The sequence below is a fragment of the Bacillus salacetis genome, assembly GCF_049177075.1.
GTDB classification, from domain to species: Bacteria; Bacillota; Bacilli; order Bacillales; family Bacillaceae_B; genus Rossellomorea; species Rossellomorea salacetis_A.
In genome coordinates this window covers 1,482,740-1,540,410 of sequence record NZ_CP185377.1, presented here as the reverse complement: position 1 = coordinate 1,540,410, position 57,671 = coordinate 1,482,740, and the positions used below count along the sequence as shown (strand labels likewise).

The window sequence follows — 57,671 nt, the reverse complement described above, 5'->3', positions numbered from 1 at the left end:
ATATAAAACTTCATAAATATAGCGATCCTTAAGAGATCGCTCCAAAAATGTGCCATTTCTCCATTAGGTAACCCGGCTGCCAATATACATATGGATATGCATGTAGGCCCGTGGCTTTGCGTCCTCCCTTTTCAGATGAGTTTGCCTTTTCTATGAAATTTTGTTGAAAATTGTCGGAAATAGTCTGTAATCTTATTTTACTATGTACGTCGCCAAATTCAACCCTTTCCCCCGTAATACTATTAGGACTTTATACCCTTTTTTAAAAGAATTCTATCAATAATCCTCAATTTTTCCTGAAGATAGAAAAAAACCGCTAATCCATTTGGATTAGCGGTTCGTATATTAGTTGGTCTTTAACTTATCCAGTTCAACCAGGAACTTATCATTCAGGACTTTAATATATGTTCCCTTCATTCCTAATGAACGAGATTCTATGACACCGGCACTTTCAAGTTTACGAAGAGCATTTACGATTACTGATCTTGTAATCCCAACTCTGTCAGCAATCTTAGAAGCAACAAGCAAACCTTCGTTTCCATCCAGTTCTTCAAAGATGTGTTCAATTGCCTCTAGTTCACTATAAGAAAGAGAGCTGATTGCCATTTGTACTACAGCTTTGCTTCGTGCTTCCACTTCAATCTCTTCTGATTTTTCACGAAGGATCTCCATTCCAACTACGGTAGCACCGTATTCACCAAGAATCAGGTCATCATCATCAAAGCTGTCTTCCAGGCGGGCGAGAATCAATGTACCAAGACGCTCCCCTCCACCGATAATCGGTACGATCGTTGTGAGGCCGTTCTTGAACAACTCTCTGTTTTCCACTGGGAATGCAGTATATTGACTGTCAATATCCAAATTTGATGATGTTTCTTGAATGTTGAACAGGCTGTTCGTATATTCTTCCGGGAATTGGCGGTCTTCAAGCATTTTCTTCATTCTTTCATTTTCAATCTTTTGATTGACTGCGAAACCTAACAGCTTTCCTCGGCGGCTCACAACAAATACATTTGCGATGATAACTGAGCTTAATGTTTCAGCCATTTCTTTAAAGTTAACTGGTTTTCCTGCTGCTTTTTGCAGCATTGCATTGATTGTTCTTGTTTTACTTAATAAATTCATTTCATTTCCTCCTAGTGCAACTGAATAGTTTCTATATTTATATAATTAGATCCGCGATTGACTGGTATAGTTCGTATAGCAATCAGGATAGTTTACGAATATTCCTGGATTTATCTGCAATAGATTTTTACCCTTCACGGGTAACCTGCAAACTTATAGAATAAACTGGCTTAGGTCTTTATCCTGAGAGATTGCTCCAAGCTTATCCTCTACATAGGAAGGTGTGATGGTTATCTTCTCCATGGTAATATCCGGAGCCTCAAATGATAGGTCTTCAAGCAGTTTTTCCATAATTGTATGAAGGCGGCGGGCACCAATATTGTCAGTATTCTGGTTTACTGAAAAGGCGATTTCAGCCATCCTACAAATAGCATCGTCAGAAAATTCAATTTGTATACCTTCAGTTTCCAAAAGTGCAATATATTGTTTCACAATTGCATTATCCGGTTCTACGAGAATTCTTACAAAGTCCTCGACCGACAGCTTCATTAGTTCCACCCTGATCGGGAATCGCCCCTGAAGCTCGGGAATCAAATCAGAAGGTTTAGCTGTATGGAATGCACCTGCAGCAATGAAAAGCATATAATCAGTCTTGACTGATCCATGTTTCGTTACCACAGTTGAGCCTTCCACAATCGGCAGGATGTCACGTTGAACACCTTCTCTTGATACTTCACCGGAAGATTGGCTGGAACTTTTGCTGGCAATTTTATCAATTTCATCAATGAAAATTATTCCACTTTGCTCAGCTCGAATAATTCCTTCTTGGGTTACCTCATCCATATCAATCAATTTCTGTGCTTCTTCATTGATCAATACTGGCCTTGCCTCTTTTACCTTCATTTTTCTCTTTTTCTTCTTTTTAGGCATCAGACCGCCGAGTGCATCCTGCATGTTCATGCCCATTTGCTCCATTCCAGAGCCTTGAAGCATATCAAACATCGATCCTTGCTGTTCTTCAATTTCCACTGTAATAAACTCTTCTTCGAGTTCACCTTTTTCAAGCTTGTCAGCAATCACTCTGCGCCTGTCGTGAATCGTTGTCTCTTCTTTTTGTTCTTCATCATCCTGCTGTTGATTTCCCTGGCTGCCCCCGAAAATCATTTCAAATGGATTTTTATAATTATTATTCTTCTTTTTGGACGGAACAAGAAGTTCCACCAGACGACGATTAGCGTTTTCTTCTGCTGCTTCCTTCACATCGGACATTTGTTCTTCTTTAACAAGCCGGACAGAGGTTTCAACAAGATCCCTCACCATGGACTCCACATCTCGGCCAACATAACCGACTTCTGTGAACTTAGTAGCTTCCACTTTTATAAACGGAGCTCCGACCAGCTTTGCCATTCGTCTTGCAATTTCAGTTTTTCCGACACCTGTGGGTCCCATCATAAGAATATTCTTAGGTACCACTTCTTCACGGAGGTTTTCAGCAAGGAGACTTCTTCTGTAGCGGTTCCTCAATGCGATTGCAACCGCACGCTTCGCATCATTCTGTCCCACAATATATTGATCAAGTCGATCGACAATTTGCCTTGGAGTTAACTGATTGGCTTGTTTTTTCAAAGAGATACACTCCTTTTCAATAGGTTGGAACTGCTTATAAGCTAAGTGTCAAAGTGTTTCAACAATAATGTTGTTATTGGTATAAACACAAATATCGGCTGCAATTTCCAGTGCAGCTTTTGCAATTTGTTCTGCACTCAAGTGCTCACCGCTGTGATGCTTTAAGGCCCGGCCCGCAGCCAGTGCATAATTTCCTCCTGAACCGATTGCAAGGATTCCATCATCCGGTTCAATTACCTCGCCTGTACCGGAAATAAGAAGTAAATCCTCATCATTCATGACGATCAGCATAGCTTCAAGTTTGCGAAGCACTTTATCACTTCTCCATTGTTTCGCCAATTCGACTGCAGCTCTCTGAAGATTACCGTTGAATTCCTGCAGCTTACCCTCGAACATCTCAAATAGAGTAAAAGCATCTGCCACTGACCCGGCAAAGCCTGCTACAACTTTTCCATTAAAAAGTTTTCTGACTTTCTTTGCAGTATGCTTCATCACGACAGCATTCCCAAATGTAACCTGGCCGTCGCCTGACATGGCACATTCACCTTTATGCCTGACAGCAAAAATCGTTGTTGCATGAAAATTTCCCATTTGTATTACCTCCTTTTCAATTATGCACGAGGATGGTGATTCAAGTATGTTTTTCTAAGGTGGTCTTTTGTCACATGCGTATAGATTTGAGTAGACGACAAATTCTCATGTCCAAGAAGTTCTTGAACAGTTCGAAGATCCGCCCCGTTGTTTAATAAATGAGTCGCAAACGTATGCCTGAGCATATGAGGATGAATTTTCGCATTCAAAGAGGCCTTTTTGATGATTTCACTCAACACATGCCGTATTCCTCTGGGAGTCAAAGGGCCTCCTCTATAGTTAACGAATACATATTCATGGTCCTCGTTCTTCAGCAGCTGTCCGCGTGATATATTTATGTACTTTTCCAGAGCTTCATGTGCATAAGTTCCAAAAGGGACATACCTTTCCTTACTGCCTTTCCCTTTTACCAAGATAGTCGATAACGAGAAATCCAGATCTTTCATCCGAAGTCCTGCACATTCACTTACCCTTATTCCAGTTGCATAAAACAATTCAAACATCGCTTTGTTCCTCATTGGGATAGGTTCATCGCCATCACATGCTTTTAAAAGGTTTTCCATTTCTTCTTCGTAGAAGAACTCTGGGAGTCTCTTTTCAGCTTTTGGGCTGCTAACCAAAGCAAAAGGATTCTCAGAAATCACCCTTTCCCGATTCAGAAACCTGAAAAAGCTCCTTAAACTTGAAACTTTCCTTGAGATGGATGCTCTAGCATATTTTTTTTCATGCAACCCGGTCAAGAATAAACGGGCATCGAAATATTCAATCTCAGGCAGCAAGCGCAAGTTCTGTTCATTCATAAATTGAAAAAATTCCCTGATATCATCCTTATAAAAAGTAACGGTATACTCTGAATAGTTTTTCTCAATCTGCAAATATGTAATAAAGTTATTCAGATAATGGTGTAAATTCTCCGACATTAGTTATCACCTCACAAAAGGCTACTAAATAGTATCACAATTTAGTAGCCCATGCAATGGAGTTTACAAATTTTTCACAAAGTTCTGAATTGTTTCTTATGCCTTTGTTTCAATTTGATACTTCCTTTTATTTTTACCAAATCACTGTAAGCTATATACAGTACAATTGAATGCTCATGGTAATTCCATACCTTGAATTCAAAGATACCATATAAATAGTATAAAAGGAAAAAGTGAGCTTCTTAAGCTCACTGTCCCCCTACTGCTGTGTTTCTTCTTTATAATCGCAACTTGAACACTGTACCTGGACGCCCTTTTTCAACTTCTTCTCTATTAAGAGATGTTCGCACTTAGGACACTTCCTGTCAATCGGTTTGTCCCAAGAAAGGAATTCACATTTCGGATATTGATCGCATCCGTAAAAAATACGCTTTTTCTTACTTTTTCTCTCGATGATATTTCCATCTTTGCATTCCGGGCACTTCACCCCGATTTCCTTGACAATCGGTTTTGTATTTCGGCAGTCCGGAAAATTGCTGCAAGCCATGAACTTTCCGTAACGGCCCATTTTGAATACCATTGGATGGCCGCAATTTTCACAATCTTCACCGGCAGGTTCATCTCTGATTTCCACTTTTTCCATCTCTTCTTCTGCTTTTTCCAGATGTTTTTCGAAACCTTTATAAAACTGGTCGATTATGTTCACCCATTTTTCTTTACCATCTTCAACATAATCCAGGTCCTGTTCCATCTTTGCGGTGAACTCTACATCAATGATATCAGGGAAAAATTCAGATACAAGTTCTGATACGATTTCACCCAGCTCAGTTGGGATAAAACGTTTATTATCCAGACTTACGTATCCCCTTCTTTGTATCGTGTCCAGTGTTGGTGCATAAGTTGATGGACGTCCGATCCCCAATTCTTCCAGTGTCTTTACCAATCTCGCTTCGGTATAGCGTGGAGGCGGCTGTGTGAAATGCTGCTTCGGATCGATGTCTGCATAGCTGACAACATCCCCTTCTTCGAGGGCAGGAAGCTGATTTTCCTTCTCTTCCTTCTGATCATCCGACCCTTCCACGTAAACTTTCATAAAGCCTGGAAACTTAACTTTCGAGCCGTTTGCACGAAAGAAAACATCTCCGTTTACAATATCCACACTCATGGTATCCATGACAGCAGAAGCCATTTGACTTGCCACAAAGCGTTCCCATATAAGCTTATAAAGCCTTAATTGATCTCTGGAAAGGTATTCCTTCATAGATGCCGGGTCTCTAAGAGTGGAAGTAGGGCGGACGGCCTCGTGGGCATCCTGGGCTTTTTGGCCTTTCTTCTCTTTTCTCTCCTGGCTTTTGGTATATTCACTGCCGTATTTATCAGTGATATATTCTGATGCTTCCTTTTGAGCAACTTCAGAAATTCTGGTGGAGTCTGTTCTCATATAGGTAATCAGACCGACAGTACCTTCTTTTCCGATTTCAATTCCTTCATATAATTGCTGTGCAAGCATCATCGTTTTCTTTGCCCTGAAATTCAGCTTTCTCGCAGCTTCCTGTTGGAGAGAGGAAGTAGTGAATGGAGAAGCAGGATTCCGTTTTCTTTCTTTTTTCGTCACTTTCTTGATTTCAAAGGAATCACCTTTAATCTTCTCAAGAATGTCATTTACTTCTTTTTCTGTTTTCAAATCGAGCTTATTGCCTTCCAGTCCATAGAAAGCACCCTGGAAGGTACTCTTGCCTTTTTTAAACTGAGCTTGAATAGTCCAGTATTCTTCAGGGGTGAATTCCTTGATTTCTTTTTCCCTGTCAATGATAAGGCTTACTGCTACTGATTGTACCCTTCCTGCACTAAGACCTTTTTTGACCTTCTTCCAGAGAAGAGGACTGATATTATAGCCAACAAGCCTGTCTAGAATTCTTCTCGCCTGCTGGGCATCTACAAGATCCATATTAATCGGGCGGGGATGTTTGAATGATTCCTTGATGGCATCCTTAGTAATTTCATTGAAGACGACCCTGCAATCTGAATGGACATCCATGTCCAGACTATGTGCCAGATGCCATGCAATTGCTTCTCCTTCTCTGTCGGGGTCGGCAGCCAGGTATATTCGTTTAGCCTTTTTAGCGGCTGTCTTCAATTCTTTCAGAACTGGTCCTTTTCCCCTGATGGTGATATATTTCGGATCGAAATTATGTTCTACATCGACCCCCATCTGGCTTTTGGGAAGGTCGCGGACATGTCCCATCGATGCCCGGACTTTATATTTCTTACCTAAATATCTTTCGATTGTTTTCGCCTTAGCTGGCGATTCCACAATCACTAAGTAATCTGACATTAAATAGCCTCCTTAAAGAGGGAAATCGTTTATTTTTGCGTTTCATTTTTTATAGGTTAATTATCTGTTTTAGGAAACGTTTCCAACTGCTGAAACATAAAGGAACTGTTTCTTTTCTTTATATTATCTGTTGCAAAATGTATAACAGATTGAGAAGAATTGCAACCTTTTTATATATTTTATACACATAATCACGTTTTTTTCAAAAATTCCGCTGCTTTTTCTCCATACAGCATGCTGTTTCCTGTCCGTCTATACTATGACAGGTCTGACAATAAGTAAAGCGCCAAGGAATCTTAACCTATAGTTTATTTACTATTGTATGTTTGGTATTCAGAGATAATATCATCTGAAGATGTGATCAATTTAGCTCCCTGCTGGATTAATAGGTTGCTCCCCTCGGAGAGAGGAGAATCAAGTCTGCCTGGAAGAGCAAATACATCTCTTCCTTCATTTAAACTGAACTCTGCAGTAATCAATGATCCGCTTTTCCTGTTTGCCTGTGTGACCAGCACTGCTTGAGTCATTCCGCTGATAATTCTGTTTCGAAGAGGAAAATGCCAGCGCTGAGGTCTTGTATCAGGCGGATATTCAGATACCAAAAGGTGCTTGCTGGCCATAAAATCAGCTAATTTATGGTTTGAAGCGGGATAGATATGGTAAAAACCACCGCCTATCACTCCGATTGTTTCGCCCTTGCATCCTATCGTCATCCGGTGGGCAAACTCATCGGCACCGGCTGCAAGCCCGCTGACAATCACGAAACCTTCTGTAACTAATTGTGGAAGAAGGTGTTTTAATGAAGCTTCTGTGTACTCATCCGCTTTTCTGGAGCCTACAATGGCGATTTTCCGTTCTCTGGCCAGCAGTTCTTTTCTTCCTGAATAGAACAAAACCCAGGGCGGATCATAGATATTTTTCAACAAAGGAGGATAATCTTTGTCCAGCATCGTGATAAAGCCTATTCTTTCTTCTTCATATTGCTTTGCCTTTTTTATCGGATCAAACGAATGGAATTGGCGGTAAAATGTGTTGATTTTACTATAAGGGATGGGCAGGATTCTGGATAATTCTTTTGGGGACAAAGTTGTGATTTCCCGGGGACCCGAGGTGTGGTTCATAAGCAGTGAGACCGACTTCCAGCCTATGCTGTCACAGTGCTGCAGGGCAAATAGAATATTTCTGTCTGAATTCATTATGACCTCCTGGATTTGGATATTTTCTGTGCTTTACACGGGAGTTTGTATTAGGGGGTGGAGAGGGATGGGGGGACCTTAAAATGTTGTATTGGAAAAAGGACTGAATATGAATGGCTTATCCATTATATTCAGTCCTTTTTCTACTATATTAATGAGTTTTACATTTATCGTAGATTCCTTGGTCTTTCAGAACCTTGATCAATGTTTCACCCATATCGGAAGGTGTCGGAGCTACTTCGATTCCGCACTCATTCATAACACGGATCTTTTCATCTGCAGTTCCTTTACCGCCAGAGATGATCGCACCAGCATGGCCCATGCGCTTACCTGGAGGTGCTGTACGTCCGCCGATGAATCCTACAACCGGCTTCGTCATGTTGGCTTTAACCCACTCTGCAGCTTCTTCTTCAGCCGTTCCGCCGATTTCACCAATCATGATAACAGCGTAAGTATCTTCATCTTCATTGAAGGCTTTCAATACATCGATAAAGTCTGTACCATTGACAGGGTCACCGCCGATACCAACTGCAGTGGATTGCCCGATGCCTTCCTGAGAAAGCTGGTGAACTGCCTCATATGTCAATGTACCAGAACGGGACACAACACCTACATGGCCTTTCGTATGGATGTATCCAGGCATGATACCGATTTTACACTCATCAGGAGTGATAACGCCAGGACAGTTAGGACCTACAAGACGAGTCTTTTTGCCTTCCATGTAGCGTTTCACTTTCACCATATCAAGAACCGGGATATGTTCTGTAATACAGATGGCCAGATCCAATTCAGCATCTACAGCTTCCAGGATCGCATCTGCAGCGAATGGAGCTGGAACATAGATGACTGAAGCATTTGCGCCAGTTTCTTTCTTCGCTTCTTCCACTGTATTGAATACAGGAACACCTTCTACTTCAGTTCCGCCTTTTCCTGGTGTAACACCAGCAACGATCTGCGTACCGTATTCAAGCATTTGCTTCGTATGGAAAAGAGCAGTCGAACCAGTAATACCCTGAACAATAACTTTTGTATCTTTATTAATAAATACGCTCATTAGTCCTCCGCCTTTCTTATCCTACTTGCTCAACAATTTTTTGTGCACCGTCCGCCATTGATTCAGCGGAAATGATATTCAAGCCTGATTCATTCAGGATTTTCTTTCCTAAGTCAACATTCGTTCCTTCAAGACGAACTACCAATGGAACTTTAAGCTCCACTTGCTTAGCAGCTTCTACGACACCTTCAGCGATGACGTCACATTTCATGATTCCGCCGAAGATATTTACGAAGATTCCTTTTACATTTTCATCTGAAAGGATGATTTTGAATGCTTCCGTTACTTTCTCAGCTGTAGCTCCGCCCCCAACATCAAGGAAATTGGCAGGGTCGCCGCCGTAATGCTTGACGATATCCATTGTAGCCATCGCCAAACCTGCACCGTTAACCATACAGCCAATGTTTCCATCAAGGGAAATGTAGCTCAAGTCATATTTGGAAGCTTCGATTTCTTTTGCATCTTCCTCTTCAAGGTCGCGCAGCTCCAAAACATCTTTCTGGCGGTATAAAGCGTTGGAATCAAAGTTGAACTTAGCATCCAATGCCATTACATTTCCATCGCCAGTAACTACCAACGGGTTGATTTCCACGATGGAAGCGTCCTTTTGAACATACACGTTATAAAGACCAAGCATGAACTTAGCCGCTTTATTAACTAGTTCTTTAGGGATATTGATGTTGAATGCAATGCGGCGTGCCTGGAAACCAGTCAATCCGACTACAGGATCAATATACTCTTTGAAGATCTTTTCCGGAGTTTCCGCAGCAACTTCCTCGATTTCAGTACCGCCTTCTTCAGATGCCATCAAAACAACTTGGGAAGTCGCACGGTCAAGAACAAGACCAACATAATATTCTTTCTTAATGTCACAGCCTTCTTCGATAAGTAAGCGCTTTACTTCTTTACCTTCCGGGCCTGTTTGGTGAGTTACTAATGTTTTTCCTAGCAGCTCTTCTGCATATGTACGAACTTCGTCAAGACTCTTTGCAATTTTAACTCCGCCTGCTTTACCGCGGCCGCCTGCATGAATTTGTGCTTTTACTACATAAACACTTGAATCCAATGTTTTTGCCGCTTCTACCGCTTCATCCGGAGTAAAAGCCACTTTACCGTTAGGTACAGCTACCCCATTATTTCTGAGGATTTCTTTACCTTGATATTCATGGATATTCATTTTCCATCCTCCTATCAAACTCTTTCAAAAATAGACTGCGCTTTCATTGTATAAAATGAAAGATTATATGTCTACCAGTTTGCAAAAAATATTATATTAATTTAAAAATTCAGAAATGCAACAGAGTCAAAAAACGTATATTTTTCAGGGTCTGCTCTTGAAAACGTTATCTTGGAAAAATAAAAAAAGGAAAGAAGATTCACAAACCTAATCTTTGGACAAGGACTCTTTCCATGCTAATATAATCAATTTCTTTTCGCTTCCTTATCCACTCTGTATAGAAAGGCAAATACTTCGGCTACGGCCTGATAAAGATCTTCAGGGATCGATTCATTAATATCCAGGTTTCCAAGCAGTTCAACCAGGTTCTTGTCTTCCTGGATCGGTACATTATGTTCCTTTGCTCTTTGCAGAATATTCTCTGCTATCAACCCTTTTCCTTTGGCAATGACTTTGGGTGCCTGCTGTTTCTCTTGTTCATAATGAAGAGCGATTGCTTGTTTTCTCATAAATTCATTCTCTTTTTTCATATTTTCAAGTCCACTCCCGAATAGGAAACTTCCCCCGTCATTTCCTGGTACATTCTTTCCGGCGCATACCCGCTTTCGGACTGCTTGAAATTAAGAGCGGATACTTTATACCCAATCATTTCAAGTCCTTGCTTCAAAACTAAAGAAAAAGGGGCTGCCATGTCTTTTAGAGCAGGAGTATCATTATATATATTTAAAGTGACGGCTCTGTTCTGTACCCCCATGTCGACGACTACTTCTTTAATATTCTCCAGCTCAAGATAGAATAATATCCTGCAATATGCTGGATCAAGCTGTCCGTTTTCCATTTTCCTGCCTGACCATTGCATGGTAACGTCTGTTGTTTGGTTAAGCCAGGATAGAGGAAATTGGTATTGAATAATCTGCAATGGGCCGTTCTCTCCAGATAAAACCGACTGTCCATTCAACTTATATAGCAGCCTCTCCCCATATTCTCTTATCTCTCCAGCAGGAATTTCTTGTAAGAGTGCAATCAGGCTCATCTTCAAGGATTCGTTCAAGGCAGGAGCCCCAGCTGCAAGCTTCGCCTCGTAATTTATCCCAAGCTTGGAGATCAGCTCTTTGATAATGGCAGGAAGGTTTTCTTTATGGATGCCGTCTTCAGCAGACAAAAGCTGTTGAAGCAGCCTGATGGCCGGCTGTTCAGGAGCGGCTTCATCATCCAGTTGCTGCACTAATCTTTTAAAACTTGAATGAACCCCTTCTTCTTTCCCTGAGTGCATGCCAAAAAGGAGTTTAAATCTTTCCAAATCATTCAACTCATGCACTGTCCCTTTTTGAAGAATCAGCTTGTCACCTTCTGAAAGCAATGCCAGGGCAGGCCTTATTAGTTCCTGTCTGGTCCCTTTTTCTGAATCGATATCTTTTACAACCGACTCAATTTCCCTTATAAAAGCCTGTACTTCCCTGTCAGGGGTTTTTATCGCCGACATGAATTCAAGCAAGGCTGTCAGCTTACCCCTTACTTGTGCTGCAGAAGGACTGCTGTTGATGAAGTGAGATGAAAGTTGGCTTGTTCTCCCTTCCTTGTCCGGTGATGTTTTAACACTTTGTAGAGTAGTTTCTTCAGGCAATAATCCAAGCGCTTGAAGAAGTTTTAATGCAGAGGTCCTTATTGAATTACTAATATCCAGGTCTTTGATCATATCTGAAGCACGGCCGGCCGCTTTCCGTAAGAGGTAAGGAGTTTCAATTTGTTTTATCCCGCTTAATATCCTGAGCACTTCATTCATCTCAGCAGATTTGGAGGAGCTTTTTTGAAGAGCCGTTTCCAGCCCCTCTATCATACTTGACATGGGTTCCATACTTTTCCCATGAAGATGAGAATAAAATAAAGGCTTAGAGACCGTTATATTGGCTCCCTTTATTTTTATAAGAGCCTCAATTCCCGCATTCTTGTCAGGAGTTTCCTTGAGCAAATCACTCATCAAGACCAGTTCTTTTTCCGTGAAGGGGAGGGAATTTTTCACAAGCATCGATATTAGCTGCTTAATGTTCCCTCGTTGTGGGAGACTTAACTCGTTTAACAACTTCTCAGGAAGGGCCGGGTTGGGATTTTTGCCATTTGCAGGAGATGCAGAAATTACCCTGAGTTTCAATATTCCTTCATCCCCAACTTCCACTTTGAATAGATAATGGTTTCCAGCAGTGAGAGGAGCTTCAAGCTTCGCAATCGTTTTCTGGCCATTATAATTTATAACTGCCATTCCTTCCGGGAGAAGTTTATCCATCTTCGCAAAAATCATTTGCCCGTCCATTAATTTCGATGGATATTGTAACTTTGATAAAGTTTGATAGGACCCTTGAATACTTCGTTCAAGCATGTATACACCACCTTCTCTACCTCTGCATAAGCTCCTTCACCGGTGCAAAGGATTTCCGATGGATGGGGGATGGACCCTGATTTTTCAATCCTTCCAGGTGCTCCTTTGTCCCGTAACCCATATTCTTTTCTAATCCATATCCGCTGTAAGTACGGGAATACTCCTCCATCATTCTATCTCTTGTCACTTTTGCCACAATGGATGCGGCAGCGATGGATATACTGCGGGCATCTCCTTTGATAAGAGACATTTCCGGGTAGGGTGAACCCAGTTCCATTGCATCAATGAGAAGATAGTCTGGATTCATCCCAAGACTCTTCAGCGCTGCTGTCATTGCTTTTTTGGATGCCTGATAGATATTCAGCTCGTCTATTTCTTGAGGAGAAATGATGCCTGTTCCCCATGCTATCGCTTCTTGAGTAATATAGTCATAGAAATCCTCACGCTGCTTCTCTGACAGCTTTTTTGAATCGTTGATGCCAAGTAAGTGAAAATCAGAAGGAAGCACCACAGCTGCTGCTACGACAGGTCCAGCAAGCGGCCCTCTTCCTACCTCATCAATACCGGCTATCAAGTCAAATCCTTGAAGCCTCAGATCTTTCTCAAAAGAACTCATATGCGCGAATTCTTCTTGCAAAACCCTTTGCTTCTCCCTATCACTGTACCATCTTGCTACAATTTTCTGGATTCCCTTTCTGTCATCTTGCAAGAAAGATTGGAATCGTCCATCATCCTCATTTGTAATTTCTTTAATGATTTCTTCTGCTTCTGCGATTGTATATGTATTTGGCATAACTTGCTCTCCTATTTTCTATAAAGATGGTCATTTTTTATATCGGCGAAGGACAGTGAAAATAAATAAGCTGATTCAATAAGGGTATATCCTCCTACGGAATCAGCTTTTTGTTCTATTCTTCCTCACTATATTCTCCGGGAATATCGAACGTTAACTTGCCAAGCCGTTCACTTCTTATATCACGGACAATCAAATCTGAGGTTTTATCGTAATCAACTCCGCCGCCTGAAATCAAGCAGCCTCTTTGGGTACCGATTTTATCAAATACTTCTACAATTTCTTCCGGGAAGAAGTCGATACCATAACGCTCTTCCAGGCGTTTTGGATAATGACTTTCTAAAAACCGCAAACCATATACAGCAATATCCTGCAGATTCAAGATGGTATCCTTGATTGCTCCGGTCAAGGCAAGTTTGTATCCGACTTCTTCGTCTTCAAACTTCGGCCATAAGATTCCAGGCGTATCAAGAAGCTCCATTTCCTTCCCAACCTTGATCCATTGCTGTGCTTTTGTCACACCAGGTGTATTACCTGTTTTAGCAATATTTTTCTTCGCAAGCCTGTTAATCAAAGTGGACTTTCCAACGTTCGGAATACCGACAATCATCGCCCTGATTGCTCTCGGTTTCATCCCCCTTGCTCTCATCCTGTCAAACTTCTCACTCAATATATCTTTTGATGCTTTAACTATATCCCCAAGGCCTGTCCCGCCTTGCGCATTGACTGCCAATGCCTTTATCCCTCTATCGGAAAAATAGTTAATCCACTGATCCGTCATCATTTTATCTGCCATGTCAGCTTTGTTTAAAAGGACGAGGCGGGGCTTTTGCTGAACGACTTCATCAATCATAGGGTTCCTTGATGAAATCGGTATGCGGGCATCTACAAGTTCGATAATGATATCTACAAGCTTAAGTTTCTCTGTAACCTGTCTTCTGGCTTTTGCCATATGTCCGGGAAACCACTGAATAGTCATATAATCACCTCCGATAAATATATTCGCTAAGAAAAGTCCACTTACTTAATAAGTTCTATATCCTGAATCGGCCAGTAGATGACATTTGTATTGCCGATGACCTCATCGATATCAACGACACCTATATGACGGCTGTCTTTACTGAAGCGCCGGTTATCCCCCATGACAAACAGGGTGCCCTCCGGAACGGTTTCCCGTCCGATTTTTTCTTCAAGAGTAAAATCTTCTGTTAACAGGCCCCCGTCAATCTGTTCCTTATATTCTTCCAAATAAGGCTCTTCATATGCCTTGCCGTTAACATAGAGTACATCGTTCTCGTATTCGACTGTATCCCCAGGAAGCCCTATTACACGCTTGATATAGTCCTTTTGTTCAGGTGCATGAAAGACAACTATATCGAATCTGTCAGGTTCCCCTACAGTATAACTTAATTTGTTTACAATCATCCTGTCACCATTATGTAAGGTCGGCATCATTGATAATCCATCCACGACGATCGGTGTAAATAAAAAATAGCGAATCAGTGCAGCAAGTCCAACTGCTATCAATAATGCTTTAGTCCATTCCCACAGTTCATTCTTCTGCTTGGCCACCAGGTTCCCCTCCTGCTTCTCGATTATTTCTTATATTTGATATTCTACAAAAAATAGCCGCTGCTTACATCTGATATACCCCAAAACAGGATATATGATGCAGTTAGAGTGATTTTAGAAGTATATGTATAATGCATTGTCTGCAAACTGAAAAAGGAGCTTGTCACCAAGCTCCTTTTCATCTTAAAATTATCGAATTTCTTTGATACGAGCAGCTTTACCGCGCAGGTTACGCAAGTAGTAAAGTTTCGCACGGCGTACTTTACCGCGGCGAATAACTTCAAGCTTCGCAATTTTTGGTGTGTGTACAGGGAATGTACGCTCAACACCAACACCATAAGAAATTTTACGAACTGTGAACGTTTCGCTGATTCCGCCACCGCGACGGCTGATAACTACACCTTCGAATACCTGGATACGCTCGCGAGTACCCTCAACGATGTTAACGTGTACGCGAACTGTATCACCAGGACGGAAAGATGGTAAATCAGAGCGAAGTTGTTCTTTTGTAATTTCTTCGATCAATTTGTGCATCTATTTCATCTCCTTCCACCAGATGCTCTTACAAAAACGATTTATTGCAGCGGAACACCCTAATCGATGACCCGGCAGAAAATATCTGATCAAGTCACAAAGGTAATAATACCATATCACCAATCATGAATCAACTAGTTTCTATCATTTTTCCATTCTTCAAGCCATTTTTTTTGCCGTTTGTTCAACTCTTTATTTTCCAGCAAGTCCGGTCTTCTCTCATAAGTTCTTTTAAGAGACTCCCTTTCCCTCCACTCTTCTATGAGCTTATGGTTACCTGATATCAGTTCCTCAGGCACTTTCATCCCCCTGAAATCAGATGGCCTTGTATAATGAGGATGCTCTAGAAACCCGGAAGAAAAGGAATCAAGGACAGGCGAGTCCTCATTCCCCAGCACCCCGGGAAGAAGCCGTACAACACTGTCTACAACCACCATTGCCCCCAGTTCTCCACCAGTAAGAACAAAATCACCTATAGAAATTTCGTCGGTCACAACATGCTCACGAATTCTTTCATCATACCCTTCGTAATGACCGCAGACAAAAATCAAATGATCTTCCTTAGCAAGCTCCTCAGCTTTTTCCTGATTAAATCGCTTTCCTTGCGGACATAGAAGGATAACACGGGGCTTCTTTGTATTTTCCTGCCCCCCGGAGAGTGAATCGACTGCATCAAAAATCGGCTGGGGCTTCAGGACCATGCCCGCTCCTCCACCGTATGGATAATCGTCCACCTGACCGTGTTTGTTATCAGCAAATTCACGGAAATTGACAACATTATATTGGACAGCACCTTTTTCTTGTGCTTTTTTTAAGATGGACTCACCAAAAACACCGCTGAACATGGAAGGAAACAAGGAAAGGACATCAATCTTCATCATGACAAAAGCCCTTCCATGGGTTCAATGATAATCAACTTATTCTCCACATCGATTTCCTTCACAATTTCATCGATGAATGGAATCAGGATTTCTTTTCCTTTTGTTCCTTTCACAACCCAGACATCATTTGCGCCGGGTGTCAGGATCTCTTTGATCGAACCTATTTCTTCACCATCATTGGTCTTCACTTCACATCCGATAATCTCATGGAAGTAATACTCTCCTTCTTCCAGGTCTCCCAACTGGGTTTCATTGACTTTGAGGATTCCGTTCTTGAATGATTCAACTTCACTGATGTCATGAAGCCCTTTAAATGTCAGCAGATCGAAGTTTTTATGTTTACGGTGGGATTCGACTGTCAATTCAACAGGATGTCCTTCTTTTTCCTGAAAAAGATAAAGAGTGCTTCCAGCCTTATACCTTTCTTCAGGAAAATCAGTCCTTGATATGACTCTGACTTCTCCTCTGACACCATGAGTGTTCACTATCTTGCCAACGTTATACCACTTCTCCATCTGTATCACCTCTAACGTATTTCACTTATATATCCGTCTTTTATGACAATTGTCCGTGAGGAATTCTTTTCTTCCCAATTATCCCCCACTTCCACTTCTACAATCCCCTGAATCTCTTTATCCTTCAACTCACTGCCCAGTGGAAGTATATTGAGCTGGTCAATTTGAAAGTCTGTAAGCTTGATTTTTTCAATTCTTGAATCTATTTCTTTTTCAAAATGAGCTTTAAGATTCTGAGAGGAGTACTTTTTGGTTTTTTCCATCTTCTTCAGTTCAAATCTCAGTTGTTCACATTCTTTTTGCAGTTGGAATTTCTTCCCCTCATACTTTTCAAGCAACGCTTTCTTGCTTGCTTCCGTTAAAACCTGGTTAACCGTGACATTCTGGAGAATCTTCATTTTTCCGCCTCCTGTGAATGTTGCTTTTGCATTAAAAGAGTCGTTGATTTCCGCTCCAGCTGCGCGACTCCGCGGGGCGGGCGGTGAGCCTCCTCGGCATCGCCTGCGGGGTCTCACCTGTCCCGCTAGTCCCGCAGGAGGTCGCACAGCTTCCGCTCCAATCAACGCAATGAACAAAACAATGACTTCTATTTAAATCATTCAAATGTTCTTCATAAACTCTCAAGGATTTCTTAGGACGAGGTTAAACCAAAAAGGTTTTCTGATTAAACCAGTCCTTAAAAATAAAATAGCATTTAAAATTGATCAGAACCCAGAGATGTATATTAAAAACCAGCATTCCGCCTGGCATTATAAAATGGTATGTAAAAAGGGAGGCTTATTGTCCTCCCTTTGCTAACTGTCTTATATGTCCGGGCTAAGCTCTCCTCTATCAAAAAGAATACCTTATGCCCGCTCTTGCTGTTTTATTCTGCGATTTCAAGAAAGACTCTCTTTTTTTCATGTGATCCTGCTGCTGCATAAACCACTGTTCGAATCGACTTTGCGACTCGTCCCTGTTTTCCGATCACTTTACCCATATCCTCCGGATGAAGCATAAGCTTATAAGTGATGGAATCATCCTTTTCCTCAACATGTACTTCTACATCTTCAGGCCGGTCCACAAGGGGAGCCACAATCGTTAAGATCAAATCTTTCATTTGTTCCACAATTATTTGCTGTTTTTAGCGTTGTGGAATTTTTCCATGATACCTTGTTTAGAGAAAAGGTTACGAACTGTGTCAGATGGTTTAGCACCATTTTGCAGCCATTTAAGAGCTAGCTCTTCATTGATATCAACTACAGCTGGTTGAGCAACCGGGTTGTAAGTTCCAACTGTTTCGATTTGACGTCCATCACGTGGTGAACGAGAATCTGCTACTACAATACGATAGAAAGGAGACTTTTTAGCTCCCATACGTTTTAAACGAATTTTTACTGCCATGTTTAAAGCACCTCCGAATAGTTTTACACAAGTAGATATATTATCAGTGTGTATTTTGTTTGTAAAGTGTTTTTTCTTAACAGTTGAATTTTCTTTTAATCTGTTAAGGTTTTCAGCTTACATAAACGGGAATTTAAAGCCTTTTTTCTTGCCTTTGGCCTGCATTCCGCTCATTTGCTTCATCATTTTTTTCATATCTTCGAATTGTTTAAGCAAGCGGTTGACTTCCTGGATATTCCTTCCGCTTCCTCTTGCAATTCGTTTTTTCCGGCTGGCATTGATGGTTTCCGGATGCTGCTTCTCTTCTTTGGTCATGGATTGAATGATCGCTTCTACATGACTAAGCTGCTTTTCATCCACTTGAAGCTTATCCAGGCCTTTCATCTTGTTTGCTCCCGGCATCATCTTGATCAACTCATCAAGAGGACCCATTTGCTTAACTTGTCCCAGCTGATCGAGGAAATCCTCAAATGTAAAGGACATCGTCCTCATTTTCTTTTCAAGTTCTTTTGCTTTATCTTCATCAACATTTGCCTGAGCTTTTTCAATCAGTGAGAGTACATCTCCCATGCCAAGGATACGGGAAGCCATCCGCTCCGGATGGAACGGTTCGAGTGCGTCCAACTTTTCACCCATCCCGACGAACTTAATCGGTTTCTCTGTAACAGATCGGATGGAAAGGGCTGCTCCGCCTCGCGTATCTCCATCGAGCTTCGTCAAGACAACCCCTGAGATACCCAATGATTCGTTAAAGCTCTGTGCAACATTGACTGCGTCCTGTCCGGTCATCGCATCGACGACAAGAAAAATCTCATCAGGATTTGCAAGTTCCTTGATATCTTCCAATTCACCCATCAGTTTTTCATCAATATGAAGACGTCCGGCTGTATCAATCAGAACATAGTCATGGTGCTCTTCCTTGGCTTTCTCAATTGCCTGCTTTGCAATTTCAACAGGACTGACTTGATCGCCCAATGAGAAAACAGGCATGCTCAGTTGTTTCCCGAGAGTTTCCAGCTGCTTGATTGCTGCCGGACGATAAATATCTGCCGCAACCAGCAATGGTTTACGGTTATATTTCTTTCTCAGAAGGTTAGCGAGCTTACCAGTGGTCGTTGTCTTACCTGCACCCTGGAGACCAACCATCATGATGACGGTAGGCGGACGCTTGGCGACAGCAATCTGGCTTTGCTCCCCACCCATTAATTCGGTAAGTTCCTCTTTAACGACTTTGATGACCTGCTGCCCCGGTGTCAAGCTCTGCATGACTTCCTGGCCAACAGCCCTTTCACTTACCTTCTTAACGAACGTTTTTACTACTTTGAAGTTTACGTCTGCTTCAAGCAATGCAAGACGGACTTCACGCATCATTTCTTTTACATCCGCTTCATTGACTTTCCCTTTTCCGCGGATCTTCTGAATTGTGCCTTGCAGTCGGTCGGCTAATCCTTCAAATGCCATAAGTGCCGCCTCCTAATCCAATTTCTCGAGCTTTCCGAACAGCTCTTCAAGTTCCGACGTTTTATTGTCATGTGTATTAAGCAACTGTTTGATTTCCCGCAAAAGCGTGTTTCGCTCTTGAAACTTCTGAAATAATAAAAGCTTTTCTTCATATTCTTCAAGCATCGCTTCTGTACGCTTGATATTGTCATAAACTGCTTGACGGCTGATCTCATATTCCTCGGCGATTTCGCCCAGAGAAAAGTCGTCCAAGTAGTAGAGGGACATATAGCTGCTCTGCTTAGGAGTTAAAAGCGACTGATAAAAATCATACAGATAGTTCATACGGGTCGTCTTCTCCAGCATTTCCTCTCCCCCTTGTGTTAAGTGAAAAACCTTTACATTAGAAGAATACAGGGGATTTTGGGGAATGTCAAGTATCAAAAGTGGAGGTACCCCGTTCAGCGGCGTACAGATTGGAGGGCCACTGCATGAGATAAAGGAATCACGAAGAGCGAAGCGATTCGATGATGACTTATCGTAAGGAAGGGGACCGAAATCTGCTAGCCGCTGGGGTACCGGAACTGGACGAATCAAAAGCGGAAGCGGCCGTTCAGCTCCGTACAGATTGGAGGGCTTCTGCATGAGATAAAGGAAACACAACGAACGAAGTGAGTTGATGTTGACTTATCGCAAGGAAGAAGACCGAAATCTGCTAGGAGCTGGCCGCTGGAGCTGGACGAATCAAAAGTGGAGGTACCCCGTTCAGCGGCGTACAGATTGGAGGGCCACTGCATGAGATAAAGGAATCACGAAGAGCGAAGCGATTCGATGATGACTTATCGCAAGGAAGAAGACCGAAATCTGCTAGGAGCTGGCCGCTGGAGCTGGACGAATCAAAAGTGGAGGTACCCCGTTCAGCGGCGTACAGATTGGAGGGCTGGGAAGAATGAAAAAACCGCGATAAGCAGAATCACTTATCGCGGCTGAAATAACTTACTCTTCTTCTTCAATCTCTTCTTCGTCCACTATATTGGAGAAAAGGCCGTATACATATTTTTCAGCGTCGAATGGCTGCAGGTCATCGACCTTTTCACCCAAGCCGACAAATTTCACCGGAATTTGAAGTTCATTTTTGATTCCGATTACGATTCCGCCTTTTGCCGTACCATCAAGCTTCGTCAGGACGATACCTGAAACAGCAGTTGATTCTTTGAAAGTCTTGGCTTGAAGCAGGGCATTTTGGCCTGTAGTCGCATCCAGTACCAGAAGCACTTCATGTGGTGCATTTGGAATTTCCCGCTCAATGACTCTTTTGACTTTTTGCAGCTCGTTCATGAGGTTTACTTTATTCTGCAAGCGTCCGGCTGTATCACAAAGAAGGATATCCGCTTTCTTCGCTTTGGCAGATTGGACAGCATCATAGATTACTGCTGCAGGATCAGACCCTTCGGAGTGCTTGATTACAGGGACTCCGGTTCTCTCTCCCCAGACTTCAAGCTGGTCGATTGCCCCGGCGCGGAAGGTATCGCCGGCAGCCAGCAGGACGTTCTTGCCCTGCTCCTTGAACATATGAGCCATCTTTCCGATTGTCGTCGTCTTCCCAACACCGTTGACCCCGACAAACAGGATAACTGTCAAAGTATCATCCTGAATATTCAACTCACTGGAAGCTCCATCATCGCCTTCGTAGATTTCTACCAGTTTTTCAGAAATAACACTTTGAAGTTCGCTTGTTTCCTGGATGTTTTGACGTTTTGCTTCGAATTTCAATTGATCCACCAATTCCATCACTGTATCAAAACCGACATCCGCACCGATCAGGATCTCTTCCAATTCTTCAAAGAAATCTTCGTCTACTTTTCGGTATTTTGCTACAAGGTCATTCACTTTCGAAGTGAAGTTATTCCTTGTTTTAGATAGGCCGTCTTTAAATTTATTCGTTACAGTATCTGAAGAGGTTGTAAATTTCTCTTTTAATTTCTTAAAAAAACTCACTCTAAGCACCTGCCTTATTTAACTTGAACAAACTCTTTAGTATCCTCCAGCCTTACTGAAACCAGCATAGAAACACCTGACTCCTGCATGGTTACACCATAGAGGACGTGTGCTTCCTCCATCGTCCCTTTTCGATGGGTGATGACGATGAATTGAGTTTCCTGGCTGAATTTCTTTAAATATTTACTGAATCTTTGGACATTGGCTTCATCCAGTGCGGCTTCGACCTCATCCAGTATGCAGAATGGAACCGGGCGGACTTTCAAGATTGAGAATAACAAGGCGATTGCCGTCAAAGCCCGCTCTCCTCCTGAAAGCAAGCCAAGGTTTTGAAGTTTCTTACCCGGCGGCTGGGCTACGATATCTACTCCGGTATTCAACAAATCATCTGGTTGAGTCAGCTTTAACTCCGCTCTTCCCCCTCCGAACAATGCTGAGAATACTCCCTCGAATTCAGCCTTGATGGCATGGAAAGTGTAGTCAAACCTCTTAACCATTTCGGTGTCCATTTCCTTGATGACTTCATGGAGGGTATCTTTCGCCTCCTGTAAATCTGCTTGCTGTTCAAGCAGGAATTGGTACCGCTCAGATACCCGTTCATACTCATCAATCGACCCAAGATTGACTGTTCCCAGTTCCTCCAGAGCCATTTTGATAAGTTTCACTTTCTTCCTTGCTTCACCAATTTCCAAAGTCAGTGGATAATCTTCTTTTGCGGCTTCAAAGGTTAACATATATTCTTCTCTTAGATGGGCAAGCCTGTTTTCAAGTTCAACATCAAGCCGGTTGATTTTCACTTCCTCATCTTTCAGAGCTCCCATTAGTCCCTTATGCTGCCTTTTCAACTCTTTGAGGTGAAGTTCTTCATCCTCCACTTGAATTTGAAGCTTCATTCTCTCTTCACGGCGGCTGCTGATCAGATTTGCCGTCTCCTGTTTTTCACGGGCCCTTGCATCAGCATCGCTCTGAAGCTGCTCTTCACCGGAAAAATCGTTTTCCATTTCGCCAGAAAGCCAGTTGAGGTCTTCCTCATAATCTGCCTGTTTCTTTTCTGACTGTTCTAATTCGTCATTCAAACGTGACAGTACACTATTGCTGGCATTCAGCTGCTCATAACGGGCAGCAAGGTTTGCCTTTAACTCACTGATAGCATCTGCAATTTCTTCTTTTGACGACCTGTCATTATTTTTCTGATCGGTTAACTCCTCAATTCGAGCTTCCATTGTCAAGAGTTCCTGAGAAATAGAACCTAGTTCCGCTTTGAGTTCTTGAATCCGTGTTTCATTCTTGTTTTTCTGATCTGAAAATTCCCCTTTTTCCATGTCATACATGGACAGTCTTTCATTCATATTCTTTTGGGAAAGTTCCAATTCTCTCTGCCTGGATTTCTGCTCCTGTTCTTTGTATCTGAGCTGTTCGCCTTGAAGCCTCATATCTTCAAGTTTTTTCTCACTACGTGCAATATCCGCTTTATACTTTTTGATCTGCTCTTCCAGTCCTGTTGTTTTTACTTCCATTTGCTTAAGCTTTTCTGTCAGTTCTTCCAGTTCGCTTTTCCTGCTGAGAAGAGAGGATTTCTTTTGTTTGGACGCACCGCCTGACATGGATCCGCCGGGATTGACGACATCTCCATCGAGCGTGACGAAACGATACCTGTAGCCTGCTGTTTTCGCCAGGGCATTTGCACCTTTAAGGTCCTTAGTTATGATGACATTTCCCAATAAGTTACTTATAATTGATTCGTATTTGCGATCATATTCCAGGAGTTCGGAAGCAACTCCCACAAAAGACTCCTGACCGCTCATTAAGGATAACTGTGATGAAGGAATCGTTTTTCCTTTTATCACGTTCATCGGCAGAAATGTCGCCCGTCCATATTGATTTTTTTTCAAAAACGAAATAGCATCACGGCCATGTGATTCGCTTTCTACGACGACATGCTGCATGGACGCGCCAAGCGCAGTCTCCATTGCTTTGTCATACTGTTTGGGAACCGAAACCAATTCCGCCACAGCGCCTTCTATCCCTTGCAGGACACTGCTTCTCGCTTTGAGGACTTCCTTTACGCCCTGAAAGAAGCCTGAATAGTCATCCTCCATTTCCTCCAGCATTTCTTTTCGTGACTTTGCCTGCTGCAGGAATTGATAAGCCTGATACAAAGTAGTTTCAAGTTTCTGATATCTGCTTTTCATTGATTCGAGGTCAGTTTTTTCATTTCTGAAGGCGACAACCTGTAAATCAATAGACTCTTTCAGTTCTTTTAATCTTATTTCTGTTTCTTTTTGCGCTTTTTGAATTTCCTCGCGTTGAGCAAGGAATTTTTCATTATCTTCATCCAGCCTCTTGCTGCGCCCGGTTTGCTGTTCGAGCTGATTTTGCAAATAGTGAATTTCATTTTTCGCAGCTGCCTGGCGATTCAATTTTTCAATATAGTCGCCTTTCAGGGTTTCTATCATTGTTTCAATGTCATCATTGAAATACTCATAACGTTTTTGTTTCTCGGACAGTAAACCCTTCAGCTTTTCTGTTTCCGTTTTGATGGCGTTGTACTCAGTTTCAGTCTCCCGCTTCTCTTTTAAAAGCTTTTCAATTCGGACCTTAGCTTCTTCAATGTTTTTTTCTAGTTGTTCACGATTGTTTGACGCGTTTTTCTTACGTTCTTGAAGAACTTGTTTTCTTCCTTGAAGTTTTTCCAGTTCTTCGCTTGTAGATAGAAGAACCTCCTGCAGCTGAGTAATGGATTCGTCGAGTGCTGCTGCGTTATCCCTTAGTTTTTCAAGATGAGCTTCTCTTTTTTGAATTTCTGAAGATAATTTAAGTTCATCTTTTCCATGCAGTTCAAATGCACGGCTCAAATCCTGCCATTGTTGATGAAGGTCTTCAATCTCATAAACGGTGACCCCGACTTCCACTTTTTCGAGCTCGTCTTTTTTCTCAAGGTAATCCCTGGCCATCGAGGCTTGAATTTTCAATGGTTCAACTTGTCCTTCAAGTTCTGAAATAATATCATTGACCCGGTTAAGGTTGTCCTGGGTTTCATGAAGTTTGGCTTCCGCCTTCTTTTTTCTGTTTTTATACTTTAGTACACCTGCTGCATCTTCAAAGATCGTCCGGCGTTCTTCTGGTTTGCTGTTCAGGATTTCTTCGACTTTCCCCTGGCTTATGATCGAGAAAGCTTCTTTGCCCAACCCTGAGTCCATAAACAGTTCAATGATATCTTTCAGTCTGCATGGCTGCTTATTCAAAAGATAATCACTGTCACCTGACCTGAATACTCTCCGTGTCACACTCACTTCACTGTACTCTATCGGGAGCGCTCCGTCACTATTATCTAAAGTCAGTGTGACCTCAGCGAAGTTCAATGGTTTTCTCGAGTCACTCCCGGCAAAAATGACATCTTCCATTTTTGCACCGCGAAGTGACTTGGCTGACTGTTCACCGAGCACCCATCGGATGGCATCAATGATATTGCTTTTCCCACTTCCGTTGGGACCGACCACTGCTGTTACACCGGGAACAAAATCAACAGAAATTCTTTCTGCAAACGATTTGAATCCTATGACATCTAGTTGTTTGAGGAACATAGTCTTCCCCCTTAATTTTCTTCAAGCTTCTGCTTCAATTTTTCCAACGCCATTTGGGCAGCGTGCTGTTCAGCTTCTTTTTTCGATCTTCCGTTCCCGACACCAAGTTCTTCTCCATTAAGGCAGACTCTTGATACAAATTCACGATTATGGGCAGGGCCTTTTTCCTGAAGGATTCCATACTCTATTAGACCTGCACTGTCTCTTTGGACAAGCTCCTGAAGTTGACTTTTAAAATCCATCACATGAGAAAAAGCACCGGAATTGATTTTAGGGTAGACATTTTTTTCTAATATTGTCAGTACTGTTTCAAGTCCCTGATCCAAGTAGAGTGCGCCTATGAAGGCTTCAAACACATCTGCCAGAAGAGCAGGACGTTCCCTTCCGCCTGTCAATTCTTCTCCTTTTCCAAGCAGGACAAGTCCACCGAATTTCAACTCATTCGCAAATGTCACCAATGAAGGCTCGCAGACGATGGCGGCTCGCAGTTTGGTCAATTCCCCTTCACTCATAGTTGGGTATTTTTTATATAGAAATTGTGAAACGGTCAGTTCCAGTACAGCATCGCCAAGAAATTCAAGACGTTCATTGTCTTCATAGGGCTTTTTCCGATGCTCATTCACATATGATGAATGGGTAAAGGCTTGTCTGAGCAGTTTCTCGTTATTAAATTTAATATCATGCTCCCTTTGGAACTCTTTAAATTTTTCATCAATGATCTGCATTGATTGTTTATCCCTGTTTCTTACTTGTTTCCGCATTGGGCCTCCACCTTGCTTTTTATGATTACGATATTTTTTAGTAATTAAGTTGATTTCCGCTGCAGCCGGACGACTCCGCGGGGCGGGCGGTGAGCCTCCTCGGCCGCCTGCGGGGTCTCACCTGTCCCGCTAGACCCGCAGGAGGTCGCCCAGCTTCCGCTTCAATCAACAATTTGTATAATGGCACATTACTTAGAAAAAGTCTTTGACTATGATAAATTTTTTCACACTACTCAAGTTTATGATAAAACTGGCGAAATCGCAAAATTTGTTTGTATTTGTCAGCAGTGTTACATAAGGTTGATTTTATAAAAATAAGAGGTTGTTCTTGAAGAGGCAGACACTTGAATAAAGAGGCTGCTGACAGCGAATGCTGTGCCCTCCTATCCAGAACATACCGTGCCGTAACTCTTCAAAAACAGCCTCTTAAAAGGAACAAGCGCTCCGCAATATCGCGGAGCACCATAAAAGAACATCGATTAGCCTTTGTTATTTATGTAGTTCACAGCGTCACCGACTGTTGCGATTTTTTCTGCATCATCATCAGAAATTTCCATATCGAACTCATCTTCAAGTTCCATAACCAATTCTACTACGTCTAGTGAATCAGCACCTAAATCTTCTTTGAAAGAAGCTTCAAGAGTTACTTGAGATTCGTCAACTCCAAGGCGGTCAACGATAATTTTTGTTACGCGATCTAGTACTTCTGCCATTCTTGTCACCTCCCCTCAAGTAATTATAGTAGATTTCATTGAATAATCAAGAACCGTTTGTTAATTTCCCCTGTCAGGGTACCAAACAATTCAAAACTATTCGGTTACATAACCATTCCACCGTCAACGTGAAGTGTCTGCCCAGTCATGTAAGATGAATCTTCAGATGCCAGGAAGCTTACCACTTTGGCAATATCCTTTGCTTCCCCGAATCTGCTTAACGGAATGCCCTTCAGCATTTCGGATTTCACTTCTTCACTTAATTCATCCGTCATATCTGTGGATATAAATCCTGGAGCAACAGCATTGACCGTGATGCCTCTTGCTGCAAGCTCTCTTGCAGATGTCTTTGTCAAACCGATGACGCCGGATTTAGCTGCCACGTAGTTTGCCTGGCCCGGGTTCCCGCTCACTCCGACAATGGAGGAAATATTGATGATCCTTCCGCTCCGCTGTTTCATCATTTGGCGGCTGACAGCTTTGGTGCAGAGGAATACACCTTTTAAGTTAGTATTGATAACATCATCCCACTCATTTTCTTTCATTCTCATCAACAGGTTGTCTCTGGTGATTCCAGCATTATTGACAAGGATATCAAGAGAACCGAAACGGGATATCGTTTCTTTTACCATAGCTTGGACAGAATCGCCGTCAGCAACGTTACACTGAATGGAAAAAGCATCTCTGCCCATGGCTTTAATCTCATCTGTCACTTCATTCGCCTTTGCTTCACTTCCTGCATAATTCACAGCAACATTGGCACCTTGGCGTGCAAGCTCAAGTGCGATTTCTCTTCCGATCCCTCTTGAAGCACCGGTAACTAGAGCAGTTTTTCCTTCAAGATTCATTGTGCAGCCTCCTTCAGCTTCTCTACTGTATCTCTAAAACTTTCTTCATCACTTACTGAGAAAGTATTGACCCGGCGGTTGACCTTCTTAATCAATCCCGAAAGAACTTTTCCAGGGCCGATTTCGATAAATGTATCCACTCCCGCATCAAGCAGCTCGACCACTGTATCTTCCCAAAGGACAGGTGAATAAAGCTGCTCAATCAAGCGTTCTTTAATTTCTGATGCATTCGTCATTGGTTTTGCATTTACATTTGCAATGACAGGAACCTCTGCATCCTTGATATCAAGAGCATCCAGCACGCTGGAGAATTTTTCAGCAGCAGGCTTCATTAAAGAAGAATGGAACGGTCCGCTTACCTGCAGAGGAAGTACGCGTTTGGCACCCTCTTCTTTGGCAAGGTCGGAAGCCAGTTCTACCCCGCGGAAAGATCCTGAAATGACAATTTGTCCTGGACAATTCAAGTTTGCAAGGCCGACATGGTTGCCTTCCGAAGATATTCTCTCTGTGACTTCAGAAAGTTTATCCCGGTCCATCCCCAGTACGGCGGCCATTGTACCTTCCCCTGCAGGGACAGCCTCTTCCATATACTCTCCTCGTTTACGCACAGCATAAACTCCATCTTCAAATGAAAGTGCACCTGACGCTACAAGTGCGGAATACTCCCCAAGGCTGTGGCCGGCTGTATAGTCAGGCTTGATGCCCTCGGATACGAGCAGCTGCATGAATGCAATACTGGTTGTAAGCAATGCCGGCTGTGCATTCTCCGTTAAAGTCAATTTATCCTGCGGTCCTTCAAAGATAAGGTTAGAGAGATTGATCCCGAGTCTCTGATCCGCACTTTTAAAGTACTCTTCCACTTGTGGAAATTTTTCTGCCAGTTCTTTGCCCATTCCGGCCTTCTGAGATCCTTGGCCGGGAAATACAAACGCTATTTTACCCATATTATCCCCGCTTCCCTTTCATTATTCTTCATTCTCTTGCTTTGTTACAGCTTCCCTTATGGTAGTAGACACGGAGTTGCTGACCATCTGCCTCGCTTGCCGGACTGCATTAAATAATGCATTGGCATTGGAGGACCCATGCGCTTTAATGACAGGTGCATTCAAGCCGAACAATCCCGCACCACCGTATTCAGTATAATCAAGCATGTTTTTCAGTTCTTTTAAATCACTTTTAATCAGACCTGCTGCAACCTTATTCTTTAAGGAAGATGTAAGGGTTGTTTTCAGCATGGAGAAAATAGACAGCGCTGTCCCTTCTATAGTCTTCAGCACCATGTTCCCTGTAAATCCGTCTGTCACAACAACATCGGCGGCACCTTCGAGCAGATCCCGTGATTCAACATTTCCAATGAAATTAATTTCAGCATCCTGAAGAAGGGAAAATGCCGCTTTAGTCAATTCATTTCCCTTTTTTTCTTCAGTTCCAATGTTCAGCAATCCCACTCTTGGCTTGGATATACCTCTTACTTTTTCAGCATAGATGCTTCCCATTAAGGCGTATTGAAGCAGATGTTCAGGTTTGGCATCCACATTTGCACCAAGATCAAGCATCAGGAATCCACTTCCGTCCAAAGTAGGCAGTGTAGGCGCAAGAGCAGGGCGTTCGATGCCTTTGATCCTTCCTACGATGAATAAGCCTGACGTCATGAGGGCTCCGGTATTTCCAGCAGAAATACAAGCATCCGCCTTTCCATCCGCGACCGCCTGGGCCATCAAGACCATGGAAGCGTTTTTTTTCCGCCTCACCGCCCTTACCGGTTCATCAGTTCCCAAAATTACTTCTGTTGTATGTACAATCTCGATTCTTTCATGCTCGCCGATTTCCGCCTTTATCTTTTCCTCATCGCCGAATAAAATGATTTCAACATCCTGAAATTCATCCACAGCCTTTTTAGCACCAAGCACAATCTCTTTTGGAGCATTGTCACCGCCCATTGCATCAATGGCTATCTTCATTGTTCATCATCCTTTTCTGCATCGTTTGAACGATACATTTCAAATTCGCCGGCAAATACTTTTTCGCCGCCTACATAACTATTTACTTCCACAATCGTCCGTTCTTTATGTATGCCGGTAACCTTCGCTTTGGCAATTACCCGTTCTCCTTCTTTAACAGGACGAGTAAAGCGGATCTGCGATTTAGCAGTCAGCGCCAGTTCGTCATTGATCACTGCAACAGCTAAAGAATTCGCCTGGGCGAACAAATGATGGCCGCGCGCAATCCGGTTCCGTTTAAAAACATGCTCTCCTTTTACATCAAAGATAGATATTGCATTCCGGTCCAGGTCGATATCAATGATTTCCCCTATGACTTCCTCTATAGGAAGGGATTTCACTTCATCATCAAATGTCTTTTCAGCCACATGCTTAATTCTTTCCCTTAATTCCGGAATTGAAAGTTCCATCCGGTCAAGCCTGATCGTCTGGACACTAACATTAAACCGTTCAGCCAGCTCCTCATCTGTTATAAAAGGGTTCTCTTTTATCGTATCCGACAAATGGATTTGCCGTTGTTTTTTTGTTGGTCTCATTTTAAACACCATCCGCTACTAGTACTAGGTACTAATAGTAGTATATAATTAAAAAAATCAGATTGCAAGCACATGCAATCTGATTTTTCAGTCCAGCTTTTCTCCTTGAAGAACACCCGACTGTTCAAGAAACCTCCGCAATTCAGCATATTCAGGACCACTCCAGAATTCATCATTCTGAATCAATCTCTGCGCATCGTTTCTGGCTACTTCCAGTGCTCTGTAATCATGGATCATGTCAGCTACCTTAAACTCAGGCAGGCCGCTTTGCTTTTTACCGAAAAAGTCGCCGGGACCCCTCAGTTCAAGGTCTTTTTCACTTAATTCAAAACCATCATTCGTTTCTGCCATAATCCGCATACGCTCTTTGCCGACATCTGTTTTCGGGTCTGCAAGCAAAATACAATAGGATTGATCGCTTCCTCTTCCCACACGACCCCTTAACTGGTGAAGCTGGGAAAGGCCGAATCGCTCAGCATCATAGATGACCATCATGGTCGCATTCGGAACATTCACTCCTACTTCCACAACAGTGGTCGATACCAGGACCTGAATTTCATTCCGGCTGAACGCTTTCATCACTTCATCCTTTTCATCTGAATGCAGTCTTCCATGCATAAGACCGACTTTATATCTGTCCTGGAAATAAAATTCAAGCTGTGCATGGACGTCGATTGCATTTTGAACATCCAGCTTATCCGACTCTTCGATAAGAGGACAGATCACGTATGCCTGCCTGCCTTGTGAAAGCTCCTTTTCCATGAAATCAAGCACCCGCTCGAGCTTATCCTGCTTGGCCCAATAAGTTTCTATAGTTTTTCTGCCTGCAGGCATCTCATCTATAATCGAAACATCCATTTCACCAAAAACGGTAATCGCCAAGGTTCTCGGTATAGGTGTAGCAGTCATGAAAAGGACATCGGGGCTCTCGCCTTTTTCACGCAGTACTCTTCGCTGCTGCACCCCGAAGCGGTGCTGTTCATCCGTGATGACCAAACCAAGGTTCTTAAAATTGACTTCATCTTGAATCAATGCGTGAGTCCCGATCAGTACATCGATTTCCCCATCTTCCAGTTTTTGCAGAAGAAGCTTTCTCCGCTTTCCTTTTACCGAACTGGTCAGCAAGGCTGTATTCAAGCCTGCAGGACCAAGAAGTTCATTGAGTGATTCTGCATGCTGCTCTGCAAGAATTTCCGTAGGGACCATCAATGCCCCCTGATACCCTGCAGTGATGCTAGAGAACAAAGCAATGGCAGCTACCACTGTTTTCCCTGAACCCACATCACCTTGCAGGAGCCTGTTCATCCGGTAAGGTGATTTCATATCAGCAGAAATCTCATTTACCACCCTTTTTTGTGCATCGGTAAGCGGGAATGGCAGACTATTGATAAATTCCTTGATTTTTTGTAAATCATAGCTCTGGGAAATACCGTTGGAATGCTCACGCTCGAATTTCCTCAGCGCCTGCATTTTCAGCTGGAACAAGAGGAATTCCTCATATACCATCCTCCGCCGTGCCTGCTTCAAGCTGTTTGGCACATCAGGGAAATGCAGGTTAAAAAGAGCTTCCTTCCTATTTAGGAGTTTATATTGCATCCTGAGTGATTCCGGAATATTCTCTGAGATATCATGGCCGTAGTGATCGAAAGCGGATCTAATGAATTTTCGCAGTGTCTGATTTTTAATCGAGCCCTTCAGGGAGTATACAGGCTCAAAATCCCCTTTTGCAGTGTGAGGACCAAGAGAATACTGCTGCACTGTGATAATCTGCCGGTTTTTATCCCACTTTCCTGTAACGGTAATGGTATCCTGCAGATTTAGCTTTTTCTTTAAATAAGGCTGATTAAAAAAAGTCGCCTGAATAAGGTAACCTCCTGCAAGCAGGCGTACATTCAGGCGCGACTTTTTTCTTCCAAAGAACATCAGGGAAGGGGCAGAGTGGATTTTCCCTTCGACCGTCACCCGTTCCTCATGTTCAGCTTCCGCCAAGTCTTTCAGACGATAATCTTCATACCGGTATGGAACATACTCGATTAAATCTCCTACCGACTGAATATTCATAGAAGCAAGCTGCAATGCTGTTTCATCACCGATCCCTTTGATATCCGATACCGGTATTTGAAATAAATCAGTCACCCTTATTCAATGACACTCCAAATATTTTTGCTTCCAACTCGCGGCCGGTCGGTGTTGCTGCAAGTCCCCCCTGTGCTGTCTCCCTTAATGCAACCGGCATAGTCTGCCCTATTTTATACATTGCATCGATTACTTCATCACATGGGATACGGCTCGTAATGCCTGCCAAAGCCATATCAGCAGCTACCATTGCGTTGGCTGCTCCCATCGCATTTCTTTTCACGCACGGAACTTCAACGAGCCCGGCAACAGGATCACAAACAAGGCCAAGCATATTCTTCAGTGTAATCGCCATCGCCTCTGCACTTTGACTCGGCGTTCCACCGGCAATCTCCACGATTGCAGCTGCTGCCATTCCGGCTGCGGACCCGACTTCTGCCTGGCATCCACCTGCTGCGCCTGAAATCGAAGCATTATTTGCCACTACAAACCCAAATGCCCCTGAAACAAACAGAAAACGAACCATTTCTTCCCTCGTAGGGTTGAGCTTTTCCTTCACCGCAAACAGCGTACCAGGAACCACACCCGCCGAACCGGCAGTAGGTGTTGCACAGATCGTACCCATCGCGGCATTAACCTCATTGGTAGCTACAGCTTTACTGACCGCGTCCAATAAAAATTGACCGGAAAGATAATTGCCTTTTTCAATATACTTTTGAAGAAGGACAGCATCTCCTCCAGTTAGACCTGAATGGGATTTTACCCCTTTAAGCCCTTTCTCGACCGCTTCTTCCATTACGACAAGATTTCTTTCCATTTGGGAGAAAACTTCATCCCATGTTTTGTTCTTATATTCCATTTCCTGTTCAATCATGATATCCGATATTTTCTTATTGCTGCTTTCCGCCAGTTCAATTAATTCTGCTACATTTCGAAACATAATCATGCTCCCTCCTGAGTAAAAATGAAAGCGCTGCCACCTTTTCAGTGATTAACCAGCATCAATCAGCGATCATTGTCACCTGGGTGACATTCGATAATGCTTTTAACTCATCTATGACTTTGTCATCTATATTATTTTGATCAATTTCAATAGTCATCAATGCCATTTTGCCTTTTTCTTTTCTGGACACATCCATATGACCGATATTGATTTCATGTTTGGCGAGCACCTGTGAAACTGCTGCGATTGCTCCGAAGCGGTCTTCGTGCACAACAAGTATTGCCGGATGGTGCCCTGTAAGCTTCAATTCAAAACCGTTAAGTTCTGTCACTTCTATTTTCCCCCCGCCAATGGAGATTCCAACGAGTTCCATTTCACTTTTACCATCTCCGAGCCGGATTCTCGCGGTATTGGGGTGATCGGTCACTGCATCTTCTTCACGGAACCTGATTCTGATCCCCTTTTCCTTTGCAATCTTCAATGAATCTTTTATTCTCTCATCGAATGTATCATAATCCATCAGTCCGCCCACTATGGCAACATCGGTTCCATGTCCTTTATATGTCTTCGCAAAAGATCCATAAAAAGAGATTTCAGCCCACTCGGGGTCTCGTCCAAAAAGATTTCTTGCAACCCTTCCGATCCTGGCTGCTCCCGCAGTATGAGAACTTGAAGGACCAATCATGATAGGCCCGATAATATCAAATACACTTTTATATTTCATTGCCGTCTCCCCTTCCCCAAATATCTATATAATCATCTATCACCATTTGTATACTTCATAGCCCGTCTACTACTTATAATAACATGATTGTTTATTAGTTACATCCGTAACCGCTGCAGCCGGAAAACTTTCCTTACATAAGGAAATAGAAGGGAAACCCCTTCTATTTCTGTTTGGATTATTCAATTGAAAAGATGAAAGAATAGAGCGGCTGCTTGCCGTTATGAACCTCTACTTCCACATCTTCATATTTCTCTTCAACAAAATCCGTCAGAGCTGCAACATCTTCTTCAGATGCATCTTCACCATATAAAATAGTCAGGATTTCTGAGTCTTCGTCAAGCATATCATCCAGGAGGCTCTTTGCTGTTTCCAGACGCTCTTTTCCGGTTACAACAATCTTGCCTTCTGAAATCCCCATAAAGTCATCTTTCTGAATGCTTAGTCCGTCTATATTGGTATCTCTGACCGCAAAAGTAACCTGACCTGTTTTAACATAGCTGGAAGCCTCTGTCATTGATTCCTGGTTTTCAGCTGTACTTACTGATGGGTTAAAAGCAAGTAAAGCAGCCATTCCCTGCGGTACCGTTTTTGTCGGTACAACGACAACATCACCTGATATCACTTCAGCTGCCTGGTTTGCAGCCATGATGATATTTTTGTTATTTGGCAGGATAATGACTTTTTCTGCATAAACTTCTTCCACAGCTTTTACAATGTCTTCAGTACTCGGATTCATCGTCTGCCCGCCTTCAATGACATAGGTTGCACCTATGCTGCGGAACAGTTCAGCAATCCCTTCTCCCATAGAAACAGTGACGATGCCGTATTCTTTCTTTTCCTTGGATTTTTCATTGTTCTGGGCATCTGAATCCAATTGATGAGAAGTTTCATTCATTATCGTACTGTGCTGCTGGCGCATATTCTCGATTTTCATGTTGATCAGACTGCCATAATTTTGGCCGTAGCTTAAGACATCACCTGGCTGTTCGGAATGAATATGTACTTTAGCCAGTTCCTCATCACTGATCACTAGCAGGGAATCCCCAAATGCACTCAAGTCATTGCGGAATTCTTCTTCAGAGAATGTCTTTTTTCCCTCTTCAAACCGAACCATGAATTCTGTGCAATAACCAAATTCAATATCTTCAGTATTCATGAAGCCCTGAACATTCTTATGATGTTCGGCACTCACCATTTCATCCATGGATGGAAGGGAAGTATGTTCGGAGACCTGTTCTCCTTTCAGCTCAGCAAGGAAACCTTCATATACAAGAAGCAGTCCTTGTCCGCCGCTGTCCACTACTCCAACTTCCTTCAATACAGGAAGAAGATCTGGAGTTCTGTTCAATGAAGCCCTCGCTTCTTTCACAATGGCTTCCATCAAGGCAACAATGTCACTCTCGGTTTCAGCAGCACTTACTCCCTTTTTAGCTGCATCCTTGGCCACTGTCAGGATCGTTCCTTCAACAGGCTTCATTACCGCCTTATAAGCAGTTTCCACGCCTGTTTGAAGAGCTGCGGCAAATTCTTCGCTGGTAAGAGAAGATTTATTTTCAATCGCTTTTCCAAAACCTCTGAACAACTGGGAAAGAATTACACCGGAGTTGCCCCTTGCTCCCATCAACAGGCCTTTAGAGAGTGCACCTGCCACCTTGCCAATATGGTCTTGCACATTATTTTGAACTTCCTTGGCTCCGGAAGTCATTGATAAGTTCATATTTGTTCCAGTATCACCATCAGGAACCGGAAATACGTTTAAAGCGTCCACCATCTTTGCATTGGCTGCCAGATTGTTGGCACCCTGGATGACCATTTCCGCAAAACGCTTTCCTTCCAAAGATGTAATTGACACGAATCTTCCTCCTCACTACGGGTTCGTTACTCGAACACCCTGAACAAAAATATTTACTGAATCGACCGCCAAGCCGACGGTTTTGTTAAGAGTATACTTGACCTTTGACTGTACATTGTGAGCGATTTCAGAGATTTTTGTCCCATAACTCACGATGATGTACATATCAATATGTACTTCTTCCTCTTCCTGGCGAACGATAACACCCCGAGTGAAGTTCTCTTTGCGCAAAATATCAGTTAAACCGTCTTTAATTTGATTTTTCGAAGCCATCCCGACAATTCCATAGCAGTCAATGGCGGCTCCGCCTGCGATCATTGCAATGACATCATTAGTTATATCAATTTGCCCGAACTTCGTTTTCATTTCGATGGACATGATTGTTCCCCCTTCTATTACATGCTTGGCTAAAAACATTTTACTATAACTATAATATTTTTAAAAGCTAAAGTGATGTCAAAGGCTGTTTCAATCATTATAAATTCCATTTTCCCCATTAAGTTTTTAACCATTGTTATTAGTATAACCCCTTATTCACAAGGGATTATACATAATTTATTAGATTTTGTGCAGTCGGCCCTCCAGTGCTTGTCGGGCCAGAACAGCGCCTCCCGCTTTTCTGGTGTCCAGCTCCAGGCGCTTGGCCCTCGGGTCACTTCGAAAAAACTCTAAAAATCCAAGTTCGGGATTTTTTGAGTTTTTCCTCCAGTGCCTGTCGGGCCAGAACAGCGCCTTCCGCTTTTCTTGTGTCCGGTTCCGCCGGCTGACTCCTCGAGTCGCTTCGGAAGAACTGTGAAAATCCAAGTGCAGGATTTTCTCAGTTCTTCCTCCAGCGCTTGTCGGCGTCGGACAAGCCGGCTCCACACTTCTATACCGTCAAGTATTTTTTCTTGATATCTTTTTGTAGAAGTGTTGCATTGTTCGAGGTTGTATGATAAATTATTAAAGTATCTTTTATGACTATGTTGAAATGTGAAACAACTGATATTGTTTCAGCTTCTTTTATGAGGAGGGAATACCATGCCAAAAAAATGCGTAGTAACTGGCCGTAAAGCTCGTTCGGGCAACGCTCGCTCCCATGCAATGAACGCTAACAAGCGTACTTGGGGCGCTAACTTACAAAAAGTTCGCATTCTTGTAGATGGAAAACCAAAACGTGTTTGGGTTTCTGCAAGAGCTTTGAAATCTGGTAAAGTTGAACGTGTATAATGTTCATTAAAGAGACATCCTGTTGAGGGGTGTCTCTTTTTCATTTTAATAGACTTACACGTAAAAAACACCCCGGATATCAGGGTGTTTAAACAAGCCCTTATTCTTTTTTAAATGTCCCCAGCATTGCTTTCACCAGTCCGCCCAAAAATTTAGGCAGTTTAATTGTATAGAATTTCATCAACAGTCCCTCCCCGTCAATCTAAAAACCTGTTGTCTCGCTTGAATCGGTAATAGTATATTCAAACGATGAACTTAAGTACGTATTCCTGCATGGGTAAAAATGTAAAATTGCCTAATCATGACTTCTTATCACCATTAATATGCCGCTAGAGAACGAAAAAGTACCAGTTGGCTGAATAAGTTCGTTACTTATACATAGTGTGGATCCGAGGGAAATATTCCTGTTTTGAAGAGGGTACTTGAATCCTGTAAGCGTCAAATCTTCAACATCGGCCGATAAAGGCAGGAATGAAACATACTTGCTTTCATGTTTTTCTTTTAATGTATATTCACCAGGTGGGACGATTTGAACATAATTTTGTTTATCAATGATTTCAATGGTGATAGACGGGTGGAGATTTTCTTTTTTTCCAAGCATTTGGACATTCGCTAAAAAATGATCGATTCTCCCCCCGGTTGCTCCAAAAATCCTGATGGCTCCGGGAGAGTTTTGAATTGCCCAATTCAGGGCGAGCTCCATGTCTGTTTCATCTTTTTCAGGTAAGTATCGGTTGATCTGGTCTACATTCTCTTCAATCAACTTCCATTCATCTTCATTTACGGAATCAAAGTCCCCAAAGGCCATGTCCGGCTTGATTCCATGATGGAGCAAACGGAAAACACCGTGATCGACACCTACCCATATGCTCTTTTCCTCTTTATATCGTTGAAGGTCGGGAATAAATTCTTCCGGTCCCCCGCCAAGAATGTTAATATTCATGGCAGCACCCCTTTCCATTTTTTATTTATGTATCCCCTTTTCATCAGGCTTTAACCACTCCCGAATTAAAGCGGGTAAAAAAAGACCGATATAAAGACGAATCCTTCATACCGGTCTAAGTATTTTCTATTATTCAGCTGCTTTTCGAATGGCAGCAATCGCCTGACCACGGTCTGTTTCGTTGTAAATAGCAGAACCTGCAACCAAAACATTTGCGCCTGCTTCGGTACAAAGTTTTGCCGTTTCAACTGTAACTCCGCCATCCACTTCAATTTCCAGAGCAGGATTGAATTGCTGTGCAAGCTCATGTACTTCACGAATTTTAGGAACAACTGATTGGATGAAGCTCTGGCCGCCAAATCCCGGATTCACTGTCATTAGCAGGACCATATCTAGATCTTCAATCACATGTTTGATCATTTCAACTGGGGTGCCTGGATTCAATACAGCTCCTGCTTTGATTCCGCGTGATTTGATCAATTGAATCGTCCTGTGAAGATGGGGAGTTGCTTCTGCATGGACAGTGATATAATCCGCCCCGGCTTCGACAAAGGCTTCGATATATTGATCAGGATTTTCAATCATTAAGTGTACATCCAGCGGCAGGTCTGTAACCGGCCTGACGGCTTTCACAATCATCGGACCTAAAGTGATATTGGGAACAAAGTGGCCATCCATGACATCAACATGGATATAGTCGGCCCCTCCCGCTTCCACATCCTTGATTTCATCTGCAAGGTTTGCAAAATCTGCTGCTAGAATCGACGGTGCAATTTTAACCATTTCAATACCTCGGCTTTCTATCTTTTATCTCATTATAAAATTGCTGATAGTGCTCATAGCGGAATTCCGGTATCTCTCCATCGTCCACTGCTTTTTTGACTGCACATTTCGGCTCATTAATATGAAAACAGCCACGGAACTTGCATTCATCTGCCTTTGCCGCCATTTCTGGAAAACAAGAAGAAAGCTCTTCAAGTTCCAGTTCACTGAATTCCAAAGAACTGAAACCAGGGGTATCGGCAACGAGGCCATCATCCTCGACTTCAATCAGTTCCACATGCCTGGTGGTATGCTTTCCCCTTCCCAGATGAGTTGAAATGTCACTTGTCTTAAGTTCGAGCTCCGGCCTTAGTGCGTTAAGGAGTGAGGATTTCCCTACGCCCGACTGACCGGCAAAAACTGATATCTTGCCGGAAAGATAGGGCTTAAGGGCAGATAACCCTTCTTCTGTTTTGGAAGAGGTCACAACTACCTCATATCCAAATGAACGATACTGTTCGACATATCCAGAAATAGCTTCTCTCTCTGAGTCACTCACTAAATCCATCTTGGTGATACAGATCAAAGGTTCTATCCCTTTGCTTTCAACAAGGACCAGGAACCTGTCCAGGAGGGCTGTACTAAAATCGGGTTCCACGGCTGAAAACACCAGGATGGCCTGGTCCACGTTGGCAATCGGGGGTCTCACTAATTCGTTTTTTCTTTCAAAGACTTCGAGGATATAGCCCTCCTGTTCATTTTCCGATTGAAAACTGACATGATCGCCAACAAGAGGGGTCACCTTATTTTTGCGGAAGACTCCCCTTCCGCGGCACTGGGTTATTTCATCATTGCTGAGAACATAATAAAATCCGCTGAGTGCTTTTATGATTTTGCCTTCTGGCATAACTAGCCTCCTTGAATTACTCTTCTTCTGTGTCAGGATATGGGACGGTGGTTTCAGGAATAAACACCTCTCCATTTACAACCACTTTATACTTTGCAGTTTTCCCATCTTCAATCATGAGCTCTATAGAATCTTTCCAATCTTCATATATACCAAAGGTATGTTCAGCCTCATCCATATAACTATCCATATCTTCAATATAGATTTCAACATTCTGAGGTTTCCCTTCCTCATCGGGTTCATATGGAATGGTGATTTCTTGCTTTACAGTTCTAGGCGGGAGAGGTTTTTTTCCTTTTGAAATTATAACCTTTACCTTGTCACCTTCTACCATCTGTGTGCCAGCTTCAGGGTCCTGGGAGATGACTTGTCCTTCAGGGACTTCCTCAGAATATTCTTCTGAAATGTCAATTACCAACCCGCTGAAGTCCTCATACAGATTAAGACTTTGTTGATTCAATTCCGAAAGGTCTTTTAATTCGAAGGTTACAGGACCTTTACTCACAGTAAAAGTAACCACCGTTTCATCCGGTATCACTTCCGAATCAGGAGATGGGTCCTGTCCAAGTATTGTTCCAGGCTCCATATCAGAATTGCTTTCATCCTTCTCCACTGCTTTAAAGCCAAGTTCTTTCAACTCTTCTGCAGCTTCTGTGTAAGATTCCTCGGAATAATCCTTGATCTTTACCCGTTTTTTTCCGGAACTGACATAAAGGTTGACTTCACTTCCCTCATTGAGTGTCCTTCCTGCTGCAGGGTTCGTCTTGATGACATGGTCAGCTGGAACCTCCTCATTCGCCTGCTCAAAGGAATCACCGATTAGGAATCCTTCCCTGACCAGGATTTCAACTGCTTCTTCCTGTGTTTTCCCGGTCACATCCGGTAGCACCACTTCTTTAGGGCCCAGCATATCCGGAAGTACCGTTACAGCCAGTACCCCGAGCAATGCCAGGAAAAAGAAAACACCGATAATGATTGCCGGCCACTTTTTCTTCTTTTTGGCTGGTTTATCATCATTTGCTTTATCATTTGGAATCGTCCCTGCCGCCTCAGATCCATTTTTATCATGAACGATTGTATGTTCGATATTGGAATAGGGACGTTCATCCGTTATGACCGGAATTGCCTTTGTAGCATCCATATCTTCTTCAATGGAGAATTTCGGTTCATCGAGACGTTCCGGGTCAAGAGCGGTTCTCAGCTCTTCTTCAATTTCTTCCACTGAGTCATAGCGCTGAAACGGGTCTTTTGCAGTAGCTTTCAGAACGATATTCTCCACACTCTGCGGAATATCCTGATTCCACCTTCTTAGGGACGGTGTTTCGGACTGCAGGTGTTTTAACGCGATAGAAACTGCAGATTCTCCTGAAAACGGGAGCCGGCCGGATAACAGTTCGAACATGACAATACCAAGAGAGTAGATATCGGACTTCCTAGTCGCCATTCCTCCCCTTGCCTGTTCAGGTGATAGGTAATGAACAGAACCAAGAACTGAATTCGTTTGGGTGATCGAAGTGGCGCTCAAAGCCATGGCAATTCCAAAGTCAGTGATCTTCACTGTGCCATCATAATCGATCAAAATGTTCTGCGGTTTGATATCTCTATGGACGATATGATTTTGATGCGCATGAGAAATTGCCGAGGCCAGCTGGCGCATAATATCGATCGTTTTTTCAATGGATATCGGGGAATGCTTCTGTATGTATTGTTTTAAAGTCATCCCGTTAACATATTCCATTACGATATAGTAAATATCATCTTCTTCCCCTACATCATATATACTTACAATGTTAGGATGCGCAAGGCTCGTGGCTGACTGTGCTTCACGCTGGAACCTCTTGATGAACTCTTCTTCATTGGCAAAATCGAGACGCAGCATTTTGATTGCTACTTCGCGGTCAAGGATCATATCCTTGGCAAGGTATACATTGGCCATACCTCCGCCGCCAATCATCTCGACAATCTTATACCTGCCGCTGATTCTTTTACCGTTTAACATAAAGCTCACCCGTTTCTGCTTTCAGGTGTATACTTTACGATTGCCAATGAAATATTATCTTCGCCGCCATTCTCATTTGCCAGCGAAATGAACTGCTTGCCCGCCTGATCAAGATCATCACTATTGGTAAGGATCTCTTTCATTTCCTCCTCAGAGACCTTATTCGATAACCCGTCGGAACAAAGCAGGATCAGATCTTCTTCTTCAAAAATGATGGTCCTGGTGTCCATCTCCACTTTTTCTTCTGTACCAAGGGCCCGCAGAAGCACATTCTTGCGGGGGTGATGCTCAGCATCTTCCTTGGAAATTTGTCCGCTTCTTACCAGTTCATTGACAAGTGAGTGATCTTCAGTCAGCTGACTGAAGCCGCTTTCGTTGAAGATATAGCCTCTGCTGTCCCCTATGTTGACAATGGTGGCGAAATTTTCAGTGCATATAGCTGCCACAACTGTCGTACCCATTCCTTCGCAATCCGTGTTGGACTTGGAATGCTGATAGACATTAAGATTGATTTCTTTGATTTTATCCTGCAGCCATTTTTCAGCCTGTTCTGCAGTGGTAATTTTGCCTTCTGCTTTCCATAGTTCTTCAAACCTATTGATTGTCATTGAGCTGGCGACATCTCCAGCACGATGACCGCCCATTCCATCAGCAACCACCGCCAGGCAGTCACCTTCTTTATTGCTGAAGACACCTACACTATCTTCATTATGCTGTCTGACTTTCCCCTTATCTGTATAGTGTACAGATTTCATTTGGGCCACCTCTTTTCTTCATTGCCATGTTGAAGAAAGCGGGACAACTTCATCAAGGAATTGACCCGCTTCGACATTTTTTCACCGGCATAAATTACATTTACGACTTTTACACCTGTTTCTCCTTGTAATTGTCAGCTTTTCCTTTGAAAAGAAAACAACTTTGTTTATTATTTATAAATCCTTTTTGAAGCAGGAGATAAAGAAGCCATCACCGCCAAAATCCTGAGGGAAAACTTGAAGCATGTGTCCATCTGTGAACGGCTGTACCGTTTCAGGCAGATGGTTCAACTCATACGGTTGGAAATTTGTATTTTCCTTTAGGAATTCCTTTACAGTCCCTTGATTTTCTTCCCTATCCACCGTACATGTACTGTAGACGAGGAGTCCGCCTTTTTTCAGCAGCGGAGAGACCGCTTTTAAAATTTGAAGCTGAATGTTTTGAAGAGAACCCAAGTCACTTTCACTCTTAGTGTACTTGATATCCGGTTTTCTCCTTAAAACACCCAGCCCAGAACATGGAGCATCCACAAGGATACGGTCAAAGCTTTCCGGTTCGAAAAGTTCGCCGGCAGTACGGCTGTCATGTGCCTTTGACTCTATATTGCCAAGACCTAGTCTTGAAGCATTTTCATTGATCAACTTGATCTTGTGCTTATGCAGGTCTAGAGCAAATACCTTGCCTTCGCCGCCCATCAATTCAGCAATGTGAGTTGTTTTTCCGCCAGGAGCGGCACAGGAATCCAGGACAGTGAATCCAGCCTGTACATCCAGGCTGTGTCCAACAAGCATCGAACTTTCATCCTGTATCGTCATTAATCCTTCTTTAAACGCATTCGTCTTGGCAAGATTGCCTTTCAAAGAAACAATCGCATTGGGAACGATCTTGCTTTTCTGAACAGATAACCCTTCTTCTGAAAGTGCAGCCATCAATTCATCAAGACTGGTTCTTAACGTATTGACCCTTGCAGTTTGAAGCGGCGCAGTGATATTTGTTTCGCACATCTCCCTGGTTTTTTCAATACCGAACTGCTCTGTCCATCTTTTGACCAGCCAATGGGGATGGCTTGTTTCTATCGCAAGGCGTTCTACCGGATCTTCTATGGTGTCAATAGACGGAACCCCTTTTCTCTGAATGGAGCGCAAAATCCCGTTAACCATACTGGCAATCCCCTTATGGCCCCTTCTTTTCCCAATTTCTACCGCTTCAAATAATACAGCACGGTCGGGTATCTTATCCAAATAGATCATTTGATATAAGGACAGCCTGAGAAGCTGGCGCACCCAGCTTTCGATTTTTTTATTGATAAATGGAGCAAGGTAGAAATCCAGTGTCATTCTCCTCTGTATGGTCCCATATGTAAGCTCTGTCAATAATCCTGTATCCGGTCCTTTGATTCCATACTTTTCAATGGCATGGTTCAATAAAAGGTTACTGTAAGACTGATTCTTTTCAACGGACTCCAAAACATCCAGGGCTGCCTCGCGGACAGTCTTCTTCGCCTTACTCATTTTCTTCTCCGAGCTTCATGCCTCTTTTTATGAAAGAGCCAGCACCCCTCAAGTAATCCTTGGCACTCATCCGCTTCTTGCCTGATGGCTGCAGCTCAGTGATTTTAATAGAAGTTGTACTGCCAGTCGCTACCACAATTCCATCCTCTTCGACAGCCGTAATTTCACCCGGGGTACCTTCAGGACCTTGTACTTTTTCACTCCACCAAACCTTAAGAACTGACCCATCAAGTGAAGTATAAGCTACAGGCCAAGGGTGCATGCCGCGAACATGATTGTAAATTTCTTCTCCTGGCTTGGCCCAATCGATTTTCTCTTGTTCACGCTTGATATTCCATGCAAACGTCGCCTTGCTCTCATCCTGCTTCTGAGGAGAGATTTCACCGTTCAATAGAGCCGGAAGTGTTTCAATCAACAATTTCGCCCCGGCCTCGCTTAACTTATCATGCAGCGTGCCGACATGGTCTTTTTCATCAATCTCTACTTCCACTGAGCTGATCATGTCGCCGGCATCAAGTTTTTCCACCATGTACATGATAGTCACGCCTGTGGTTTTCTTTCCTTGGATGATTGAATAGTGAATGGGAGCTCCTCCGCGCAGTTCCGGCAACAGGGAAGCGTGGACATTGATGCAGCCATACTGAGGCGCTTCCAATAATTCTTTTGGAAGGATTTGTCCAAAGGCGGCTGTAACGATCAAGTCGGGTTTCAAATCAAGAACTTTTTCAAGTTCTTCTTTCTCCCTGATTTTCTCCGGCTGATAAACAGGGATGCCTTGCTTTTCCGCTTCTACTTTAACAGGCGGCGGCGTCATTACTCTCTTTCTTCCAACCGGGCGGTCAGGCTGTGTCACCACACCGATTACCTCATAGCCATTACTGATTAACTTCTGCAGTACGGGTACTGAAAATTGGGGTGTTCCCATAAAAACAATTTTGGTCATTCGCTTTCATACCTTTCAAGTTCATCTTCTTCAATATATCTAAGCACTTTGGAAGTGAATAAAACACCATGTAAATGATCAATTTCATGTAATATGGCCCTCGCCAGGAAACCTTCCGCTTCAACCAGCATGCTGCGGCCTTTTCGATCCTGGAAGGTCACCTTCACATACTCAGGCCTTGAAACTTCCCCATAAAGGTTCGGGAAGGACAGGCAGCCTTCCAAGTCTGTTTGTTCCCCTTTCACCTCGAGGACTTCAGGGTTAATCATTTCAATTGTGCCCGTTTCATCTCCGATATCGACAATGGCGACAGAAATATCTTTTCCTACCTGCGGCGCGGCAAGCCCCACCCCGTCAGCGGCAATCATCGTCTCATACATATCATCAAGAAACTTTCTCAATTTCTTATCAAAAACCGTAACGTTTCTGCACTCTACCTCCAGTATTTCATTAGGATAGGTGACAATCGGTAAAATAGCCAAAAAATGATCCCTCTTTCTTACATCATCATATAAGGATTGACATCTATTGAAATTGTTAACCCTTCTGACGCTTTTTGTTGTTGGGAATGCTCGAGAATTGTCTTCAGAATGGAAGGCAGCTCCGGTTCCCGCTTGTATTTTATCAAACATTGATACCTATATCTATTGTTGATCCTCGGTATTGGAGAAGCAGCAGGACCCAATACGATCGACTGCGGAGATAATTTGGCCTGAAGGAACTTTGTAATTTTCTCTGCAGCCCCTACCACTTTCAACAGATCTTCATGGCTGATCGTAATTAAGGATAGATAATAGAAAGGAGGGTAGCTCCCCATTTTTCTCATCATCATTTCTTTTTGATAGAACGTATCGTAATTCTGTGTACCTGCAAGCTCGATGCTATAGTGTTCGGGTGTATATGTTTGGATGACAACCTCACCGGGAAGCTTATGCCTTCCTGCCCTGCCGCTGACCTGGGTCAGCAGCTGGAAGGTCTTCTCTGCCGAGCGGAAGTCGGGCAGATGAAGCATGGTGTCCGCACTGAGCACCCCTACGAGCGTAATATTTGGAAAGTCCAAACCCTTGGCAATCATTTGGGTACCCAAAAGGATATCGGCATGTCCCTCCCCAAAGCTTTCCAGCAGCCGCTCATGGGCTCCTTTTCTGCTTGTGGTGTCAACATCCATCCGGATCACCCTTGCTTCCGGCAGCAGCTTTGCGAGCTCCTCTTCAACTTTTTGGGTACCTGTCCCAAAGTAACGGATATGCTCGCTGTCACACTCAGGACAAGTCTGCGGCACTCCCGTTTCATATCCGCAGTAGTGACATTTCATACTGTTTGAAAAACGATGATAAGTCAGTGATATGTCGCATTGAGGGCATTGGGCGACATACCCGCAGTCCCGGCACATAATGAAGGAAGAATGCCCCCTTCTATTCAGGAACAGGACAGTTTGTTCTCCTTTTTGAAGCCTGTCCTGCAGCTTTTCAAAAAGCTCTTCTGAAAACATGGATCTGTTACCGCCTCTAAGCTCCTCCCTCATATCGACAATGGAAACGGAAGGGAGACGGCCTGAATTCATCCGTTTAGAAAGAGTCAGCAGTTTGAAGACACCTTTTTGAGCGCGGGCAAAGGTTTCCAAGGATGGTGTTGCACTCCCCAGGATAACAGGGCAGTTATACTGTTTCGCCCTGTAAATGGCTGCATCCCGGGCATGATACCTCGGATTTTCTTCTTGCTTGTAGCTGGTTTCGTGCTCTTCATCAATAATGATGATGCCAAGGTTTTCAAAAGGGGCAAAGATGGCCGATCTCGCTCCGACAACCACCTTGACTTCCTTTCTCTGAATCTTTCGCCACTCATCGTATTTTTCTCCGGCTGACAGTCCGCTGTGAAGAACCGCTACGTCGTTGCCGAACCTTCCTTTAAAGCGGTCTACCATCTGCGGGGTCAGTGAAATTTCAGGCACAAGGACGATGGCTTCCTTCCCCTGCTCATAAACTTCCTGAATGGATTGGAGATAGACTTCCGTTTTTCCGCTTCCCGTTACTCCATATAATAAAAAAGTTTCATGCTTCTTTTCCTCAATGGTTTTCAATATAGGAGTTATCGCTTTCTCCTGCTCCTCTGTAAGAGGCAATGGGCTGGTTTTTTTGAAGTTTTTATGAGCAAATGGATTACGGTATATTTCTTCCTGCTTTTTCATCAGGAGCCCTTTATCTGCGAGTGCCTTGATTGTGGCAGATGAGGCACCAGCAGCATCTGCTGCCTCTTTGGACGTTACCCCGTCGTTTTCAGCAGAGATGAAAAATTGCAGCACAGCCTTTTGCTTATCTGCATTTGCAGGAAGCGATTCAATTTCTTCCTGCAATTTTTCTTTTGAGACCGCACGATAAAATTTCTGGACTGTTTTCTTTCTGCCTTTTGATTTGACACTGTAAAACACATCCAGGTGGCCGGCTTTGATTTCCTTTTGCAATAAAGGCAGAAGGCCGGCTTCCTCTGCTTCTTTCCATGACACCTCTTCTTTGTTAATAAAAAGGGCTGCTGCTTCCTCAGCAAGGACTTCCCGTTTTGCGGGATTCAAAATGATTTTTTTCTCATATTTAGCTTTCATTGCAGCAGGAAGCATGACCTGCAATGCCGATATTTTAAAGCATAAGGTCTGCTCGGTGAGCCAGTCTGCCATATGAAGCAGATCCTCGTTCAATACTGGAGTAAGGTCCATCGGCTGCACCAGATTTTTCAGCTTCTTCGCCTCTGAGGTTTCTTTGATTCCCATGACAAAGCCTTGAACTTTACGGGGGCCGAATGGTACGATCACCCTCATGCCAGGGAGAATTTTCCCCTGCCATGGCTCAGGAATTGAATAGTCAAAAGCCCGGTCCGTCTGCATGGTTGGGACATCGACAGTTACACTAGCTATCTTCATTCCTATCAACCTTCATCCATCATTTGCTGGATTTCATGTAAAATCTCTTTGGCTGTCTCCGCTTTCGATAATAATGGCAATTCCTTTTTGGTATTATCTTTTTTGAACAACGTGACGATGTTCGTATCACCGGCAAACCCGGCACCTTCCATCGTAATATTATTGGCAATGATCATATCTGCATTTTTTTTGCGGAGCTTATCGGCTGCGTACTTCTCAACATCATTGGTTTCGGCTGCAAAACCGACCAGGAATTGATTTTTTTTCTTTTCCCCCAAGGTTTTGAGTATATCTTTTGTTCTTTCAAATTCAACCACAAGGTCCGTCTCCTGTTTCTTCATTTTCTTTTCAGAAGTCACTTTAGGTCTGTAATCCGCAACAGCAGCACTCTTAATGACGATATCTGCGGAATCGTAATGAGCTAACACCTCATTGTACATTTCCTCTGCACTTTCAACTGTGATCAGTTTTATTCCTTGTGGAACCTGAAGAGAGACCGGACCGGATACCAATGTAACATCGGCCCCCAATTTAGCCGCTTCACCGGCCAGGGCAAATCCCATCTTACCTGTGGAGCGGTTGCTGAAAAAACGGACAGGGTCGATTTTTTCACGGGTCGGTCCGGCCGTAACGACGATTTTCTTCCCTTTCAGAGTGAGTTCCGCACTCTTGAAAAAGGAATCAATATGCTCGACAATTCTCTCAGGCTCTTCCAGTCTTCCTTTTCCAACATATCCGCAGGCAAGATAGCCTTCACTCGGTTCGATAAAACGATAACCGAAGGAATAAAGTTCATTGATGTTTTTTTGTACAGCAGGATGTCCGTACATATGAACATTCATTGCAGGTGCAATCCAGACAGGTGCAGTCGTTGCCAGCAAAGTGGTTGTCACCATGTCATCACCTATGCCGTTCGCCAGTTTCCCAATCACATTTGCTGTGGCGGGTGCAACAAGCACAAGGTCTGCCCAGTCAGCAAGGTCTATATGGGCAATGACTTCAGGGTTCTTTTCATCAAATGTATCTGTAAACACTTCGTTGCGGGATAAAGCTTGGAATGTCAGCGGTGTGACAAACTGTCTGGCCGATGCACTCATGATGACCTTCACTTGTGCACCAGCCTGTACCAGTTTGCTTGTCAGCGCGGCTGCTTTGTAAACGGCGATACCGCCTGTGACACAAAGCAATATGTTTTTCCCCTGTATCATACAATCCCCTCATTTCGACAATTCTTATATATAGAATATCATATCAATCCCGGATATTTTCTAAGTCAGGCTTTTATATTATGAATGATTATCCCATAAAATGAAAATAAGGGGCTGACCCTAAAGGAATAAATGCTCCTTAAGGTATCAGTCCCTCATAGTCATTAGCTTTTTTCGTGTTCACACTCACCTATTATTCGTCTGAATAAACGGCTCCCGCTTCTCTTTCCTTCATGGACAGCTTGCCTGCTTCAATCTCTTCCAGTGCTTTTCCTACATACTTTTCAGAGACATACTTATCAAGCTTGAAATTCCCATCTTCCTGCAAGCCTCTTGCACGTTTGGCAGCGATGCTTACTAGAGAGTATTTTGAGTCAATTTTTTTCATTAAAGAGTCTATGGACGGATTTAACATTTAATCTACCTCCAACATTTTTTGGTAACGCTGTTTTACACGCTCTATACGGCAATGTTCAGCCTGAACGATTGACTTGATTTTTTCAGTGGCATTTTCTACTGTATCATTTTCCACAACATAATCATATAAGTCCATCATTTCAATTTCTTTTCGTGCTGTCGTCATCCGGTTCAGGATGAGCTCCTCTGTCTCTGTTCCCCTTGTCGTTATCCTGTTTTGTAATTCCGACAAGCTTGGAGGTGCGAGGAAGATAAATAAGCCTTCAGGGAACTTATCCCTGATTTGTTGAGCTCCTTGAACTTCAATTTCCAGGAAAACGTCTTTTCCATTATTGATTGTCTCCCGGACATAGTCTTCGGGAGTACCATAGTAATTGCCGACAAATTCAGCATATTCCAAGAGCTTCCCTTGTTCAATGAGGCTTTCAAACTCTTCACGTGACTTAAAAAAATAATCTACTCCATCTACTTCTCCTTCTCTCGGAAGACGGGTCGTCATAGAAATGGAATACTCAAATTGAGTATCCTTTTGAGAGAATATTTCTTTACGTACTGTGCCTTTCCCTACCCCGGATGGGCCGGAAAGCACAATAAGCAACCCTTTTTCTTTCATTATTTACCCTGCCCTTCTTCAGCTATCTCATCTTTATCTGTTAAGCGGGCGGCAACCGTTTCAGGCTGAACAGCTGAAAGGATCACATGATCGCTGTCAGTGATGATCACCGCTCTTGTCCTTCTTCCGTACGTTGCATCCACCAAGGTACCCCGATCCCTTGCATCCTGTATCAGTCTCTTAATCGGTGCTGATTCAGGACTGACAATGGAAATGATGCGATTTGCTGAAACTATATTACCAAACCCTATATTAATGAGCTTTATAGACATAATGCTCCTCCAATCAATAGTCTATTTTGACCTTATTAGTTAAAGATTAATCAATTCATTCAACATTCTGCACTTGTTCCCTCATCTTTTCCAGACAGGTTTTCATTTCTACAACAAATCCTGCAATTGCTGCATCATTTGCTTTAGAGCCGATTGTATTCACTTCCCGGTTCATCTCTTGAATAATGAAATCCAGTTTACGGCCAATCGGTTCCTCTTTTTTGATAGCAGCTGTGAATTGTGAAAGATGGCTCTCAAGCCTTGTGATTTCTTCTGATATATCGCTCTTATCAGCGAAGATGGCAATCTCTGTTAAGATCCTTGATTCATCTACAGTGTCACCGGTCAGCTCTTTAATCTTTCTTTCCAGCCTTGACCGGTATTGCTTGAGGACGCCGGGAACGTGTGAATGGATGGAAGCCAAGGTTTCCCTGAACAATCCAATATGTGAGAGAAGGTCCTCTTGAAGCTTTTCTCCTTCAGCCCTTCTCATTGATTTAAGATCTTCGAGTGCCATGATGAATGCCTGTTCAACCAGGTGTTCAAGAAGGTCATTCTCGTCTTCTGATTCTTCTATGGAAATAAATTCAGTTTCCTTTAAAAGATCTTGCAATTCAATGTCATCTTTTAGAGAAAATTTTTCTTTTAAAGTATGTAGAGTTCTGAAATACTCATCTGCAAGCTGCCAGTCGACCTTCAGCTTGCGGCGGACAAGCCCTTCTCCTGCAATGGTAATAAAGGCATCCACTTTGCCGCGCTTTATGTATTCTGACATTTTTTTCTTTAATTTATCTTCAATTTTAACCAGTTGTTTTGGTGTGCGGATATTTAATTCGCAAAAACGGTGATTTACCGATTTCATCTCGACCGTAACCACATGCTGTTCCGACTCCTCTATCGCTCTGCCAAAGCCGGTCATGCTTACAACCATTAACAGTCACATCCAATCTTTCAGCTGGATAACAGCCTAATAAAAAAGGTAATAGAGTACGCACTCTACTACCTTTAGGATTATATCATACCTTAGCGTTTTTTTCCTGCAAAAAATGATCCAGCAAGCAAAAACGTCGGCACTGCGCTCATTCCTGCTATTAAAAGCCAATCTTTCAGTTCTATTGGTACTGTATGAAATATCGGCTGCAGGGCAGGAAGGTAAATGACAAGCACCATAAGCAGCAGCGATGACAGTACTGCCCACACAAGATACATATTGCCAAACGGATTTCTGGCAAAAACAGATTTTTCGCTGCGGCAGTCAAACACATGAATCAACTGTGCCATGACCAGCGTTGCAAAAGCAACAGTCTGTGCATATGCCAAGTGATCTGGATGCTGTTTGTAAGCCAGCATAAAAGCGGCCAGGGTAGATATCCCGATTAAAAAGCCGCGTGAAACAACTTTCCAACCGAGCCCCCTCGAAAAGACCCCTTCCTTTGGATGTCTCGGGTTTCGCTTCATCACATCTTCTTCAGGTTTATCAAGGCCAAGGGCCATAGCAGGCAGCCCATCAGTAACCAGGTTTACCCATAGTATTTGAATCGGTACTAACGGCAGAGGCAAAGCAAGAATCATGGCAAAAAGCATGACCAGAATTTCCCCTACATTGGAAGCAAGGAGATAACGAATGAACTTTCTTATATTTTCATAGATATTTCTGCCCTCATTGATAGCTGATTTAATAGTCGCAAAGTTATCATCCAACAGCACAAGAGATGAAGCTTCCTTCGCCACATCAGTACCGGTGATTCCCATCGCCACCCCGATATCAGCTGCTTTGATGGCAGGCGCATCATTGACACCATCTCCTGTCATGGCGACAACATGTCCGCGGTTCTGCAAGGCTTTAACGATTTTCAGCTTATGTTCAGGGGACACACGGGCAAACACGGAAACCTTCTCGACTACTTCCTCGAGATCCGCCACTTCCATCGTGTTCAAGTCCGCCCCTTCCAGAACTTTATCCTGGCCTCTTAAAATCCCAAGATCTTTTGCAATGGCTTTCGCTGTAATCACATGGTCACCTGTGATCATCACTGTTTTAATGCCGGCCTGTCTGCACTCTTTCACTGCTTTTTTCACTTCAGGGCGCGGAGGATCTATCATTCCTTGAAGGCCGATGAAGGTCAATCCCTTTTCCGCCTCTTCTTCATTTTTCGGGAGCGAAGGTGATGTCCATGGAGCATAAGCAATTGCGATGGTTCTAAGTGCATTGGAGGCCAACTCATGAATCGCTCCTTGCACTTTTTCAGTGAATTCTTTTGTTCTATACTGGAGCTTTTCTTCCCAAAGGATCGATTCACTGATGTTCACCAATACATCCGGAGCACCTTTTGTAACAACGAATCGTTTGCCATGGTTATCTTTTACAACGATACTCATCATTTTTCTGGTTGAATCAAAAGGGAATTCTTTTTCGATGGTGAATTTCCCCAGCAGCGACTCCCTTTGCATTCCTGCCTTCAATGCGGCAACAAGCAGTGCGCCCTCCGTCGGATCGCCGTCCAGTATATACTCATCATTCTTCAATTTAATTTTCGCATTGTTGCAGAGCATCCCGAATGTCAGCAGTTGATTCAATGATTTGGCCGATGCAGGGGTCACCCTTTCTTCCCGGTGATAAAAGCTCCCTTCTGGATCATATCCAGTTCCGCTGACCGTCCAGGTATTGCCGCCGCTCCAAAGATGGGTAACTGTCATTTTATTCTGAGTCAGGGTACCTGTCTTATCCGAACAGATGACAGAAGCGCAGCCCAAGGTTTCCACTGCAGGCAGTTTCCTCACGATCGCGTTTCTTCTGATCATCCTTTGCACACCAAGTGAAAGCGCCACAGTCACAATTGCCGGCAGCCCTTCTGGTATAGCCGCAACCGCCAATGACACACCAGCAAGGAACATCGTATACATATCGTGTCCTTGAATGACTCCAATTCCGACTACCAGAGCTGTAAGGATCAATGCCACCGTGATCAATATCTTCCCAAGCTGCTCCAGTCTCCTCTGTAGAGGGGTGGTCATTGTCTCTGCTGTTTGGATCATATCTGCTATCTTACCCATTGCCGTCTGCATCCCGATTGCGGTGACTACGCCAATCCCATTTCCTCTTGTCACCATGGTCCCCATAAAGGCCATATTTTCTAAGTCACCGAGATTGACGTTCTCCCCTTCTATCTCTCCCGTCCTTTTCGCTACAGGAACAGACTCCCCAGTCAAGGCAGACTCCTCTATCTCAAGGTTGTTGACAATAATCAATCTTACATCGGCACCAATGCGGTCTCCGCTTGAAAACTTAATGACATCCCCGGGAACAATATCTTTTGAAGGGACCTTTGTCCAATTTCCTTCCCGCAAAACATTCACTTGCGGAGCAGAAAGTTCTTTTAAAGCATTCAGGGACTTTTCTGCCTTGCGCTCCTGGAAAAATCCAAGGAACCCGTTAATCAAGACGATGGCAATAATTGCGATGGCATCAATATACTCTCCCAGGAGACCTGATATCAGGGTCGCCGCTAATAAAACAATCACCATAAAGTCTTTAAATTGACTGAAAAACAACAATAAAGCAGACTGTTTCTCTGCCTCCTGCAGCTCATTGAATCCAAATTGTTTACGCCTTTTTTTGACTTCCTCCTCTGCAAGACCATTAGAAAAGTCAGTATTGACTGTTTTTTCTATATCTTCCTGCCGCATCTCATGGTATCTCATCCAACCAACTCACTCTCCCATTTATTGTCCGAAAAGTTCTCCTCTCACAGCATTATTATTCAGACTCGTCCCAAAAAATGATATGATTATATAAAAAGTGGAAGCGGCCGTTCAGCGACGTACGGATTGGAGGGCTCCTGCATGAGATAAAGGAAACACAACGAACGCAGTGAGTTGATGTTGACTTATCGCAAGGAAGGAGACCGAAATCCGCTAGTCGCTGGCCGCTGGAACTGGATTGATAAAAAGTGGAGAGGTCCCGTTCAGCGGCGTACGAACTGGAAGGCTTCCGCATGAGATAAAGGAATCACGAAGAGCGAAGCGATTCGATGATGACTTATCGCAAGGAGGAAGACTGAAGTTCGATAGCCGCTGGGGCCTCGGAACTGGATTGATAAAAAGTGGAAGCGGCCGTTCAGCGACGTACTGTTCTAAAGACACTTTTGATTGGGTTTTGCATGCTTAATGTCCTTTAGAATTGCTCTAAAGGCACTTTCGACTGGTTTTTGCACGCTTGATGTCCTTTAGAACCGCTCTAAAGACACTTTAGACTGGTTTTTGCACGCTTGATGTCCTTTAGAACCGCTCTAAAGACACTTTCGACCGGCTTTTACACGCTTAATGTCCTTTAGAACTGCTCTAATGGCACTTTTGACCGGGTTTTACACGCTTAATGTCCTTTAGAACTGCTCTAAAGGCACTTTTGATTGGGTTTTGCATGCTTGATGTCCTTTAGAACCACTCTAAAGGCACTTTTGACCGGGTTTTGCACGCTTGATGTCCTATAGAAAACCGGATCGGAAATCAACACATATCAAAAATGGATAAACTTTTTATAAAAGAGCACTTAGAAACTGAAAATCTTTAATATCGATAACTATCACAGAAGAGGATGTAGGAAGATGTCATTCGATGGATTATTTACAAAAGCCATGAGCGAAGAGCTTGGCGATAAATTAAAAGGCGGCCGGATCAATAAGATTCACCAGCCATATAAAAATGAAATTATTTTAGTTATAAGATCACAGGGAAAAAACCATAAATTGCTGTTATCTGCACACCCAAGCTATGCACGCGCACAGCTGACCTCCCAGAGCTATGAAAATCCTTCCATCCCCCCAATGTTCTGTATGCTTCTCAGGAAGCATCTTGAGGGATATATCATTGATGATGTGTATCAAAAGGATGTTGACCGCATCATCACCTTTGAAATAAAGGGGCGGAATGAAATTGGCGATGTGTCCTATAAACAGCTGATCATTGAAATTATGGGACGGCACAGCAATATAGTAGTAGTTGATAAAAGCAGGAACATGATTCTTGACTCCATCAAGCATATCCCGCCTTCCATCAACAGCTACAGAACAGTTCTGCCTGGACAGGAATACAAGTTTCCGCCGCCTCAGGAGAAACAAAATCCACTGGAGGCAAGCCGGGAGGATATTCTGAGAGCAATTGATTTTAATAGCGGAAAGCTGGATAAGCAGATTGTCGGGGCATTTTCTGGTATTTCCCCACTATTTGCAAGGGAAGCCGTTCACAGAGCGGGGCTGGCAAACCGTAACAGCTTGCCGGATGCACTGCTTGAACTGCTGGATCCTGTAAAGAATAAAAATTATCAACCAACACTAGTACAGTCTGATAAAGAAACTTTTTACTTTTTAGACCTTCAGCATTTGGACGGGGAACGTAATCACTATTCAGATTTAAGCGGCCTTCTTGACCGCTACTTCCATCAAAAAGCTGAAAGGGACCGTGTGAAACAGCAGGGAAATGACCTGGAAAGATTAATCCGCAACGAGCGGGATAAGAACCAAAGTAAAATTGTAAAACTTGAGAAAACGCTGAAGGATGCTGAGAATGCAGATACCTTTCAGCTGTATGGAGAGTTGCTGACAGCGAATCTCTATGCAGTGGAAAGAGGAATGAAGGATATCGAGGTTGTCAATTACTACGATGAAGAAGGCGGTACCGTAAAGATAGAATTGGACACCCGGAAAACCCCTTCGGAAAATGCCCAGCATTATTTCTCCAGATATACCAAAGCCAAAACAGCCATTAAGATTGTTCAAGAGCAAATCGAAAAGGCCAAAGAAGAAATTCAGTACCTGGAGCAATTGCTACAGCAGCTGGAATCAGCATCTCCAAAAGATATTCTTGAAATCCGTGAAGAGCTCGCGGAAGAAGGATACATCAAAGCCAAGCATGAGAAAAAGAAAAAGAAGAATAATGAGAAGCCTCAGCTGGAAACGTATTTATCCAGCGACGGAACAACAATTCTTGTTGGAAAAAATAATAAACAAAATGATTATCTAACGAATAAACTCGCCGGAAAAGAGGAAATTTGGCTCCATACGAAAGATATCCCCGGCTCCCATGTTGTCATCAGGAGCAAGAATCCTTCTGATGAAACGATTAAGGAAGCCGCGGTTTTGGCAGCCTATTTCAGTAAAGCCCGTGAGTCGAGTTCCGTTCCGGTCGACTTTACTGTTGTGAGGAATGTGAAAAAGCCAAACGGGGCAAAACCCGGGTTTGTCACTTATGATGGACAGCAGACCGTTTACACGACTCCAAGCCTGGATAAAGTTCGTTCGATGAAAAAAGAATAAAGATGATGTGAGAGCGCCCTTAAAGGGCGCTTTCTTTATGGCATTAACGCATTAACGCAGCGGGGGACAGTCCCCTGTTACGTTAAAGTAACAAGGGACTGTCCCCCAAAATGGATTATTTTGCTCCCCAGCTTTCAGGGTCTTGTCTCCAGCTCTTCAGTGCTTCTAAATCACTTTCTTCAATATAATGATTTTCATGAGCTGCTTCTAACAATGCCGAGTAGTCAGACAGGGACACAGCTTTGATTCCTTCTTCTTCGAGCCTTTCAATGCCTTTTTGCAGCTCGTATGTAAATATTGCTGCTACTCCGAGCACCTCACAGCCTGTATCTTTCAATGCATTGACCGCCGAGATACAGCTTCCTCCAGTTGAGATCAAGTCTTCCACAACGACAACCTTTTGTCCTTTGGAAACTTTCCCTTCGATCTGGCTTCCTTTTCCGTGGCCTTTCGGTTTGGATCGAACGTAGCACATCGGCAGATTCAGCCTGTCGCTGACCCACGCCGCATGGGGAATTCCTGCAGTTGCTGTACCCGCGATCATTTCCACATCTGGAAAGTGGTTTCTGATGTTTTCAGCAATGCCTTCTGCGATCATGGTACGTACTTGAGGATAGGAGATCGTCAAACGGTTATCACAATAGATAGGGGATTTTAATCCAGAAGACCAGGTAAATGGATCGTTTGGTTTTAAAAATACCGCTTCTATATTCAGTAATTGTTGTGCAATTTCTTTTTTCATACTTGCCCCTCCCATTCCATTTTCACTTTTCTATAAGATTCTGCAGGTTCCGCCGCACCGGTAATGCTTCTTCCAACTACAATTGCTGATGACCCGAACGTTCTGGCTTCAGATGGCGAAGCAATGCGGTTTTGGTCCTGTGCAGAATCTCCTTTCAGCCTTATGCCTGGTGTGACCCGAAGGAAGTCATCCCCGCAAACATCTTTTATTGCTGATGCTTCATGAGGGGAACAAACCACTCCATCCAGACCAGCTTCCTTGGTGATCTTGGCATAGTGCAGGACAGAATCCATCAATGGGACTGTTATAAGTTGTTCACGCTTCATTTGATGTTCAGATGTGGAAGTCAGCTGCGTAACAGAAATCAGCCTTGCTCGTTCTTTCCCCGCTGGCGTACCTTGAACCAGTCCTTCCATAGCACGCTCCATCATTTCCATTCCCCCTGCAGCATGAACATTGATCATATCAATCTCCAATTGAGCAAGACCTTTCATCGCCCTGCCGACAGTGTTTGGGATGTCATGAAGTTTCAAATCCAGGAAAATGCGGTGCTCCATCTTCTTTAACTCTTCGATGATCACCGGGCCATTTTGCAAGTACAGTTCCATACCGACTTTTACAAAAAGAGGTGTTTCAAATTTTTCTAAAAATGATTTGCTGATTTCCCATG

Annotated in this window: 54 protein-coding genes and 1 riboswitch (1 of these 55 cut by a window edge); of the genes, 2 read left to right on the top strand and 52 right to left on the bottom strand. The window is 43.3% G+C overall.

Annotated elements, in window-relative coordinates; translation table 11 throughout:
* Positions 1-63: 63 nt before the first annotated feature.
* Positions 64-156: riboswitch (cyclic di-GMP riboswitch) on the bottom strand.
* Positions 157-345: 189 nt separating this feature from the next.
* From codY to ACOJQI_RS07620, 34 genes are all read right to left on the bottom strand, one after another.
* Positions 346-1,125, bottom strand: coding sequence for a GTP-sensing pleiotropic transcriptional regulator CodY (codY, locus tag ACOJQI_RS07785; RefSeq protein ID WP_421384577.1), 780 nt, complete (start codon positions 1,123-1,125; stop codon positions 346-348).
* A 153-nt stretch (positions 1,126-1,278) separates the two neighbouring features.
* On the bottom strand, positions 1,279-2,691 hold the full coding sequence (gene hslU / locus ACOJQI_RS07780) for an HslU--HslV peptidase ATPase subunit (RefSeq protein ID WP_421384575.1): 1,413 nt from the start codon (positions 2,689-2,691) through the stop codon (positions 1,279-1,281).
* Positions 2,692-2,739: 48 nt separating this feature from the next.
* A complete protein-coding gene (gene hslV / locus ACOJQI_RS07775; protein ID WP_421384573.1) occupies positions 2,740-3,282 on the bottom strand; it encodes an ATP-dependent protease subunit HslV in 543 nt (180 codons plus the stop codon).
* A 20-nt stretch (positions 3,283-3,302) separates the two neighbouring features.
* Positions 3,303-4,202, bottom strand: coding sequence for a tyrosine recombinase XerC (xerC, locus tag ACOJQI_RS07770; RefSeq protein WP_421384572.1), 900 nt, complete (start codon positions 4,200-4,202; stop codon positions 3,303-3,305).
* Between the two features lie 259 nt (positions 4,203-4,461).
* A complete protein-coding gene (gene topA, locus ACOJQI_RS07765; protein ID WP_421384570.1) occupies positions 4,462-6,537 on the bottom strand; it encodes a type I DNA topoisomerase in 2,076 nt (691 codons plus the stop codon).
* Between the two features lie 308 nt (positions 6,538-6,845).
* On the bottom strand, positions 6,846-7,733 hold the full coding sequence (dprA, locus tag ACOJQI_RS07760; protein WP_421384568.1) for a DNA-processing protein DprA: 888 nt from the start codon (positions 7,731-7,733) through the stop codon (positions 6,846-6,848).
* Positions 7,734-7,884: 151 nt separating this feature from the next.
* A complete protein-coding gene (gene sucD, locus ACOJQI_RS07755) occupies positions 7,885-8,787 on the bottom strand; it encodes a succinate--CoA ligase subunit alpha (RefSeq protein WP_409253687.1) in 903 nt (300 codons plus the stop codon).
* Between the two features lie 16 nt (positions 8,788-8,803).
* Positions 8,804-9,964, bottom strand: a complete 1,161-nt coding sequence (gene sucC / locus ACOJQI_RS07750) for an ADP-forming succinate--CoA ligase subunit beta (protein WP_421384566.1) — start codon at positions 9,962-9,964, stop codon at positions 8,804-8,806.
* Between the two features lie 245 nt (positions 9,965-10,209).
* Entirely contained in the window at positions 10,210-10,494 is a 285-nt protein-coding gene (locus ACOJQI_RS07745) for an EscU/YscU/HrcU family type III secretion system export apparatus switch protein (protein WP_421384564.1), read from the bottom strand.
* Entirely contained in the window at positions 10,491-12,338 is a 1,848-nt protein-coding gene (locus ACOJQI_RS07740) for a hypothetical protein (RefSeq protein WP_421384563.1), read from the bottom strand. Before ACOJQI_RS07740 ends, ACOJQI_RS07745 begins: the two co-directional genes overlap by 4 nt.
* 16 nt (positions 12,339-12,354) lie before the next feature.
* Positions 12,355-13,131, bottom strand: coding sequence for a ribonuclease HII (locus ACOJQI_RS07735; protein ID WP_421384561.1), 777 nt, complete (start codon positions 13,129-13,131; stop codon positions 12,355-12,357).
* 115 nt (positions 13,132-13,246) lie between these two features.
* On the bottom strand, positions 13,247-14,110 hold the full coding sequence (ylqF, locus tag ACOJQI_RS07730; protein WP_421384559.1) for a ribosome biogenesis GTPase YlqF: 864 nt from the start codon (positions 14,108-14,110) through the stop codon (positions 13,247-13,249).
* 41 nt (positions 14,111-14,151) lie between these two features.
* Positions 14,152-14,703 carry a signal peptidase I gene (gene lepB, locus ACOJQI_RS07725; protein WP_421384557.1) on the bottom strand — a complete coding sequence of 184 codons (552 nt, stop codon included), beginning with the start codon at positions 14,701-14,703 and terminating at the stop codon, positions 14,152-14,154.
* Positions 14,704-14,892: 189 nt separating this feature from the next.
* A complete protein-coding gene (gene rplS, locus ACOJQI_RS07720) occupies positions 14,893-15,237 on the bottom strand; it encodes a 50S ribosomal protein L19 (RefSeq protein ID WP_421384555.1) in 345 nt (114 codons plus the stop codon).
* A 134-nt stretch (positions 15,238-15,371) separates the two neighbouring features.
* Positions 15,372-16,115, bottom strand: coding sequence for a tRNA (guanosine(37)-N1)-methyltransferase TrmD (gene trmD, locus ACOJQI_RS07715; RefSeq protein ID WP_421385421.1), 744 nt, complete (start codon positions 16,113-16,115; stop codon positions 15,372-15,374).
* A complete protein-coding gene (gene rimM / locus ACOJQI_RS07710) occupies positions 16,115-16,633 on the bottom strand; it encodes a ribosome maturation factor RimM (RefSeq protein WP_421384554.1) in 519 nt (172 codons plus the stop codon). Before rimM ends, trmD begins: the two co-directional genes overlap by 1 nt.
* 11 nt (positions 16,634-16,644) lie before the next feature.
* Complete coding sequence (locus ACOJQI_RS07705; protein ID WP_421384553.1) at positions 16,645-17,031, bottom strand: YlqD family protein; 387 nt, start codon at positions 17,029-17,031, stop codon at positions 16,645-16,647.
* 467 nt (positions 17,032-17,498) lie between these two features.
* Positions 17,499-17,732, bottom strand: coding sequence for a KH domain-containing protein (locus ACOJQI_RS07700; RefSeq protein ID WP_421384551.1), 234 nt, complete (start codon positions 17,730-17,732; stop codon positions 17,499-17,501).
* Positions 17,733-17,743: 11 nt separating this feature from the next.
* Positions 17,744-18,016: a 30S ribosomal protein S16 gene (rpsP, locus tag ACOJQI_RS07695; protein ID WP_119545936.1), complete on the bottom strand. Its 273-nt coding sequence runs from the start codon at positions 18,014-18,016 to the stop codon at positions 17,744-17,746.
* Between the two features lie 117 nt (positions 18,017-18,133).
* On the bottom strand, positions 18,134-19,477 hold the full coding sequence (ffh, locus tag ACOJQI_RS07690; protein ID WP_421384550.1) for a signal recognition particle protein: 1,344 nt from the start codon (positions 19,475-19,477) through the stop codon (positions 18,134-18,136).
* Between the two features lie 12 nt (positions 19,478-19,489).
* Complete coding sequence (locus ACOJQI_RS07685) at positions 19,490-19,822, bottom strand: putative DNA-binding protein (protein ID WP_421384548.1); 333 nt, start codon at positions 19,820-19,822, stop codon at positions 19,490-19,492.
* Between the two features lie 630 nt (positions 19,823-20,452).
* Positions 20,453-21,454: a signal recognition particle-docking protein FtsY gene (ftsY, locus tag ACOJQI_RS07680; protein ID WP_421384547.1), complete on the bottom strand. Its 1,002-nt coding sequence runs from the start codon at positions 21,452-21,454 to the stop codon at positions 20,453-20,455.
* Positions 21,455-21,468: 14 nt separating this feature from the next.
* Complete coding sequence (gene smc, locus ACOJQI_RS07675; protein ID WP_421384546.1) at positions 21,469-25,038, bottom strand: chromosome segregation protein SMC; 3,570 nt, start codon at positions 25,036-25,038, stop codon at positions 21,469-21,471.
* Between the two features lie 11 nt (positions 25,039-25,049).
* Positions 25,050-25,799 carry a ribonuclease III gene (gene rnc / locus ACOJQI_RS07670; RefSeq protein WP_421384544.1) on the bottom strand — a complete coding sequence of 250 codons (750 nt, stop codon included), beginning with the start codon at positions 25,797-25,799 and terminating at the stop codon, positions 25,050-25,052.
* A gap of 479 nt (positions 25,800-26,278) precedes the next feature.
* Complete coding sequence (acpP, locus tag ACOJQI_RS07665) at positions 26,279-26,512, bottom strand: acyl carrier protein (RefSeq protein WP_006838176.1); 234 nt, start codon at positions 26,510-26,512, stop codon at positions 26,279-26,281.
* A 104-nt stretch (positions 26,513-26,616) separates the two neighbouring features.
* Positions 26,617-27,360: a 3-oxoacyl-[acyl-carrier-protein] reductase gene (fabG, locus tag ACOJQI_RS07660; RefSeq protein WP_421384542.1), complete on the bottom strand. Its 744-nt coding sequence runs from the start codon at positions 27,358-27,360 to the stop codon at positions 26,617-26,619.
* Complete coding sequence (gene fabD, locus ACOJQI_RS07655) at positions 27,357-28,304, bottom strand: ACP S-malonyltransferase (protein ID WP_421384541.1); 948 nt, start codon at positions 28,302-28,304, stop codon at positions 27,357-27,359. The genes fabG and fabD overlap by 4 nt, the downstream gene beginning before the upstream one ends.
* 21 nt (positions 28,305-28,325) lie before the next feature.
* Positions 28,326-29,321, bottom strand: a complete 996-nt coding sequence (gene plsX, locus ACOJQI_RS07650; RefSeq protein ID WP_421384539.1) for a phosphate acyltransferase PlsX — start codon at positions 29,319-29,321, stop codon at positions 28,326-28,328.
* Positions 29,318-29,896 (bottom strand): transcription factor FapR, encoded by a 579-nt coding sequence (gene fapR, locus ACOJQI_RS07645; protein WP_421384538.1) that lies wholly within the window; start codon positions 29,894-29,896, stop codon positions 29,318-29,320. The genes plsX and fapR overlap by 4 nt, the downstream gene beginning before the upstream one ends.
* An 87-nt stretch (positions 29,897-29,983) precedes the next feature.
* Positions 29,984-32,032, bottom strand: a complete 2,049-nt coding sequence (recG, locus tag ACOJQI_RS07640) for an ATP-dependent DNA helicase RecG (RefSeq protein ID WP_421384536.1) — start codon at positions 32,030-32,032, stop codon at positions 29,984-29,986.
* The gene (gene sdaAA / locus ACOJQI_RS07635) at positions 32,025-32,912 is read right to left on the bottom strand and encodes an L-serine ammonia-lyase, iron-sulfur-dependent, subunit alpha (RefSeq protein WP_421384535.1); all 888 of its coding nucleotides are present in this window, start codon (positions 32,910-32,912) and stop codon (positions 32,025-32,027) included. Before sdaAA ends, recG begins: the two co-directional genes overlap by 8 nt.
* 61 nt (positions 32,913-32,973) lie before the next feature.
* Entirely contained in the window at positions 32,974-33,639 is a 666-nt protein-coding gene (gene sdaAB / locus ACOJQI_RS07630) for an L-serine ammonia-lyase, iron-sulfur-dependent subunit beta (protein WP_421384534.1), read from the bottom strand.
* A 178-nt stretch (positions 33,640-33,817) separates the two neighbouring features.
* A complete protein-coding gene (locus ACOJQI_RS07625) occupies positions 33,818-35,494 on the bottom strand; it encodes a DAK2 domain-containing protein (RefSeq protein WP_421384533.1) in 1,677 nt (558 codons plus the stop codon).
* A gap of 15 nt (positions 35,495-35,509) precedes the next feature.
* A complete protein-coding gene (locus tag ACOJQI_RS07620) occupies positions 35,510-35,872 on the bottom strand; it encodes an Asp23/Gls24 family envelope stress response protein (protein ID WP_119545922.1) in 363 nt (120 codons plus the stop codon).
* 642 nt (positions 35,873-36,514) lie between these two features.
* Between ACOJQI_RS07620 and rpmB the strand changes: the two genes are divergently transcribed.
* Complete coding sequence (gene rpmB, locus ACOJQI_RS07615; RefSeq protein ID WP_100330870.1) at positions 36,515-36,703, top strand: 50S ribosomal protein L28; 189 nt, start codon at positions 36,515-36,517, stop codon at positions 36,701-36,703.
* Positions 36,704-36,803: 100 nt separating this feature from the next.
* Here the strand turns inward: rpmB and spoVM are convergent, their stop codons facing one another.
* The 16 genes from spoVM to ACOJQI_RS07535 form a co-directional block, all read right to left on the bottom strand.
* Entirely contained in the window at positions 36,804-36,884 is an 81-nt protein-coding gene (gene spoVM / locus ACOJQI_RS07610) for a stage V sporulation protein SpoVM (RefSeq protein ID WP_006837352.1), read from the bottom strand.
* A gap of 114 nt (positions 36,885-36,998) precedes the next feature.
* Positions 36,999-37,646 (bottom strand): thiamine diphosphokinase, encoded by a 648-nt coding sequence (locus ACOJQI_RS07605; protein WP_421384531.1) that lies wholly within the window; start codon positions 37,644-37,646, stop codon positions 36,999-37,001.
* 129 nt (positions 37,647-37,775) lie between these two features.
* Positions 37,776-38,429 (bottom strand): ribulose-phosphate 3-epimerase, encoded by a 654-nt coding sequence (gene rpe, locus ACOJQI_RS07600; RefSeq protein ID WP_421384529.1) that lies wholly within the window; start codon positions 38,427-38,429, stop codon positions 37,776-37,778.
* Position 38,430: 1 nt separating this feature from the next.
* Positions 38,431-39,315, bottom strand: a complete 885-nt coding sequence (rsgA, locus tag ACOJQI_RS07595) for a ribosome small subunit-dependent GTPase A (RefSeq protein WP_421384527.1) — start codon at positions 39,313-39,315, stop codon at positions 38,431-38,433.
* A gap of 16 nt (positions 39,316-39,331) precedes the next feature.
* Entirely contained in the window at positions 39,332-41,314 is a 1,983-nt protein-coding gene (gene pknB, locus ACOJQI_RS07590) for a Stk1 family PASTA domain-containing Ser/Thr kinase (protein WP_421384526.1), read from the bottom strand.
* 5 nt (positions 41,315-41,319) lie between these two features.
* On the bottom strand, positions 41,320-42,069 hold the full coding sequence (locus tag ACOJQI_RS07585; protein ID WP_421384524.1) for a Stp1/IreP family PP2C-type Ser/Thr phosphatase: 750 nt from the start codon (positions 42,067-42,069) through the stop codon (positions 41,320-41,322).
* Between the two features lie 174 nt (positions 42,070-42,243).
* The gene (rsmB, locus tag ACOJQI_RS07580) at positions 42,244-43,581 is read right to left on the bottom strand and encodes a 16S rRNA (cytosine(967)-C(5))-methyltransferase RsmB (RefSeq protein WP_421384523.1); all 1,338 of its coding nucleotides are present in this window, start codon (positions 43,579-43,581) and stop codon (positions 42,244-42,246) included.
* The gene (fmt, locus tag ACOJQI_RS07575; protein ID WP_421384521.1) at positions 43,574-44,524 is read right to left on the bottom strand and encodes a methionyl-tRNA formyltransferase; all 951 of its coding nucleotides are present in this window, start codon (positions 44,522-44,524) and stop codon (positions 43,574-43,576) included. Before fmt ends, rsmB begins: the two co-directional genes overlap by 8 nt.
* Entirely contained in the window at positions 44,521-45,006 is a 486-nt protein-coding gene (gene def, locus ACOJQI_RS07570; RefSeq protein WP_421384519.1) for a peptide deformylase, read from the bottom strand. Before def ends, fmt begins: the two co-directional genes overlap by 4 nt.
* 17 nt (positions 45,007-45,023) lie before the next feature.
* Positions 45,024-47,438, bottom strand: a complete 2,415-nt coding sequence (gene priA, locus ACOJQI_RS07565; RefSeq protein ID WP_421384518.1) for a primosomal protein N' — start codon at positions 47,436-47,438, stop codon at positions 45,024-45,026.
* A gap of 5 nt (positions 47,439-47,443) precedes the next feature.
* Positions 47,444-48,646: a bifunctional phosphopantothenoylcysteine decarboxylase/phosphopantothenate--cysteine ligase CoaBC gene (gene coaBC / locus ACOJQI_RS07560; protein WP_421384516.1), complete on the bottom strand. Its 1,203-nt coding sequence runs from the start codon at positions 48,644-48,646 to the stop codon at positions 47,444-47,446.
* Positions 48,647-48,839: 193 nt separating this feature from the next.
* Positions 48,840-49,061, bottom strand: a complete 222-nt coding sequence (gene rpoZ / locus ACOJQI_RS07555; RefSeq protein WP_421384515.1) for a DNA-directed RNA polymerase subunit omega — start codon at positions 49,059-49,061, stop codon at positions 48,840-48,842.
* A complete protein-coding gene (gmk, locus tag ACOJQI_RS07550; protein WP_421384513.1) occupies positions 49,062-49,676 on the bottom strand; it encodes a guanylate kinase in 615 nt (204 codons plus the stop codon).
* Positions 49,676-49,948: an extracellular matrix/biofilm regulator RemA gene (gene remA, locus ACOJQI_RS07545; RefSeq protein ID WP_119545910.1), complete on the bottom strand. Its 273-nt coding sequence runs from the start codon at positions 49,946-49,948 to the stop codon at positions 49,676-49,678. The genes gmk and remA overlap by 1 nt, the downstream gene beginning before the upstream one ends.
* 55 nt (positions 49,949-50,003) lie before the next feature.
* A complete protein-coding gene (locus ACOJQI_RS07540) occupies positions 50,004-50,879 on the bottom strand; it encodes a YicC/YloC family endoribonuclease (RefSeq protein ID WP_421384512.1) in 876 nt (291 codons plus the stop codon).
* A 92-nt stretch (positions 50,880-50,971) separates the two neighbouring features.
* Positions 50,972-53,650: a calcium-translocating P-type ATPase, SERCA-type gene (locus ACOJQI_RS07535; protein WP_421384510.1), complete on the bottom strand. Its 2,679-nt coding sequence runs from the start codon at positions 53,648-53,650 to the stop codon at positions 50,972-50,974.
* A gap of 902 nt (positions 53,651-54,552) precedes the next feature.
* On the opposite strand from ACOJQI_RS07535, the gene ACOJQI_RS07530 reads away from it, so the two are divergent.
* On the top strand, positions 54,553-56,259 hold the full coding sequence (locus ACOJQI_RS07530; RefSeq protein ID WP_421384509.1) for an Rqc2 family fibronectin-binding protein: 1,707 nt from the start codon (positions 54,553-54,555) through the stop codon (positions 56,257-56,259).
* A gap of 115 nt (positions 56,260-56,374) precedes the next feature.
* Here ACOJQI_RS07530 and pyrE read toward each other — a convergent pair whose 3' ends face one another.
* Together pyrE and pyrF are read right to left on the bottom strand one after the other, a co-directional pair.
* Entirely contained in the window at positions 56,375-57,001 is a 627-nt protein-coding gene (gene pyrE, locus ACOJQI_RS07525; protein ID WP_421384507.1) for an orotate phosphoribosyltransferase, read from the bottom strand.
* Positions 56,998-57,671, bottom strand: partial view of an orotidine-5'-phosphate decarboxylase gene (pyrF, locus tag ACOJQI_RS07520; RefSeq protein WP_421384505.1) — the 3' portion only. Its footprint extends 37 nt past the window's final position; only the last 674 of its 711 coding nucleotides appear in the window; the start codon falls outside the window, past its right edge; the stop codon is at positions 56,998-57,000. Before pyrF ends, pyrE begins: the two co-directional genes overlap by 4 nt.

Bases quoted from the DNA above. Each gene is read 5' to 3' on its own strand.
- sdaAA (WP_421384535.1), bottom strand. From the start codon at position 32,912: ATGTTTCGAAATGTAGCAGAATTAATTGAACTGGCGGAAAGCAGCAAT.
- fabD (WP_421384541.1), bottom strand. From the start codon at position 28,304: ATGGGTAAAATAGCGTTTGTATTTCCCGGCCAAGGATCTCAGAAGGCC.
- ACOJQI_RS07535 (WP_421384510.1), bottom strand. From the start codon at position 53,650: ATGAGATACCATGAGATGCGGCAGGAAGATATAGAAAAAACAGTCAAT.
- xerC (WP_421384572.1), bottom strand. From the start codon at position 4,202: ATGTCGGAGAATTTACACCATTATCTGAATAACTTTATTACATATTTG.
- smc (WP_421384546.1), bottom strand. From the start codon at position 25,038: ATGTTCCTCAAACAACTAGATGTCATAGGATTCAAATCGTTTGCAGAA.
- fabG (WP_421384542.1), bottom strand. From the start codon at position 27,360: ATGAATCTTGAAGGAAAAACTGCTCTAGTTACCGGTGCTTCAAGAGGG.
- ACOJQI_RS07540 (WP_421384512.1), bottom strand. From the start codon at position 50,879: ATGGTTGTAAGCATGACCGGCTTTGGCAGAGCGATAGAGGAGTCGGAA.
- trmD (WP_421385421.1), bottom strand. From the start codon at position 16,115: ATGAAGATTGATGTCCTTTCCTTGTTTCCTTCCATGTTCAGCGGTGTT.
- ACOJQI_RS07740 (WP_421384563.1), bottom strand. From the start codon at position 12,338: ATGCTTGAACGAAGTATTCAAGGGTCCTATCAAACTTTATCAAAGTTA.
- sdaAB (WP_421384534.1), bottom strand. From the start codon at position 33,639: ATGAAATATAAAAGTGTATTTGATATTATCGGGCCTATCATGATTGGT.
- codY (WP_421384577.1), bottom strand. From the start codon at position 1,125: ATGAATTTATTAAGTAAAACAAGAACAATCAATGCAATGCTGCAAAAA.
- hslV (WP_421384573.1), bottom strand. From the start codon at position 3,282: ATGGGAAATTTTCATGCAACAACGATTTTTGCTGTCAGGCATAAAGGT.
- rsmB (WP_421384523.1), bottom strand. From the start codon at position 43,581: ATGAGTAAGGCGAAGAAGACTGTCCGCGAGGCAGCCCTGGATGTTTTG.
- ACOJQI_RS07620 (WP_119545922.1), bottom strand. From the start codon at position 35,872: ATGTCCATCGAAATGAAAACGAAGTTCGGGCAAATTGATATAACTAAT.
- ACOJQI_RS07700 (WP_421384551.1), bottom strand. From the start codon at position 17,732: ATGAAAGATTTGATCTTAACGATTGTGGCTCCCCTTGTGGACCGGCCT.
- rpe (WP_421384529.1), bottom strand. From the start codon at position 38,429: ATGGTTAAAATTGCACCGTCGATTCTAGCAGCAGATTTTGCAAACCTT.
- rplS (WP_421384555.1), bottom strand. From the start codon at position 15,237: ATGCACAAATTGATCGAAGAAATTACAAAAGAACAACTTCGCTCTGAT.
- rnc (WP_421384544.1), bottom strand. From the start codon at position 25,799: ATGCGGAAACAAGTAAGAAACAGGGATAAACAATCAATGCAGATCATT.
- sucD (WP_409253687.1), bottom strand. From the start codon at position 8,787: ATGAGCGTATTTATTAATAAAGATACAAAAGTTATTGTTCAGGGTATT.
- ACOJQI_RS07585 (WP_421384524.1), bottom strand. From the start codon at position 42,069: ATGAAATCTGTACACTATACAGATAAGGGGAAAGTCAGACAGCATAAT.
- ACOJQI_RS07530 (WP_421384509.1), top strand. From the start codon at position 54,553: ATGTCATTCGATGGATTATTTACAAAAGCCATGAGCGAAGAGCTTGGC.
- rimM (WP_421384554.1), bottom strand. From the start codon at position 16,633: ATGGAGAAGTGGTATAACGTTGGCAAGATAGTGAACACTCATGGTGTC.
- pyrE (WP_421384507.1), bottom strand. From the start codon at position 57,001: ATGAAAAAAGAAATTGCACAACAATTACTGAATATAGAAGCGGTATTT.
- plsX (WP_421384539.1), bottom strand. From the start codon at position 29,321: ATGAAGATAGCCATTGATGCAATGGGCGGTGACAATGCTCCAAAAGAG.
- rsgA (WP_421384527.1), bottom strand. From the start codon at position 39,315: ATGCCAGAAGGCAAAATCATAAAAGCACTCAGCGGATTTTATTATGTT.
- ylqF (WP_421384559.1), bottom strand. From the start codon at position 14,110: ATGACTATTCAGTGGTTTCCCGGACATATGGCAAAAGCCAGAAGACAG.
- pknB (WP_421384526.1), bottom strand. From the start codon at position 41,314: ATGTTAAACGGTAAAAGAATCAGCGGCAGGTATAAGATTGTCGAGATG.
- coaBC (WP_421384516.1), bottom strand. From the start codon at position 48,646: ATGATACAGGGGAAAAACATATTGCTTTGTGTCACAGGCGGTATCGCC.
- priA (WP_421384518.1), bottom strand. From the start codon at position 47,438: ATGAAGATAGCTAGTGTAACTGTCGATGTCCCAACCATGCAGACGGAC.
- ACOJQI_RS07705 (WP_421384553.1), bottom strand. From the start codon at position 17,031: ATGAAGATTCTCCAGAATGTCACGGTTAACCAGGTTTTAACGGAAGCA.
- remA (WP_119545910.1), bottom strand. From the start codon at position 49,948: ATGTCTATAAAGCTCATTAATATAGGGTTTGGTAATATAGTTTCAGCA.
- ffh (WP_421384550.1), bottom strand. From the start codon at position 19,477: ATGGCATTTGAAGGATTAGCCGACCGACTGCAAGGCACAATTCAGAAG.
- sucC (WP_421384566.1), bottom strand. From the start codon at position 9,964: ATGAATATCCATGAATATCAAGGTAAAGAAATCCTCAGAAATAATGGG.
- topA (WP_421384570.1), bottom strand. From the start codon at position 6,537: ATGTCAGATTACTTAGTGATTGTGGAATCGCCAGCTAAGGCGAAAACA.
- fmt (WP_421384521.1), bottom strand. From the start codon at position 44,524: ATGACCAAAATTGTTTTTATGGGAACACCCCAATTTTCAGTACCCGTA.
- ACOJQI_RS07735 (WP_421384561.1), bottom strand. From the start codon at position 13,131: ATGCCAAATACATATACAATCGCAGAAGCAGAAGAAATCATTAAAGAA.
- rpoZ (WP_421384515.1), bottom strand. From the start codon at position 49,061: ATGTTAAATCCGTCCATAGACTCTTTAATGAAAAAAATTGACTCAAAA.
- rpmB (WP_100330870.1), top strand. From the start codon at position 36,515: ATGCCAAAAAAATGCGTAGTAACTGGCCGTAAAGCTCGTTCGGGCAAC.
- spoVM (WP_006837352.1), bottom strand. From the start codon at position 36,884: ATGAAATTCTATACAATTAAACTGCCTAAATTTTTGGGCGGACTGGTG.
- ACOJQI_RS07605 (WP_421384531.1), bottom strand. From the start codon at position 37,646: ATGAATATTAACATTCTTGGCGGGGGACCGGAAGAATTTATTCCCGAC.
- ACOJQI_RS07745 (WP_421384564.1), bottom strand. From the start codon at position 10,494: ATGAAAAAAGAGAATGAATTTATGAGAAAACAAGCAATCGCTCTTCAT.
- gmk (WP_421384513.1), bottom strand. From the start codon at position 49,676: ATGAAAGAAAAAGGGTTGCTTATTGTGCTTTCCGGCCCATCCGGGGTA.
- fapR (WP_421384538.1), bottom strand. From the start codon at position 29,896: ATGAGACCAACAAAAAAACAACGGCAAATCCATTTGTCGGATACGATA.
- dprA (WP_421384568.1), bottom strand. From the start codon at position 7,733: ATGAATTCAGACAGAAATATTCTATTTGCCCTGCAGCACTGTGACAGC.
- acpP (WP_006838176.1), bottom strand. From the start codon at position 26,512: ATGGCAGAAGTACTAGATCGCGTAACAAAAATTATCGTTGACCGCCTT.
- ACOJQI_RS07685 (WP_421384548.1), bottom strand. From the start codon at position 19,822: ATGCTGGAGAAGACGACCCGTATGAACTATCTGTATGATTTTTATCAG.
- rpsP (WP_119545936.1), bottom strand. From the start codon at position 18,016: ATGGCAGTAAAAATTCGTTTAAAACGTATGGGAGCTAAAAAGTCTCCT.